The organism is Erwinia endophytica (assembly GCF_009295515.1).
Classification (GTDB): domain Bacteria; phylum Pseudomonadota; class Gammaproteobacteria; order Enterobacterales; family Enterobacteriaceae; genus Erwinia; species Erwinia endophytica.
Window position 1 is genome coordinate 1 of record NZ_RQVV01000056.1, and the last position, 42,204, is coordinate 42,204.

The window sequence follows — 42,204 nt, forward strand, 5'->3', positions numbered from 1 at the left end:
TCGCTGCAAACTATCGCAGTGGCAAAAATGATACGGCTCAAAACGATGTTACTAGTTAAGTGTCGGCTTAATTATTGGGGGCAGGTCACGGCGGCAAGCTGTACTGGAGATATTGCAATCTGGAGGCCGTTATTCATAATTTATCCAGTAAGAACAATTATTTATTGATAGTCAATAATTCTACTGCGTTACGTAAAAAGTGTTGTCGCCTGACAATCATGGTTCTGTTATCCCCTCTCAATCATCGAAACCTCGCCAACCAGTTGCCTTGTGCAAGGCAACGTTTGTATCCCTGTACAACTTCATTAGCTGCCAGGCTCGGTTCTGCTAATTATGAACCCGTTCTTGCAGTAAAGATCGCAGTGCCTGCAAGTTAGCGGAGCGGGTGTTTTTCTTCCACCATAGCCAGATTTGCGTTGATTGAAAGTTTCCCTTAAGCGGCCAGATACTGAGGTTGTGTTGGGCACCAGGAATGGTAGCCAGAATGCTTTGCGGCGCTAATGCCAATCCGGCTCCAGCACTGACACATCCCAACATACCATGATAGGACTCCATTTCGGATATTTTGCCAGGACGGACATTTTCAGCTTCGAACCACGATTCAAAATAGCGGCGATAGGAGCAGACTCTGCGAAATGCATAGAGTTGTGCGCCAGCGACATCTTTCGCGCAGGTGATTGGCGGATGGTTTTTCGCTGCAACCACCATCATCTGTTCCGTCCACAATGGCATCCCCTCCAGTAAAGGATGCGGTATCGGTCCATCAATAAACGCGGCAGTCAGGCGTCCTTCCAGTAAACCATTGACCATATCGTCTGAGGCGCCGGTAGAGAAATCCAATTCGACATGTGGGTAACGTTGATGATAAGCCGCCAGGATATCGGGAGCCCTGACCGCTGCGGTGCTCAGTATGGCCCCCAGGCTGAAGCTTCCTTTGGGTTCCGAACTGACCACGGCTTCGCGGGCTTCATCCAGAGTCATAAGAACTTTTTCAGCATACTCCAGAAAAATTTTGCCTTGCTCTGAGAGATGCAACCGTAGTTTTTCACGAATGAACAGATCAGTCCCCAGTTCATTCTCAAGCTGTTTGAGTCGGGTGGATATATTGGATGGTACCCGGTGCAGAACCTTTGCCGCCTGGCTAATTGATCCTTCACGCGCAACGCTGCAAAAAACTTTTAATTGACTGATGTCCAAACCATCTCCTGGAGAGAATGTTACCTTCTCAATTATTCACTATTCAAAATGTTCCCACATTCTTAGATTAAAACGGTGGATTTTTCAACATGCAAACGCAGGAAAGCACCGGGATGAAGGATGGTGTCACTTTGAAGGTTGAGAACCTTAATGTCAGTAACCCTCGTCGTTTCCGCCAATCCATTAAATGGCGGATGACTCGTCAGCTATGTCTTTAGTGTGCGAGACCATGGGCTGCGGATATTCGATGATTTATCTTCGGTAGAATTATGGGGACGGTAATTCAGTCATCAGTGATATGCGAAATTTTCAAAAAAATAGCGCAAATGATTGGCCGAAACAGATAAAGAGATCGGCAACACGATAATGGCTGAGCATCAGGACGAGAATGGATTGGTCAGTGGGTGTTGTTATTTTTTCTTACATGTGTTTTTTGACATGGTAACTGTCAGGGAAAGTTAAATTTTATTGAATGAACTTTGATTTATAAGAAATTAGTATTGTTTAAAATAATAGCACTTATGGATAATTGATTACTATAAACTCAAGATCGTATTTTTATTTTTCTAATTTTTTATTCATTATCGTTTGGGATGGTGGATTATATTTCATGAGCATTATGCTCTAAATGAATTTAAGAGGGTGGAATGAAAAGGCAACCTGTCAAAGCCTCAATGGCTTCATTTATCGGAACAATGGTTGAATGGTATGACTATTATATTTATGGTACCGCGTCGGCATTAATATTTGGAGCAATATTTTTCCCCTCTGATAATGAGTTTATCAGTACTATTTCATCGTTTGCGACTTTTGCCGTCGGTTTCCTTGCGCGTCCGTTAGGCGCTGTGCTTTTTGGCGGTTTGGGGGATAAAGTCGGCCGTAAAAAATCTTTGCTGATTACTATTTCTATGATGGGGATATCGACATTTCTAATTGGGTTACTACCAGGTTATGCATCCATTGGTATTTGGGCACCCATTTTATTAATCCTGCTCCGATTAATCCAGGGGCTTGCCGTGGGGGGAGAATGGGGCGGTGCTGTACTGATTGCTGGTGAACATGCTGAAAAAGGAAATCGAACCTTTATGGCATCGTTTGCTCAGTTGGGTAGTCCCGCGGGTCTGATTATTTCAATACTCATATTCAAAGTCATTACCGGTTTTGATAATGAATTTATCATGACGATTGGTTGGCGTATTCCATTCCTGTTAAGTATTGTTATGCTTGCTATTGGTTTGTTTATACGTTTGGGCATTAATGAATCACCTGATTTTACTGAAGTAAAAGAGAAAAATGAATTGTCAGATAAACCGGCGAAAGAAGTCTGGCTCCGCCAACCTAAAATTTTAATTGTGACAATTTTCAGTAATGCATTGGGTATCGCCGGTTCATACTTTATTAATACCTTCATGCTATCGTATTGTGTACAAACGTTGAAACTTGAAAAAGAAACGATTCTAAGTTGTCTGTTTATTGCCGCTATCGTTCAATTTTTAATGCAACCGGTCAGCGCATGGGCATCTAAGTTCATTGGTGCGGGTAGAATGTTGCTGATCAGTTCATTCGCCGGAGTCGTGGTACCTTATGCCATGTTCAGTTTAGTTGATACACGAGACTACCATTATATAACGCTGGGTATGAGCCTGGGGATGATCGCAATGTGTAGTTTCTATGCGGTCATTGCAGGATATTTATCAGGAATATTCCCCACGCGCTATCGCTACACGGGGATTTCTATCTCTTACCAATTCGCTGGCGCAGTTTTTGGTGGGTTTACTCCAATGGTAGGCGCGCTTCTTTCCCATAACATACCGGGTAGCTGGATGCCGTTGGCCATATTTTTCTCAGTCATCTCGCTCTGTTCATTCTTATCGGTACTGTACCTGGAAACGCATAAAAATCTCTTTGAGGGGGCGGAATGATTGGTTATTTGTCAGAACTTGACTGTCGACCTGGTGATAAACTGGATGTGATGGTGAGCAGTGATGCCGCTGAGGTCAGCATTGATCTTGTCAGGTTAATTAATGGCGATGATCGCCCTGAAGCGCCAGGGCTGCGGTATCAAATCATTGAGAATGTTCCTCAGCAAATTATAAAACCTCAGTTGCATAAAACGGCTATCGGCTCTTATGGACATTGTGCAGTTGATGTCGCGTTTAAGGGGGCCTTAAATTTTGTTTGTGAATTATATCCCACGTTGTCAAAAAATGATGTGGAACAAGGAATATTTTGGCTGCCTGGTCTGGATGTTCGCTTATCGATCAATAATCATTCTCGCTTAATGTTAGTATTAAGAGATAATGTTTTGCTCGAAAGTGATACGTTGGATTTTCATCAGTGGATAAATATCAACGTTACTCTCAGTGAGGAAAAAATCACTCTTATTTTAGACGGTAATACGGTAACGGAGAAAATTTTTACCGGTAATGGGGTGGTATTAAAGGGTTACAGTCATATTATCATTGCTGCGGCAGGCGGTGCGCCAGATGATGGACGTTTTATTCCTTCGGGGATCTTTAACGGGAAAATCTCTAATCCACAATTTTCGAGTGGTAATGTACTGATCGCCGGATGGGATTTCTCAACAAACATCAAAGGCCAGTTTGTTCCGGCGATGACGGCAAGCCAATGCCAGAATCGACTGGATTTAATCAATGCCCCGCAGCGGGCAGTCACAGGCCCGCAATGGAAAGCGAAATGTTATGACTGGACGCAGGTTCCAGAGCAATATAACGCGATTCATTTTCATGATGATGATCTGTCAGATGCATGTTGGCCCGTCGCAGCGACCCTGGTTATTCCTGAAGATCTTGCAAGTGGTATTTATGCGGTTCGGCTTCATGCGGAAGATTTACGTGATGATTTAATCCCGATCATTATTACGCCTGGCAAGGTGGTTGATCAAAAGCCAGTTTTGCTTGTGTTGCCAACCTATACCTATATGGCTTATGCCAATGAGCGACTGACTGAAGGGGATTACAATAAAACCAGTAAATTACCGCTTAATCGTGGGGTATGTGAAGATCTGTTGACCAAAAATCCTGAGTGGGGAAAAAGCGTTTATGATCGCCATAATGATGGCTCTGGAGTTGCTTATACCTCTTCTCGCCGTCCGATCCCCAACTATCGTCCTGATTATCAATTCTGGGGGTTTAGTGGCCCTCGTCGTTTTCCAATTGATTTATATATTGTCTGGTTTTTAACCACGTTTGGTTATGAATTTGATGTTATCTCTGAGCACTATTTAGATGCCGTTGGAAGTAAGGCCTTTGATGGATATAAAGCCGTGCTAAGTGGATGCCAGCCGGAATATTGCAGTGAAAAGATGCTTGATGCCTGGCAGGATTATTACCATTCAGGCGGTAATCTGATGTATCTGGGAGGTGATGGTTTTTATTGGGTTACCACCGGTTTCAGTGATGCGCCCTATTTACTTGAAGTACGCAAATCGGAAGGATTCAGACATTGGGAATGTGAGCCGGGTGAACGATATCATGCATCAACCGGTGAATTAGGCGGATTATGGCGCACCCGTGGCCGTAGCGCCCATAAACTTTTTGGCGTAGGTATTGGCGGTGCCGGCTGGGATGAGACTACGCCTGGATTCACTCGCAGCGCGGTGTCATACCAGGATAAATATGCCTGGATCTTTAAGGATATCAGGCAGTCCGTTATTGGTGACTTCGGTTTAATTATGAATGGTACGAGTGGTGATGAAATCGACCGCGTAGACTACAGACTGGGTACACCCAAGTCCACGGTTATTCTGGCCTCTGCTATTGGACATAGTGAGTGGTTTGTAACCATACCAGAAGACATTATGAAAGTTTCTAACCGTCTGAATGCGACATATAATCCGGGGGTCCGGTCCGATATGGTGATGATTGGCGAACCCGGCCATGGTTGTGTTTTCTCCGTGGGATCTATTACTTTCTGCGGTGGGTTACCGGTAAATAATGGTGATAATAATGTCGCACAGTTAATAAGAAATTTATTGGATGGCTTCATAAATACCCCGATTTTGGGCAGTCAATAGGGAGGGTGTGTTGGGTAAGGTCTCTGTTGAGAACGTTGTATCTGCTCAGCAAGGCTGTCGCGCTGTGGCGTTTATTTTATCTGCAAGGGCGGTTCAATATCGCTTTCTTGACCGAGCGTGAGCCGCTGGAGTGAACCGGTTAAAACAGACAGATGCACTGTTTAAATTGCAGGCGAAAAAAATTTCGTCATTCAGACTTGAAATGTATCAAACCGTTCTTATCTGGATGAGCAGGTCAAGCTGACAACGCTCCCACGTGAACTTTTGAATATATGGGATAATTCAGGAGATAAATCATGGCGCTTAGAAAATTGTCATTTTTCCCCAGTTTTGTTGACTCTGGTGTTGCAGACCGTTTCAATCGATTTGATCGCCTCCTTAGTCAGATCTCTGACGATGAAAAGCGGGTCTCTCCCCCTTCTTATGATATTCGTCAGTGTGATGACACGCATTACCATTTAACGATTAGTGTACCGGGCTGGTCAGAAGATGATTTGGAAATCGAAACGGTGGGTGGACAGCTGACCATTAATGGTAAAAAAGGGACTGAAGAGAAGGATGATGAGGATAAATGGATACACCGGGGAATTAATCGCTCTGATTTCCAGTTAACTTATTCTCTTCCAGAGAATGTAAAGGTTACGGGAGCCCGGCTTGAACGTGGCTTATTGACGATCCATCTTTATCATGAAATACCTGAGAGTGAGAAACCGAAGAAAATCAGTATTGATATTCGTAAGGATGCAGTAGCGACTGAAAGGGAGGTGATTGAGCATCACGCTGATGAGTTGAATTAATCCAATCGTCCATATCCTGACAACATTAAATAGCCCCGATTTTCATCGGGGTTATTTAATGTCACCAATCGGTGGCGCGTTGGCGTTGTTCAAAGAATGCGGTTTTTTTCTCAGCATGGTAGGAATAATCTGATCGCGAATCTGAAGAGGACAGGATATTTATGGGTAAAAGCCCGCAAAGCGGGCAGTGCTGAAGGGCTATCGAACAAATTGTATGCAGAACCAGACTACAATAATCATTGGTGCTATTAAACTCCAATGTTTCTGAGATATTTCTGAGTTTTGCCTTTTTGTACCCATTCATCCGCCATACTTCAGCTTATTCGGATATTACTTCAGTCCACTTTGCCTGTAGTTTGGTTACGCTTGTCGGTGCCTGAGTTGATGCTGCGGTGTTCTGTATCCAATAAGGCGTGGGAATATTAAAGGAGCAGGGCGTTTTCAATTGAGAACGGCCACGCTTCAGATTATGGTGGCTCGTTCTCGCTGACGGATATGGCTCAGGTACCTGGCATCCAGGCACCGCTGGCGATAAACCAGACCAGTAGTACAACACCCGCAATACCGACCGCAGCCGGGAACAAATAGCCAATTTTCATCTTTTGCTCCTGCAATGAGGTTAATCTGCAGCTTACCAAGGGTAGCGGCTATCCGTCATCATAAAGAAAACCGCGATTAAAGCCAGAATAATCAACATTGCTGGTATAATCAGGTATTTCACTTTATCCCCCCAATTCGTGATTGTGCCACTTATCTTATTACAAGATATCGAAAATGCTTAAACAAGTCAGCTCGATATCGTTTTCGTTGTTGTCCATCGCTTCATCCCCTGGATACCGATACCTCGGCCCTGTTCAGCCTGCCGGGATTTGCCTGGCTATCGGGCTGCTGTTATTCTGTCGGCCTTTCTTGTTTTATCCGTATTACTACGCGGTGCTCTACTGGACGATTAATGATCTGGCTGATGTTCCTGACCCTGGCGGTGGTTTTTTTTATTGGTTTTCGCGTGATTAATTCGCAGACACGCCGGGCTTCACGTGCTTTAACGAAGCGGCTGAACCTTGAACCGGTTTGGGTAGAATCGTTGATTAACCTGATGGGGCGCACGGCAGGAGAAGAGTTTGTCGCTTATCTGGCGCGGGATACCGAAGCGCATTTGAGCAATGCAGCCAGTGTATTATTGATTTATCAGGTATTCATCGTTGATGAATCAGAAGAAAACATGGCTTTTTGGCGTGATGTGTTGCGCAAAGCTTATTTCCCGACGGAGATCTCCAGTGAGCATGTCCGCCTTGCTTTGGTTTTTTTGAGAGAACTGGAACCCGATGCGCAGGAAATGCATGCTTTTCGCTTACGCTATAATGTTCGTTTCTCTGCTTCTGAAGATCTTCATTGCGCTGAAGTCAGCAATGTCTATTCCATTCACTCGTGTGTGAATCGTCACTAAATCGTTCACTCTTTTTCTCTTCTGCGGGGCGCTATTACCAGAATTTCTGGCCGTTTTGCATTTTTCCGACTATACCCATCATTGGCTACATTCGATCAGCAGAGTCACTTAGTTGAACATGTTGCTCATCAGGCTCCCTTTTCTGTCTCTGCTGCTTTCCTGCAATCTGCCGTATTTTTAGCATGATTTGATTGAAAAGTAACCTTCTTATAACTAATTGATATTAGTGCGAGTTTTTTTTAAATTAAAAATCCGGAATTAGGCGATTTTTTCAAATTTGTTTCCTGATTTTACTATTACTTAGTGAAATTATTTCCGGATGATTGCAGGGAAGAACGGCTCTAAACCAGCACAAAAACAGGGGGTATATACTATTGTTAATCATAAATGGTATTTTATCATTTGTTTTTTTAAGTGTATCTAACATGATAAATGCTTAACTATAAATATTTTTATTTAAATATTTACATTTTGAATTGTCACCATCCATAGAATTACCCAAAGATTCACCAATAACTATATCTATTAACTCAAATTACATTTTATTATCATGTGAGAGTCGTAATGTTATGCTCCTTCAAAAAGCAACTACTCGCCGTAAGTTTTTATTAGGATCGCTGTTGGCATTACCACTCAGCGATATGGTACTCAGGGGACTAACGGCAGCGCAGGCTGCTGAAATGGCTGCGCCTGACCTGGCTGATTACAAACCCATCTTTTTTTCCGCCAATGAATGGCAATTTATCATGGCTGCCTGTGATCGTTTGATCCCGGCTGGCGGCAAAGGTAAGGCGCCAGGCGCGTTAGAGACTAATGTGCCGATTTTCATTGATCAGCAGATGCATGGCGATTTCGGTGAAGAAATCTTCTTGCAGGGACCGTTCAATGTTAATGCTCCAGCCACTATGGGGTATCAGATCCCATTCCGCCCCCAACAGATCTATAAAACAGGTATCAAGCTGATCGAAGGCTGGTGCCAGACTCATCATCAGAAATCGTTTCATGAACTTTCAGATGCGGATAAAGATGCCGTACTGACTCAGGTTCAGAAGAACACCATCAACTTCAGTGAATTAGGTGAAAGCTCTCTGAAAGGATCGCAGTTTTTCAGCGAACTTCTCTCGGATACCAAACATGGCTACCTTGCTGATCCGATGTATGGCGGCAACAAAGGGATGAAAGCGTGGATTGCGATTGGTTTCCCAGGTGCGCGCGCCAGCTACACCGAATGGGTTAAGCAGCACAACATTCCGTATCCGCTTGGTCCGGTAAGCATCAAGGGCGAACGCGCCTGAGTGCGCTCCTATACATTTTCTGAAGATTGCAGGATTTAAGATGGCAACTGTAAATAAAGAAGAAGTCGACGTTGTGGTCGTTGGCCTGGGTTGGGCCGGGTCGATAATGAGTATTGAGCTGGCTATGGCTGGCCTGAAAGTGCGAGCGCTTGAGCGTGGCGGTGACCGCTCTTATGACGATTTTCTCTACCCAAAACCGGCGGATGAATATGCCTACGGTGTGCGTAACAAAGTGATGGCGACACCGGCGGAGGCGGCAGTCACCGTTCGCTATAACATGAGTGAGACAGCGCTCCCAACGCGTAAATGGGGGGCTTTCGCACCGGGAACGGGCGTTGGTGGTTCAGGTTTGCACTGGACAGCGGTATTGATACGTCCGACACCGACGGATCTGAAACTGAAAACCTACGCAGATCAGGCCTATAAGCCGGGTATTCTGCAGGACGATATGCGCATCAAAGACTTCCCGCTCACCTGGGATGAAATTGAGCCGTATTACACCAAGTTTGAGCACATTTGCGGACAGTCCGGTAATACCGGTAATTTGCGTGGTCAGATTATGGAAGGCGGCGACCCATTTGAAGGACCGCGTTCTGAGCCGTTTCCCTTGCCAGCACTGGAAGATACGTTGAATACCACCATGTTTTCTGCGGTGGCGAAGAAGCTGGGGTATCACCCGTTCCCGAACCCGTCAGCCTGCGTTTCCCGAGCCTGGACCAATCCTTACGGCAACCAGATTGCACCGTGTAACTACTGCGGTTTTTGCAGTAAATACCCGTGTCTGAACTATTCAAAAGCTTCACCACAAACCGCGGTGATGGATGCCTTGAAACGCATGGATAACTTCTCTTACGAAGTGCATGCCAATGTGATGAAAGTGGTGCTGCATGACGACAAGAAAACCGCCAAAGGCGTAATCTATATCGATGCACAGGGTAACGAATGTTTTCAGCCAGCGAAAATCGTGATTCTGAGCAGCTTCCAGTTCTGTAACGTCCGTCTGATGCTGCTGTCCGGTATTGGCAAGCCTTATAATCCGATAACGGAAGAAGGGGTGGTGGGACGTAACTATGCTTTCCTGAGTAATGGTAGCGCGACGCTGTTTTTCAAAGATAAAAACTTCAATCCTTTTGCGACGGCGGGGGCGACCGGACAGATGTTTAACGACATCTCGCCAGGCAACTTTGATGGTCCGTCACTGGGTTTTATCGGTGGCGCAAAAATTCACAGTTCCCAGGCGACCGGCACGCCAATTGCTGCTTCGTTACCGAAAAGCACACCAGCCTGGGGAACCGGCTGGAAAGAAGGCCTGGAAGAGTGGTACGGCCATTCGATGAAGATCAGTATCACCACCTCCTGTCAATCTTATCGTGATATCTATCTTGACCTGGATCCGAACTACAAAGATGAGCATGGCTATCCGCTGCTGCGCATGACCTTTGACTGGAAACAGAACGAACTCAAGCTCCAGCAGTATCTAAAGGGTATCGTGAGAAATATTACCCAGGAGCTCAATCCGGATAGCGTCACTGAAAGTTTCCTGCCGATGGATGCGCATTTTGACCTGACTAAATACGTATCAACCCACAATGTTGGTGGCGCGATAATGGGCGATGATCCAAAAACATCAGCATTGAACAAGTACTTGCAGAGCTGGGATGTGCATAACGTCTTTGTGCCAGGAGGAAATGCATTCCCGCAGAACTTCCAGGCGAACCCGACGGATACTATCGGCGCATTGTCGCTGATGGCAGCGAAGGCCATCAAAGATATTTATCTTAAAAATCCCGGCCCACTGGTACAGGCATAAGCGATATGAAGATGATGAAACTGAAGAGTTTTTTAATCGCCAACACAATGCTGCTGAGCGCGGGTTATATGTTGTCGGCGCAGGCCGATGATAGCAATGATGCGGCCTTACTGAAGCAGGGGGAGTACATCTCCCGGTTGGGCGACTGTGGTGCCTGTCACTCGATCCCAGGGAAACCGGCGTTTTCTGGCGGTCTGGCGATTGAGTCGAGCCTGGGCACGATCTATTCGACCAATATTACTCCAGATAAAGATCACGGTATTGGCAACTACAGTGAGCAGCAATTCTCTGATGCAGTACGCAAAGGGGTGCTGCCGGACGGTACACGTTTGTACCCGGCGATGCCGTATCCTGATTATGCCAAAATCAGTGATCAGGATATGCATGCGCTCTATACCTGGTTCATGAAGGGCGTACAGCCGAGTGCGGAAACGCCGACAAAAACCGATCTCAGTTTCCCATTTAACCAGCGCTGGGGCATGCGTTTCTGGAACCTGGCGTTCACTTCTGACCGGCCATTCCAACCCATCGGCGGTGCGTCCGCAGAAGTGAATCGCGGGGCTTATCTGGTTGAAAGCCTGGGACACTGCGGCAGTTGTCATACGTCTCGTGGCCTGGCGATGAACGAAAAAGCGCTCGATAGCAGCGATAATAAATTCCTCTCGGGGGGGAGTCTGAATGGTTGGGAAGTGCCTTCCCTGCGTGGTCTGCCTCACTGGACGGAACCGGAAATTGTCGACTATCTGGCGACAGGCCGTAATGACAAGGCAGCGGTAGGCGGTGAGATGACGTCAGTCATCGAGCACAGCACCTCTTACATGACTGAGGCTGATCTGAAAGCAATCGCTGCTTATTTGAAGTTCCTGGGCGGTAATCAACCTGTGCCTGTGGCAGAGGATAACGCGGTCAGTGCCACCGAGGCTAAACTGACCAGTGCGAAGGATCTCACCACTGGCGAACGTCTGTATCTGGATAATTGTGGAGCCTGTCACTTTGTGACCGGTAAAGGCGCGCCTGGCGTATTCCCACAACTGGATCAGGCCACCATTGTGAATGCGGGTGACCCGACCGGGTTGATTCATACCATTCTGGCCGGGGCACAACAGCCTTCTACCGCCAAATCCCCTTCGACACTGGTCATGCCGGGTTTCAAATCGCGTCTGAGCGATGATGAGGTGGCACAATTGGCGACCTTTATCCGCCAGGGCTGGAGCAACAAGGCTTCAGCGGTGACGGCGGATCAGGTTGCGAAGGTCCGAAAAACCCTGAAATAGTCCGTTGTCATGTTATCGTTTTTCTGAAGAGAGAGGTTCTTACCTCTCTCTTTTTTTTGTTCACTGACGGCGGTAAGTATCAGGATTGTTATCACTCCCTTGAGGATGCTTCAAGGGAGGATGGTGTGGTATTGGCTGGTGTGTTCATTGGGGACGGTGGAAGGGCGCTTGAGACCATGTGCCATGACTTAACATAAAACTTTCCTGTCGAAAAGATCCTTAATTTACTCATAGTGTTAAGAATGCGATAAGTTGAGGTAAAGTACGGTAATATTGGCGGTTTTAAGATATTTGGCGATATTTTTGTGATTCCTGTTGACCAATAGTATTTGCTAACGGCGCAACATAAGCCGTTAGCAAATTGAGGATATCACCATGAAAAAAACAACTCTGACACTTCTAATGACTGTTTTCACAGCAAGCTCTTTGTTCTCTACAGTGACTCAGGCTGATGGCCCTCCGGGACAGACATGGCACCAGCAGGGTGGGCAGGGTGGTTCAAATGGACACGGTGGCCCAGACGGACACGGTGGGCAGGGTGGTTCAAATGGACACGGTGGCCCGGATGGACACGGTGGGCAGGGTGGTCCAGGTGGACATGGCGGCCCAGACGGACATGGTGGTCATGGCGACCATGGGCATGATAACCAGGGGGCGAATCGCCATTTTGACGAGCGAGATCATTTTGCCTGGCAGGGACATGATTTCCGTCGTGGTGAACCGCTGCCACCTAATTTCCGCGACGATAATTACCGTGTCGATGACTGGCGGAATCGCGGTCTGGCTGAACCTCCTCACGGAGAACACTGGGCGTATATTGACGGCAACTATGTCCTGATTGCGGCGGCGACAGGCGTGATCACCTCCATTCTGCTCAATAATGCTTTCCATCATTAATCCCTTTAAGGCTGGCGCTAACGTGCCAGCCTGTTCCCAGCCCAGGGCCGAGAATGGCTGACAAACAGCTGCGTTTTGACGGTGAATTGCAGAATGCGAAAAACGCGGTAAACAAAAGATAAGATTGGATAACTTACCTGAACCAGATAATGAACAGTAAAAAAGGGCTGATCCTGTACGGGCCAGCCCTTCATTTTTCCGATAATTATTAATGATGCGCGATAACGGACGTAATCACCCCTGTGGCGACGGAGATCAACACGTAGTTGCCGTCAACGTTCTGCCAACGATGATCGGCAGGTGGTTGCTGCAGACCACGCTGTTGCCAGTCATTGACCTGGTAGCCTGTGCTACGGTATTTTTCCGGCAATGGGCGACCTTTACGGAAATCCGGGTTCTGCTGTTGATGCTGCGACCGATTACTGCTCAGACCATCTTGTGGCCGGTTGTGGCCCTGTGATTGATTGTCGCGTTGGCCATCTTGTGGTCGGTTGTGGCCTTGTGATCGATTGTCGCGTTGGCCATCTTGTGGTCGGTTGTGGCCCTGTGATCGATTGTCGCGTTGGCCATCTTGTGGTCGGTTGTGGCCTTGTGATCGATTGTCGCGTTGGCCACCTTGTTGCTGGTTGCGCCCCTGCGACTGGTTGCCGCGTTGGTCACCTTGTTGCTGGTTGCGCCCCTGCGACGGGTTGTTGTGTTGTCCGTTTTGCTGTTGACCAGCAGCATGCTGTTCATTCTGTGATGGACGTTTGATCGATTGTTGTTGTTGATCGTCAGAACTTTGCTGTGGGCCTTCGGCAAAAGCGCTGAGACCGGTGGTGGCAAACAGCAGCGTGGAAAACGCAATAATTCCTGATTTTTTCATTTTTCTTCCCTATGGTGTGGATCTGTCATTTTGTTGACAAGTCTAATTTGGGGGGCCGTGAGGAGCAGGACAAGTTCAATAATCTGAAGAAGCGCTTTATTAATGATAAATTTACGCTTTCCTTGCAAAATACTGCGACTTCCTCTCACCGTTAGAAGGGCGTTTCCACTACGCCTCCATCAACCCGCAGTGCGGCACCGGTGGTTGCTGAAGTAGAGTGGGGAACAGATATAGACCACCATGTTACTGACTTCTTCTACGCTGGCGGCCCGTTGAATAATGGACGTCGGCCGGTTTGCCTTCACAAAATTCACGCTGAGTTCTTCCAGGTTTGCCCCCTGCGCCAGCTCTTCCTGAAAGAAGTGGGCAAAATCATCTGAAAGCGTTGGACCAGGCAATACAGCATTCACGGTTAGCCGCTCAGAGCGTCCGTGATGGGCAGTTGAAGGTGATCATTTTATCCTGTGGCGCATTAATAACACAGAAGCGGTGGTCGGAAAGGCGCTGAGCCAGCCATCCCTCGCGGGTCACTGCGGAAGGGATATACTGTTGCCGGTCAGCAGACTGAAGAGGACCACTTTCCAGCCGTTGATCGGCCAGTATCACGCTAAAAGAGCTAAAACGGTCAACTATTCTGCCTTCAATCTTACCTTGTGGCTGACCTGAGAGCGTTTGCACGTATCCTGCACAGAGCATCCCTTTCTCCCTGGTCGAGCAGGCGCTTAGCAATAAGGTCATCATCACGAGTAATGTCAATTTCGATGCAAGAGAAGGGGAGGATTGTGCCGATTTTTTGCTGTCCTGCCAGAGCATAGGATGTCCTTATTGTTTAGGGTGGATCTAAGTATAGACGGGAATGCAGCAAGTTTATCTGATAACAAATCTTTGACAAAAGCCCCTGAGAATAGCGGTGTGTCGTTATGTTTTGCAGGCAATGTAGCTAAAACATTATCATTTTGTGTCTTTCGACTGAATCAATTCAGCTGAATTGATAACAGCAGTTCGCAAATGAATTATTGGATGTTACAATCCCTGCCACTTTTGCTACTTTCTCCTGAGTATCCAGCAGGAAATCGCTATTTTCTTCGACTGAAAATGAAATAACCTTGTTTTTATCGTGGAAATGAAGTCGCTAATATCGAGACGGTTTGTATACTTTTTCTGCGATGATGTATTTGTGCTTCTCAACGCAACGTCCAGACGAAATGAGGCATGATTTACCGGGCGTCAGGCGGGGAAGTAACTGGCGGTTAACTTTATTAATCGAACTGATCCTGTGAACAATAAAACCTCAGCTTTTGTTTTGACACCGCTGTTTTTCTTGCAGCCTGAACTCAGTTACGCACAGTCAGCGCCCCCCCCGGCCAGCGAGGTTCCTTCTTCGGCGCAGGATGGATCGTTAATCGTAATTAAGCAGCGCAGAGGCTTGTCTGAGCTGGATACTCCCGCTGCCGTCAGTGTGGTTGGTGGGCAGGGCCTGCGCAACAGTACGCCGCAGGTTAACCTGTCGGAATCGCTGGGCAGCGTGCCGGGTTTGCAGATTCAGAACCGCCAAAATTATGCGCAGGATCTGCAACTCTCGGTTCGGGGTTTTGGTAGTCGGGCAATGTATGGGGTTCGCGGCGTTCGCGTTTATGTTGATGGTATTCCTGCCACCATGCCTGACGGGCAGGGGCAGACCTCCAATATCGATATCAATTCGATTGATAAAGTAGAAGTGTTGCGCGGGCCATACTCCGCCCTTTATGGCAATGCCTCAGGCGGTGTGGTCAATATTGATACCGAAACGGGCAGCCAGCCTACCACGCTGACTGCCGGTACGTATTACGGCAGCTTCGGTAGCTGGCGCAACAGTGTCAAGGCCTCCGGTGCCACAGGCGATGGCACCCATGCTGGTGATGTAAATTACACTGTTTCCGGCTCGCGCTTTACAACCCATGGCTATCGTGATCACAGCGGCACGCAAAAAAACCTCGGTAACGGTAAGTTGGGCGTGCGTATTGATGACGTTAGTACGCTGACACTGATGCTTAACAGCGTTTCTGTTGATGCTAATGATCCCGGCGGTCTGACCAAATCAGAATGGGAAGCCAATCCGCGGCAGTCCCCGCGTGGTGATAAGTTCAACACCCGTAAGAGTCTGGATCAAACCCAGGTTGGTCTGCGCTACCAGCGCGAAATGAGTGATAAAGATCAGCTCACGTTGACCACCTGGCATGGGGAACGTCACACCACGCAGTATCAGTCGATCCCGGTCAGCGTGCAGCAAAATCCGGCCTATCCTGGCGGGGTGATTGTGCTGGAGCGCAAATATTCCGGTGTGGATACCCACTGGCGGCATGATGATCAATTCGGCGCGGTGCCATTGAGCATCATCGGTGGGCTGGATTATGAAACGATGACCGAACGCCGTCAGGGGTTCCAGAACTATGTAATAAACAACGGCGCTATTGAGCTTGGTGAAAAAGGCGATTTACGCCGGAATGAGAAGAACGTGATGTGGAATCTCGATCCTTACCTGCAGAGCCGTTGGAATCTGACGTCGAAATGGACGCTGGACGCCGGTATGCGTTACAGCACCGTCAGTTTCGACTCCACCGATGACTACATCACTCCAGGCAACGGCGATGACAGCGGCAGTAAACGCTATCACAAAATGTTGCCAATGGGCTCCCTGAACTATGCGGTGACCGATGCCTGGAATGTCTACCTCTCGGCCGGACGCGGTTTTGAAACGCCAACGATCAATGAGCTCTCTTACCGTTCGATCAGCGGCGATGAAACGGGACTGAATCTTGGGTTGAAGCCGTCAACCAGCGACACCGTTGAGCTCGGCAGTAAAACCCGTGTCGGCTACGGTCTGTTCACCGCCGCGTTGTTCCAGACGAATACAGACAATGAACTGGTCGTGGCTGAAAGCAGCAATGGTCGCGCGGTGTATAAAAATGCCGGTAAAACGCGGCGTCGTGGTCTTGAGCTTTCTTTTGATCAGCAGTTTGCTGAAAACTGGCAGATGAAAATGGCCTGGACACTGCTGGATGCAACTTACCGTGATGCAGCCTGTGACGACGAAGGGCGTTGTATTCCAGCGGGCAATCGTCTGCCTGGCGTGGCACGTAATATGGGGTACGCCTCACTGGCATGGGCTCCGGAAGCGGGGTGGCATGCGGGGATGGAAATTCGCTATATGAGCAGCATTGAGGCTGATGACGAGAACGATGCAAAAGCACCGGCTTATACCGTGACTAACCTGAATGGCGGCTATCGTTTTAACTGGAATCAGTGGTCGCTCGATACCTTCGCTCGCGTTGATAATTTGTTCGACAAAGAATACGTCGGCTCGGTGATTGTCAATGAGGGGAACGGACGGTACTACGAGCCGGCGCCGGGCCGTAATTATGGCGTCGGCGCCACGTTGACTTACACCTTCCAGTAAAACAGAGATCCAGAACTGCCTGCCTGAAGACGTAAGCCTGAAGGCAGGCCCAAAACACCGGGATGGATAATCAGTAGGAAACCGGGTGTTTTTTGAGATTCAGCTTGCGACTGAATCGAAGATGTTAAATTTTGGTAAGGTTTATACTATGCAAAGTAAAGCACCTGTATCACGTATTCTCGTGATTCTCACGGCTGTGTTTGCCGCGCTCAGTGGATTATATCTGTTGATCGGCGGTATCTGGCTGGCTAAGCTGGGCGGCTCGTTTTATTACATTATCGCTGGTGTGATTGAACTGCTCGTTGCCTGGTTACTGTTTCGCCGCCGTTCTTCGGCGTTGTTGCTGTACGCCGTATTCTTGCTGGCGACCCTGATTTGGGCGCTGTGGGAGGTCGGGTCTGATTTCTGGGCGCTGACGCCGCGTTTAGACGTCACCTTCTTCCTCGGCTTGTGGCTGGTTCTGCCATTTGTTTACCGTGGTTTGTCCCAGGGGAAATTTGCCCGTGGCGCGCTGAGCCTGGTACTGGTGGTGACGGTGATTGCCCTGGCTTATTCCGTGTTCAACGACCCGCAGGAAATCAACGGATCCCTGAGTCCGGAACAGGCTGCGAACATCAACAAATCTGCTGATGGTATCGCGGCAGGCGACTGGCCGGCGTATGGCCGTACCCAGGGAGGAACACGTTATTCGCCGCTGACGCAGATTAACGACAAAAATGTGGGTCAGTTGCAACAAGCGTGGACGTTCCGCACGGGTGATATGAAGCGTCCAACGGATCCCGGTGAGTTGACCGATGAAGTGACGCCAATCAAAATTGGTGACTCGCTGTATCTGTGTACGCCACATCAGATCCTGTTTGCTTTGGACGCGGCGACCGGTAAAGAGAAGTGGAAATTTGATCCGCAACTGAAAACCGATCCTTCTTTCCAGCACGTCACCTGCCGTGGTGTTTCTTATCATGCTGAGTCGGATGCCGCGACGATGCCTGCTGGTGGCAAACCTGCCTTGTGTTCGCGCCGTATCCTCCTGCCGGTTAATGATGGTCATCTGTATGCGTTGGATGCGGAAACCGGTGCCCTGTGCCCGGACTTTGGCGACCACGGTAAGCTGGACCTGCAGCAGAATATGCCTAACGTCCGTGCCGGTGCTTATGAGCCGACATCTCCCCCTATCGTCACGGATAAGGTTATCGTGATTGCTGGTGCCGTGACTGATAATTACTCGACGAAAGAACCGTCAGGTGTTATCCGTGGTTTCGATGTCAACACGGGTAAGCTGTTATGGGCATTCGATACCGGCGCTAAAGATCCCAATGTTCTGCCAGGCGGCAAACAGGAGTATACGCCTAATTCACCGAACTCCTGGGCGCCTGCGGCTTATGACGCAAAACTGGATTTAGTTTACTTGCCTATCGGCGTGCAAACACCAGATATCTGGGGCGGCAACCGTACGCCGGAAAGCGAGCGTTTTGCGAGCGGCCTGCTGGCACTGCATGCGAGCACCGGTAAGCTGGCCTGGTTCTACCAGACAGTGCACCACGATTTGTGGGATATGGACGTTCCGGCACAACCGACGTTAGCGGATATTACCGATAAAAACGGTGAGACCGTGCCGGTAATCTATGTTCCGGCGAAAACCGGTAACATCTTTGTCCTTGATCGTCGTACGGGTAAAACGGTTGTTCCTGCTCCAGAAACTCCGGTTCCGCAGGGGCCTGCAAAAGGCGACCACCTGTCACCGACTCAGCCTTATTCGGCACTGACCTACCGTCCGAAAAAGAACCTGACCGGCGCGGATATGTGGGGTGCCACGATTTACGATCAGCTGATCTGCCGTGTGATGTTCCACAGACTGCGCTATGACGGTCCATTTACGCCGCCTTCAGAGCAGGGAACTTTGGTATTCCCGGGGAACCTGGGCATGTTTGAGTGGGGGGGGATCTCTGTTGACACCGACCGTCAGATAGCGGTGACTAACCCAATGGCGCTACCTTTCGTTTCCCGTCTGATCCCGCGTGGTCCAAATAACCCGTTGTGGCCTAACGAGAACGACAAAGGCGGCAGTGGTACTGAAACTGGCGTTCAGCCACAGTATGGCGTGCCATACGGCGTGACGCTGAATCCGTTCCTGTCACCACTGGGCTTTCCTTGTAAACAGCCATCATGGGGATATGTATCGGCTATTGACCTGAAAACGAACAATATCGTGTGGAAAAAACGCATCGGTACTGTACGTGACAGCTCACCAATCCCACTGCCGTTCAAGATGGGGATGCCGATGCTGGGCGGACCCATTTCTACTGCTGGTAACGTGATGTTCATTGGTGCGACCGCAGATAATTATCTGCGCGCGTTTAATGTGACTAACGGTAAAACCCTGTGGGAGGCGCGTCTGCCCGCTGGCGGTCAGGCAACGCCAATGACCTATGAAGTGAACGGCAAGCAATATGTGCTGATCGTTGCTGGCGGTCATGGTTCTTTCGGTACCAAGCTGGGCGATTATGTCATGGCCTGGGCTTTGCCGGATAATGCTAAGAAGTAAGTTTTATTCGCGGCATTGAGCCGTAGCAGCAAGACCAAAGGGGCAACCAATCCGGTTGCCCTTTTTTTGTGGAAAAGGTGATAAGGATCGCACTAATAGTTAATTTGCTAATAGTTAGCAGGATTATTATTACACCCATCGAAGGCACATTGCCTTGACCCAAACCTAAAGAAGGAATTTGACCATGAAAACCATTAAAACTCTGACTATCGCTGCGGTTGCCACGCTTTCTTTGATCTCTTTCGGTAGCGTCGCGGCTGAAAGTATTTCCGCTCACGGTAGCACCCTGGATAGCGCCCAGTCACAAATCGCTGCGAAAGCAAAAGCTGCTGGCGCGACGTCTTATAAAATCACCAGTGCTCGTGCGGATAACGGTGTCTATATGACGGCTGAAATCTACAAATAACGGATGGTTGCATAACGGAAGTGCCAGAAGAGGCTGCCTGCGGGCGGCCTTTTTTGTGTGTGGAGATAAACAGATCTGATGATGTTGTGCGGTTATCAACATTTACAGGGGCAGAGGGGATCGTTAGCGTAATATTTTGTGAGTTTCCCCATTATTTTTTTAATTCATGCCAACGTTGGCTTGTAAAGTAAACCCTTCCTCAACCACATCTCTTTTTATGTTCGTCGGAGTCCCTTTCTCTTCATTCTCTTAATTTTCAGCTAAGGATTCTTCTTTATCGTTCAGGAAGCATTTAATTAGAGGCAGTTGCAGTATGTCATAATGATTCTGTTTGTCCTGAAGGGGGGATAGCGAAAATATGGACATTCCATGTCCTGAGAGATGGCAGCGACGCTATGCTATAAATGATATAGATATTCAACGAGTTATTTTTTATAGCGGTTCCAGTCGCGCATTCTGATGATGTAAATACCGATTATTATTAAAGAGTGGTGTAATGATGTCCGATTTTCTCCCTTTCTCGCGTCCGGCAATGGGTGAAGCTGAGCTGGCGGCTGTCAGCGAGGTGTTCAGTTCTGGCTGGATTACCACTGGTCCTAAAAATCAGCAACTGGAAAAAGCATTTTGTGATCTGACGGGCAACCAGCACGCCATTGCCGTGAGTTCGGCTACTGCGGGAATGCACATCACTTTAATGGCGTTGGGGATTGGTCCCGGCGATGAAGTGATCACGCCTTCGCTGACCTGGGTGTCCACACTGAATATGATCGCATTGCTCGGTGCGGAACCGGTGATGATTGATGTCGATCGTGACACGCTGATGATAACCCCTGAACTGATCGAAGCCGCTATTACCCCGCGTACTAAAGCGATTATTCCGGTTCATTATGCGGGTGCCCCTGCCGATATTGATGCCATTCACGCGATAGGCCAGCGTCACGGTATCGCGGTGATTGATGATGCAGCCCATGCGGCGGGTACGTATTACAAATCGCGCCACGTTGGGGCGAGCGGCATAGCCATTTTCTCTTTCCATGCCATTAAAAACATGACGTGTGCGGAAGGCGGGCTGGTGGTGACCGATGATGAGTCGCTGGCCAACCGGATCCGCAGCCTGAAGTTTCACGGGTTGGGGGTGGATGCCTTTGATCGCCAGACGCATGGTCGTGCGCCACAGGCTGAAGTACTGACCCCCGGCTATAAATATAATCTGGCGGATATTAATGCGGCTATTGCTCTGGTTCAGCTTGGCAAATTGCCACAGTTGAATGCCCGTCGTGAAGACATCGCGCAACGCTACCTGCGCCAACTGGCGGACACGCCATTCCTGCCGCTGGCGTCGCCTGCATGGCCGCATCAGCATGCCTGGCATTTGTTTATTATCCGGGTTGACCGTCAGCGCTGTGGTTTAACGCGTGATGAACTGATGCAGGCGCTGAAAGAACGTAACATTGGTTCCGGTCTGCATTTCCGCGCTGCTCATACTCAAAAATATTATCGTGAGCGTTTTCCTGAACTATCCCTACCCGCCACCGAATGGAATGCGGAGCGTATTTGCTCTATTCCGTTGTTTCCAACGATGACCGATGACGATGTTAGCCGTGTAATTACCGCGTTGCATGAGATCGCCGAGAAATAATATGACTGCTGACCTGCCAATTAATAAAGTCTCCGTAGTTATTCCTGTTTATAACGAGCAGGAAAGCCTGCCTGAACTGATTCGCCGAACCACTGATGCCTGTGCTTCGCTGCTGATAGATTATGAAATTTTACTGGTTGATGATGGCAGCAGTGACGATTCTGCTGAAATGCTGACGGCGGCGGCTGAAGCTGAAGGCAGCCATATTATTGCCGTGCTGTTGAACCGTAACTATGGCCAGCACTCGGCGATTATGGCTGGATTCAGCCACGTCAGCGGCGATTTGATCATCACCCTGGATGCTGATTTACAGAATCCCCCGGAAGAAATCCCCCGTCTGGTTGCCACCGCTCAGGAAGGTTATGACGTGGTTGGCACGGTACGCCAGAAGCGTCAGGACAGTTGGTTTCGCAAGATGGCTTCGCGCCTGATTAACCAGTTAATCCAGCGGACTACCGGTAAAGCGATGGGGGACTATGGCTGCATGCTGCGTGCCTATCGTCGTCACATTATCGATGCCATGTTGCACTGCCATGAGCGCAGCACCTTTATTCCGATCCTGGCGAATATCTTTGCCCGTCGGGCGATTGAGATCCCGGTACATCACGCGGAGCGTGAATTTGGTGATTCCAAATACAGCCTGATGCGTCTGATCAACCTGATGTATGACCTGGTAACCTGTCTGACCACCACACCGTTACGCATGCTTAGCGTTATTGGCAGTCTGATTGCGCTCGCCGGATTTGCTTTCTCACTGTTATTGATTTTATTGCGTTTAGTCTTCGGTCCGCACTGGGCAGCTGACGGGGTGTTTATGTTATTTGCCGTGCTGTTTATTTTTATTGGCGCGCAGTTTGTTGGGATGGGGCTGTTGGGTGAATACATAGGTCGCATCTATAACGATGTTCGTGCTCGTCCCCGCTACTTTATCCAACGAGTGGTGAGTTCCTCCCTTCCTGTCCCTGAAAAGGATAATAAATAAATGAATGCTGTTGTATTTGCCTACCACGATATGGGGTGCATTGGCATCAATGCGCTAATTAAGGCGGGTTATAAGATTGACGCTATCTTTACCCATACGGATTCAGGGACTGAAAACCACTTCTTTGGCTCGGTAGCCCGTACGGCTGCGGAGCATAATATTCCCGTTTTTGCCCCGGAGGATGTTAACCATCCACTGTGGGTTGATCGCATTCAGGCGATGGCGCCAGAGGTGATTTTCTCTTTTTACTACCGTAACTTGCTGTGTGAGGAGATCCTCAGTTGTGCCCGCGTGGGGGCTTTTAACCTGCATGGCTCGCTGCTGCCGAAATACCGTGGACGAGCACCGCTGAACTGGGTACTGGTGAATGGCGAAACCGAGACTGGCGTAACGCTACACCGCATGACGACCCGTGCAGATGCCGGGCCGATTGTGGCGCAGGAGAAGGTCACGATCACGGCTGAAGATAATGCCCTGACATTGCACCATAAACTGAATGCCACCGCCGAACACCTGCTGGGCGGCTGCCTGCCGCTTTTGAAGGCTGGGAAAGTGACCGAGCGCGCCCAGGACGACAGCCAGGCAACGTATGTTGGCCGCCGCAAGCCAGAAGATGGTCGTATTGACTGGTCACAACCTGCCGATACGGTGAACAATCTGGTGCGGGCGGTGACCGATCCGTGGCCGGGAGCGTTTGGCTACGTGGGTTCAGCGAAATTCTTTGTCTGGAAGGGGACGGTTCGTCAGGATCTGCCCGCCGCGAAAGCCGGTACTGTGTTGTCGGTCCGTCCGTTGATCGTTGCATGTGGACAGGGAGCCCTGGAAGTGGTCACGGGGCAGAGTGAAAATGGCGTCTACATGCAGGGCTCACAATTGGCCCAGACTCTGGGGTTGGTGAGCGGTGCGTTGCTGAACAACCAGCCGCTGACCGTAGCCAAACGTCGTACTCGCGTGTTGATCCTCGGTGTGAACGGTTTTATCGGTAACCACCTGACCGAACGTTTGCTGCAAGACGATAATTTCGATATTTACGGTCTGGACATTGGTTCTGATGCTATCAGCCGTTTTGTGGGGCATCCGCGTTTTCAGTTTGTGGAAGGAGACATCAGTATTCATTCCGAGTGGATCGAATACCACATTAAAAAATGTGATGTGATCCTGCCGCTGGTCGCGATAGCCACGCCGATTGAGTACACGCGTAACCCGCTACGGGTCTTTGAACTGGACTTTGAAGAGAATCTGAAAATTATCCGTGACTGTGTGAAGTACAAAAAACGGATCATTTTCCCTTCCACTTCAGAAGTGTACGGAATGTGTACTGATCCGAACTTCGACGAGGATCACTCCAACCTGGTGGTTGGGCCGATTAACAAACAGCGCTGGATTTACTCTGTCTCCAAACAACTACTGGATCGGGTTATCTGGGCTTATGGCGATAAAGAATGCCTGCGTTTCACGCTATTCCGTCCGTTTAACTGGATGGGGCCGCGTCTGGATAATTTGAACGCGGCGCGTATCGGCAGTTCACGCGCGATCACTCAACTGATCCTCAATCTGGTTGAGGGGTCGCCGATTAAACTGATCGACGGCGGCAGGCAGAAGCGTTGCTTCACCGATATTCGTGACGGTGTTGAGGCATTATTCCGCATTATTGAAAACAAAAATAATAACTGCGACGGTCAGATAATCAATATCGGTAACCCGGATAATGAGGCGAGCATCAAAGAACTGGCAGAACAACTGCTGGCCAGTTTTGACCGTCATCCGCTGCGTGATCAGTTTCCGCCATTTGCTGGTTTCCGCGATGTCGAGAGCAGCAGTTATTACGGCAAAGGCTATCAGGACGTGGAGCACCGTAAGCCGGCTATCCGCAATGCCCGTCGTTTGCTGAACTGGACACCTGAAGTCAGCATGGACAAAACCATTGATGCCACACTGGACTTCTTTCTGCGCTCCGTTGACGGAGTGGAAGCGAAGAAATGAGAAAAGTGGGCCTCCGTATTGATGTCGATACGTGGCGAGGCACTCGCGATGGGGTGCCTCGCCTGCTGGAAATCCTCAGCTTGCATCGCACACAGGCCACTTTTTTCTTCAGTGTCGGGCCGGATAACATGGGCCGCCATTTGTGGCGCCTGCTAAAACCGAAGTTCCTGTGGAAAATGTTACGTTCCAATGCAGCTGCGTTGTATGGCTGGGATATTCTGTTGGCTGGAACGGCCTGGCCGGGGCGCAATATTGGCAAGGGACTGGCGGAGATGATTCGCGCCACGATGGAGCACCATGAGGTGGGGCTGCATGCCTGGGATCATTTTGCCTGGCAAACCTGGGCTGGTGTCTGGTCGTCGGAACAGCTGGCCCGGCAGATTCGCCTGGGGCGGGACGCATTGAGTCAAATTCTGGCTCAGCCGGTCACCTGTTCTGCGGTGGCGGGCTGGCGGGCGGATCAGCGTACAGTCGAAGTGAAGGAAACCTTTCACTTTCATTATAACAGTGACTGTCGCGGCACCGGGCCGTTCCTGCCACTGTTGAACGATGGCAGCACCGGCACTGTGCAAATCCCGGTAACGTTGCCAACCTGGGATGAAGTGGTCGGCGCCTCGGTCAGTAAAGAGGATTTCAATGCCTTTATTATTGAACGCATCAAACAGGACCGTGGTACGCCGGTGTACACCATTCATGCGGAAGTGGAGGGGATGGTGATGAGCGATATGTTCAGCGAATTGCTGAAGTTGGCAGAGCGGGACGGCATCCAGTTCTGTCCGTTGAGCGAGCTTCTTCCTGAGGATTTGAGCCGTCTGCCAACAGGAAAAATTGTCCGGGGTAGTCTCGCCGGCCGTGAGGGATGGCTTGGATGCCAGCAATTAGCTGAGTGACGATGTATGAAAATGATGAGAAATGGCCTTCTCCTGTTGGCGCTATTTTCCCTGTATTACCTGATACCTTTGGCGTTTCGCTCGCTGTGGCAGCCGGATGAAACACGTTATGCGGAAATCAGTCGGGAAATGCTGGTTAACGGTAATTGGGTGGTTCCTCATTTCTTTGGTCTGCGTTATTTTGAAAAGCCGATCGCGGGCTACTGGATTAATAATCTCAGTCAACTGATTTTCGGTCATAACAACTTTGGCGTACGCTTTGGTTCGGTGTTCTCCATCAGCATCACCGCGTTGTTGGTCTACTGGCTGACGCTGCGCATTTGGCGAGATCGGACGACCGCGCTGATGGCGGGAATTATCTTCCTGACCAGTCTGCTGGTCTATGCTATCGGTACCTATGCGGTGCTCGATCCGATGATAACCCTGTGGCTGACCGCGGCGATGTGCGGTTACTGGCTGGTCGTGGAAGCGCCGACAACGGGTAAGAAAGTGCGGGCCTGGTTACTGATGGGCTTTGCCTGCGGCATGGGCTTTATGACTAAGGGGTTTCTGGCCCTGGCCGTGCCAGTCATCGCGATTCTTCCCTGGGCTGTTCAGCAGAAGCGTTTTAAAGCGCTGTTAGTTTACGGCCCGTTGGCGGTATTGGGCGCGGCGGTGATCAGTGCGCCCTGGGTTATCGCCATTGCTCATCGCGAGCCGGATTTCTGGCACTATTTCTTCTGGGTGGAGCATATTCAGCGTTTTGCTGAAGCCAATGCACAGCACAAGGCGCCGTTCTGGTATTACCTGCCGGTGTTGCTATTGGGATGCCTGCCCTGGCTGGCGCTGTTGCCGGGGGCGCTGTGCAACGGCTGGCGTGACCGACAGAATAACAGCGGGAGCCGGTATTTGCTGAGTTGGGTAGTGATGCCGCTACTGTTTTTCAGCATTGCCAAAGGTAAGTTGCCGACCTACATTCTGCCATGCTTCGCACCACTTGCCGTACTGCTTGCCAGACAGGCGATGCAGTTGATGGGAGTGAACGGCCAGGCGTTAAAGGCCAACGGCTGGATTAACCTGGGCTTCGGGCTGGTTTGCGCCATCGTGGTGCTGGGCTTTCTGGCACCCTGGGGATGGGCAAAACATCCAGTTTACCGCCACCATGAAGGCATGAAAGTCGCCCTGGCGGCCGGTGCTTTCCTGTGGTGGGGATGGGTCGGTTATATCACCCTGAAAGCGCCGACCCAGCGTTGGTGTTGGGCGGCACTGTGCCCGCTGGCGTTGGCGCTGGTGGTGGGGCAGGCCATACCGGAACGGGTGACGGATTCCAAACAACCGCAGCAGTTTATTCAGCGCATGAAACCCGAGATTGCGTCAGGTCATTTTGTACTGGCCAATACGCCTGGGGTTGCTTCCGGGTTGGCATGGGAACTGCAACGCAGTGACATTATCCTCTATGATCAACCCGGTGAGGTACAATATGGCCTGCGTTATCCGGATGCTAAGGGCCGGTTTGTCTCTGGAGCTGATTTTGCGCAGTGGCTGGAACAGCATCGTCGTGAGGGCAGCGTCACGTTAGTGATGTTGTTGTCGCGGGGGAATGAAAACTCTGATGCTGAGGTGCCTAAAGCCGACTTCAGTTATCGCCAGGGGCGTTTGGTGATGTACCAGTATCAGCAAACCCCATGAATATGCTATTGATTGCTTTTGCCAGCGTGCTGAGCTGTGTGGGACAGTTGTGTCAGAAGCAGGCCGCGCATTATGGCTTGCTGAAAGGAAAATGGCATCTGGTGTTTTGGTTGGGGCTGAGCGTGGTACTGCTGGGTTGTGCGATGCTGGTCTGGTTGATGGTGCTACAACATGTGCCTGTCGGGGTCGCCTACCCGATGCTGAGCCTGAACTTTATCTTTATCGTGCTGGCTGCCCGCTGGCTATGGAAGGAACCGGTTTCGCCACGGCACTGGCTCGGCATTGCGTTGATTATGGCGGGTGTGGCGATGATGGGAGTGTACGCCTGATGGGCATTATTCTGGCATTATGCAGCGTGCTGCTGGTCAGCGGCGCGCAGTTGTTGATGCGCTGGTCGATGATGAATTTGCCGGCAACCAGCGATCCTCCGGCACTCTTTGCGGCCCTGTTGGCGCTGTCTCCTGCCGCGCTGGGGCTGTTTGGCGGGCTGGCGGCTTATGCGGTGTCGATGGGGTGCTGGTTTCTGGCATTACGGCGGGTGCCTCTGAGCAAAGCTTATCCGTTGCTTAGCCTCAGTTATGTGCTGGTGTGGGGCGCGGCATTATATCTTCCCTCCCTCAATGAACCGTTTCAGTGGGGCAAACTGGTTGCTGTGGCGCTGATTTTTGGCGGCCTGCTGCTGATATGCTGGCCCTCAGCCAAAGGTAAGCACTGACTAAAATATCAGTCATTCCACGGGTCAACACCCCGGTGTTGCGCTTGCATGGGTCATGCTTCATCCCGGTCAGCGCGCACGTTTGACCACTGAGTTATCTACACGGCGGGATCCCAGGCCTTACTGTCTGCATGCTATTACGAATTGTGTAAAGTGTATTGATTCCTGACAAAAAAATAATGGAATACCCCAGGGGTATCGGTATATTCGCAAATGATTATCGCTATTATTTTTATTCTCACGGAGGCATTGTGTGACTATGCGTTTCTGGCTGTTGTTAGGGACTCTCGCGGCATCGGCTGGCTGTGCCGCGACCACGTATCCGGTGCAGGTTACCGATATGGATAACCAAAAAATCACCCTGGAGAAAGAGCCGCAGCATGTTATTTTGCAAGATGGCCGCGATATCCTGGCACTGGCGCTGCTGGATCGTGAAGATCCTTTCAAACGCGTCGTGGCCTGGAATAATTTGCCGAAAAAACAGGATACGCAGACCTGGGATCTGCTGAAAAAGACCTGGCCGGAAGCCACTAAAATTATCGATATGGGCTTTAACGATCATGGGCAAGTGAACCTTGAAAGCGTGATAGCTGAAAAGCCAGACCTGATGATCGCCCAGTTGCGCGCCAAACCGGCTTTGCAACAAACCGGCGTGCTGGATACGTTGCATAAGCTTAATATACCGGTGGTCTTTGTCGACTATGAGCTGCACCCGGCGCAGAACACCGCAAACAGCATCACTCTGTTGGGCACGGTGCTGAATCAGGAAGCCAGAGCGAAAGAGTATACTGATTTCTATCATCAGCATTGGGATGCGTTGCAGCAGAAAATTGAGCAGGTCAGGCAGAAACCCACGGTCTTTATCGAACCCCTCGCGGGAAACGCCGATAACTGCTGCTTCACTCATGGCCGCAATGGCTGGGGTGGGTTAGTGGAAGCGGTCGGCGGGAAAAACATCGGTTCAAGCCTGCTACCGGGTTCATCAGGATTTGTGTCGCTGGAAAAAATAATCGCCATGAAGCCGGATGTTTATATTATGTCCGGCTCCAAACGTCCAAATAAGAACGTGCTGCCATTCGGCTACAATATTTCACGCGAAGAGGTGACGGCGACCTTTAATAAGCTTACCCGTCGTAGCGGTCTGCAACAGATTGCACCGGTGAAAGAAGGCAAGGTGTATGGGGTTTATCACCATTTCTACAACCACCCCTATAATATCATCGGCATGGAAATTCTGGCTAAAGACCTCTATCCGGCACAGTTCAGTTCTCTTGATCCGACGGCAGATTTCCACCAGATTATTACTAAGTTCACCAAACTTCCTGATCAACCGATAACCCTGAGTTATACCCCGCAGCAAAAATAAACGTTACGTTTTTCCTGGTGAAAAGGCGACAATTTGTCGCCTTATCGCGTTATGATCGGTCTGATATATTTCTTCAGGTTGGTTAATATCTTATGTCGCACACTTCGCGCCTGCTGGACGTGCAGGATATTTGTTTTGCGCAGGACGGTACACTGCTGTTGGCGCCGGTTTCACTGACACTGAATATCGGTGAGTTTATTTTACTTACCGGGCCCTCCGGCAGCGGTAAGAGCACGTTACTGAAAATTATCGCCTCGCTGCTGGAGCCCTCGGGCGGAGAGGTTATTTTTAAAGGTCAGCCGGTGAGCAGCATTAAACCTGAAAGCTACCGGCAGCAGGTTTCCTGGTGTGTTCAGACTCCCGCATTATTTGGTGACACGGTTTATGACAACCTGGCGCTACCGTGGAAAATTCGCCAGAAAAAGGTTGATGTCGCCGTGCTGAAGCACTGGCTGAAGCAGGTCAATCTGCCGGAAACGATGCTGGACAAGAAAATAGAACAGCTTTCCGGCGGTGAAAAGCAGCGCGTTGCCTTGTTGCGTAACCTGCAATTTTTGCCGGACGTGTTGCTGCTGGATGAAATCACCAGCGCACTGGATGCAGAAAACAAGCAGTTGATTCATCAACTGATCGCCGGGCTGGTAAAAGAGCAGGGCGTGGCGGTGCTGTGGATAAGCCACGATAGCGCGGAAATGAGTCAGGCACCGCGGGTGATAACCTTGCCATTGCCTGACGGGAGGGCGAAGAATGAATCAGCATAATATTACCAACGAGTCTCTGGGACTGGCATTGGGGCTGGTGCTGATTGCACTGATAGTCAGTCGCAAAGAGAAGCTGGGGCTGGAAAAAGACATCGTCTGGAGCGTGTCGCGCGCTATCGTTCAGTTGATCATCGTGGGTTATGTGCTGAAGTCGGTGTTCGAGCTAAATAATGCCGCTTTGACCGTGTTGATGGTGCTGTTTATCTGTGTCAATGCGGCGCTGAATGCCCGTAAACGCAGCCGTAATATCGACCACGCATTTATTCTGTCGTTTGTTGCCATCACTCTGAGTACCACGTTGACGCTGGTTATCCTGGTGTTGAGTGGCTCCATCGCGTTTATACCCATGCAAGTCATTCCGATTTCGGGCATGATCGCGGGGAATGCCATGGTGGCTGTTGGATTGTGTTATAGCAACCTCAATCAGCGTTTCGGTGATAACCGCCAGAAGATCCTGGAGATGCTGAGCCTCGGGGCCTCGGTTAAAGTCGCCTCTGCTGTGATCATCCGCGACAGCATCCGTTCTGCGATGATCCCCACTGTTGATGCGGCTAAAACCGTCGGGTTGGTCAGTTTGCCGGGGATGATGTCTGGCCTGATTTTTGCCGGTATCGATCCGGTCAAAGCGATCAAATATCAGATTATGGTCACGTTTATGTTGCTGGGCACGGCCAGTTTATCGACTATTATCGCGGGTTATCTGGCCTACCGACGTTTTTATAATGCCCGGGCGCAGTTAAAAGAGATTAAATGAGGCATTTCGGTGAGAAAAAAGCGGATCCGCAGATCCGCCAGTGTAAGGTCATTATCAGAAGTTGATGTTGGCGCTGATACCGCCGATAAACGCATTTTTAACTTCGCTGACCGCGCCAGGAGACGCGACATATTGCAAGTTTGGACGCAAATTCAGCCAGTTGGTGAGGTGCGCATTGTAGTAAAGCTCGTAGTTATACTCTGAACCGCTCTGGATGGGCAGATAGGTTGGGTCGTTATAATCATTGACGCCGTTTTCCCGGTTAGTCTGGCGCAGCATTTTGGTGTAATCACTGTTGACATGAATACGGGCTGCGCCAAGGCCGATTTCGTCTTTCGGACGAGCATCAAACGGACCTTTCCATACCAGCGCGACCGATTGGTAATTGTCGGTTTTCGAGGTTTTCTGATCGTTCATTACTGCCTGAACCGTGACCCCCAGCCCACGCTGATTGTCGCCACCCATTGCGGTCAACTGTTGTTGTAACAGCAAGTAACCGCCGTAGGCGTGGTTCTTCTTACTGTATTGGCCGTCGCTGTAAGAGCTGTAATTGTCGCCGTTAACTGAGGAGTAGTACATCCCGATACGGTAGTTACCCGGCAGCTTGTCTGGGCCAAAGGCTGGCTGCCAACCCAGTTCCACGGGAACCATATTCCCCAGTGTCGGGCTGCCATCCAGACGGAAACCATTCCCCGTGTCATAGTTAGACGGTGTTTGATTATAGAATCCGACCTGGAAGAAGACTTCCGGGGTGATGTTTAATTTAATCCGACCGCCCCACTGTGAAACCGGCCAGTTGAACCAACGGTCACCACGCCAGTTACCGGGTTGGCCGCTGCCAAACGCCAGGTTTTGGAAATTACTCTGAAAGGAGTCGAAATCTTCTCCGACCGTTACCCGACCCGCTTTGACTTCCAGCAGATGGTCAAAGAAGCCTTTGTTCAGCCAGAATTGGGTCAGACGCCAGGTTTGTCCGCGGCCCCAGACTTCCTGTACGGAAGAGAGACCACCTGAACGCGGATCATTAATGTACTGAGTTAAATCCTGACCGTTACGGCCAGTGATGGTTGCCTGGAACTGAGTGTCGTTCCAGTTCAACAGTTTTTCCAGATCCAGCGTGGTACCGAACGCCCATTGATCGCTATAACGCGCCGAGGTTGACTGATTGTAGCCACCGGAGAAATTGCTGGCGGATTCCATGGTGTAGTTCACCTGGAAATCGACCCCATCCTGTTTCAGTTGGCTACGAACGCCACCCCAGTCGCCAAAAGCGTAGGGAGAGTCCAGGCTCAGCGGGGCAAAATCTGCCAACGCCTGGCCGGATAACAGCAGTAAACCTAAACCACAGAACGCCACCGATCTTTTTAATGTGGTTTTTGGGAGCTTGCTTTTCATAATGGAAAACCTTCTTGTTATTGGAATAACGCTGTCCTACTGGATAACGGGCAGGCCAGATCACAGCAGTCAATCGGTCAACATATTCCCCCGCACACAAGGTACGAAAAGGAGAAAACAACTGACATTGTATAGAATTGACAGCATGAACAAGATAAATGAAAGCATCATTTAGAAATATGAACATTGTAAATAGTGCGAATTCTTTCTGTTTTTACCAGAAAAAGTTAAATATCCAGGCAGGATCACATTTTGATACAAGGTCGGAGGAGGGGGATGAAGCCAGACGGGACAATCATCAGGAAAAGCGGGCAATCTGCTCAGGGTATCCGACGGCCTAAAATCTTCATCACCAGGAAAACAGCGCCAGCGACAATTTTCAACGAAATAAAGGGATAATCCTGAATAAGAAAAGGAGCCGATAATGATCGGCTCCAGGCGTGTTACTCAGCAATCGGCAAGATATCAGTGTGACTTCATGCCTGCGGCGGTCATCATAAAGCGAAATAGCATCGCAACGACGCCCAGCGCCATTACACTGCCAGCATAAATAGCCACCATCCACAAAATACGTTTCCATGTTGGCGATTTTGCTCCTTGCTGAGGGAGATTTTGAACCATCATCATGTTCTCCAGAATACCGTCTCAGGCACCTTGCCGCCGTGTCAGCAGCACGGTGCCAGTGTGGTATCAGTGTGAATAATCAGTGATAGCCTTCGTCCGGCTTGATTTTCCCGCGGAACACATAGTAGCTCCATGAAGTGTAAACCAGGATAACCGGGATGATCAGCAGGCCACCGACCAGCATAAAGCCCTGGCTCTGTGGTGGAGATGCCGCCTGCCAGATGGTAATGCCTGGTGGGATAATGTTAGGCCAGATGCTGATACCCAGACCGGTGAAGCCAAGGAACACCAGCGCCAGTGTTAGCAGGAAGGGTGAGTAGTGTGCATGACGCTTCAGCGAACTCAGTAATTTCCATGAAACTAACAGTACCAATACCGGAACGGGCAGGAACCAGAACAGGTTAGGCAGAGAGAACCAGCGCTGCATGATGTTGGCATGTTCCAGCGGAGTCCAGATACTGACGACTGCAATGATAACCAGTAGCACCAGCAGCATCGGTTTAGTCAGCGCGGTCATTTTGCGATGCAGTTCATTCTCGGTCTTCATGATAAGCCAGGTGCTACCCAGCAGTGCGTATGCCGCGACCAGCCCCAGACCACAGAACAAAGAGAAGGGGGTCAGCCAGCCCAATTCCGGACCACTGTAAGCACGGTGAGTGACGGCAAAACCGTTGATGATTGCCCCCAGCGCTACCCCCTGACTGAAGGTCGCCATATATGAGCCGACAATAAACGCCTTGTCCCAGAATGGACGGTGCTTTTCAGTCGCTTTGAAGCGGAACTCAAATGCCACACCACGGAAAATCAGACCAATCAACATGATAGTCAGTGGTGCGGACAGCGCATCGATAATCACAGCGTAGGCCAGAGGAAAAGCACCATACAGTGCAGCACCGCCCAACACCAGCCAGGTTTCGTTACCGTCCCACACGGGCGCGACAGTATTGACCATCATGTCGCGTTCGGTGGCATCTTTGTTAAAGGGGAACAGGATGCCGATACCCAGATCGAATCCGTCCATTACGATATACATCAGGGTCGAGAAGACGATGATGGCGAACCAGATAATTGAGAGATCAATACCCACGTTATTTACCCTCTTCCTGCGAGTTTAACTTTTCCTGCACTGCAGACAGGGGACGTGAAGGGGTGTGCGACGTACCCGGCCCCCCTTCAGGGGTATGGCTACCCTCGCCTGATACTGGGCCTTTTTTGATCAGGTTGAACAGGTAGGTATAACCCACGCCGAATACAGACATATAAACCAGAACAAAGGCAATCAGACTCAGGCTCATATGCAAATCACCATGTGCGGAGACCGCATCTTTGGTTCGCAGCAGGCCATAAACGACCCAGGGTTGACGACCAATTTCGGTGGTAAACCAGCCGGCCAGGATAGCGATCAGGCCAGATGGGCCCATCAGCAGAGTAAACCACAGGAACGGACGTGAGGTGTACATACGGTCACGGCAACGCAGCCACAGGCTGACCACACCCAACAAAACCATCAGCATGCCCAGACCCGCCATCACGCGGAATGACCAGAAAATCACTGTTGAATCAGGACGATCTTCTTTCGGGAATGACTTGAGCGCTGGAACCTGGTCGTGCAGGCTGTGTGTCAGGATCAGACTGCCCAGATAGGGGATTTCCAGTGCGTATTTGGTTTTTTCCTGCTCCATATCTGGAATACCGAACAGGATAAGTGGGGTGGGCTCTCCCGGAGGGTTCTCCCAGTGGCCTTCAATCGCGGCGATTTTAGCTGGCTGGTGTTTCAGCGTATTCAGACCATGGGCATCGCCCAGGAAAGCCTGGATAGGGGAAACGATTAACGCCATCCACAGCGCCATGGACATCATTTTACGGATGGCCGGCGTGTCGTTTTTACGCAGCAGATGCCAGGCAGCGGAAGCCCCTACGAAGAAGGCGCTGGCCAGGAAGGCGGCGGTCGACATGTGGAGCAATCGGAATGGGAAGGATGGGTTAAAGACAATCTTGAACCAGTCAACCGGCACCACGATCCCGTTCTGAATAGCGTAGCCCTGCGGGGTTTGCATCCAACTGTTAGAGGCGAGGATCCAGAATGTGGAAATAATGGTTCCCAGGGCGACCATGCAGGTGGCGAAGAAGTGCAGGCCTGGGCCCACGCGGTTCCAGCCAAACAGCATTACGCCCAGGAAGCCAGCCTCAAGGAAGAATGCTGTCAGTACTTCATACGTCAGCATTGGACCGGTTACGCTTCCGGCGAACTGAGAGAAACCACTCCAGTTGGTGCCGAACTGATAGGCCATCACCAGACCGGAGACCACGCCCATGCCAAAGTTAACCGCAAATATTTTCGACCAGAAATGGTAGAGGTCGCGATAATCCTCGTTTCTGGTCTTCAGCCACAGACCTTCCAGCACCGCCAGGAAACTGGCGAGCCCGATGGTGATAGCCGGGAAGATAATATGGAAGGAGACGGTAAACGCGAACTGTATCCTTGCCAGGTGGAACGCATCTAATCCAAACATTGCTTACCTCGATCTAACATAAACTGCCTTTCTTTTTATTTACCGACAATTAACAATTGGGCTACATTTCAGCCAATGCAGTCCGTGTTATACGGGTATTTCATCGAAGGATTGATCCTGAGACCAATTCAGGTGAAGGAGTAGTAACAGTAATCGTGTTTTGGCCTATAACAGCACAAATCTTTGCGATTAATTGTTTCATATGCTGGTTAAAATATATGTATATTATGTTAATTTATTGGTTTTCTTTGGTGTTGTTATGTGAACTATGTGTTTTTGTTTGTCGTTTTTTACGGCAGGTAAGGGATTTATTGCTGTTGATTAGTTGTAATTCAGAGAGGATTTTACAGCCCAATTACTTATATATTTCATGCTGATTATAACTTATTGACGTATTAATCGCGCCAATAAGCGCACAAATTGGAAATTAATTGACAGATAGATTCTCTTTTTTTAGGGAATGTTATTTTGTTGTTACCATATGGAGAATGTGGTTTTAAATATTGCAATATTGATTGTTATCTGTCGCGAGTGGCGCGATGAATGATCATCATTACCAGTGCAAATTACTGTAAATGTTAAACAGGAAAAATATATTATGATTCATTTAGAATAATATTATTACATTTGTCAGTGTTTTAAGCTGGTTTTTTTGTTTGAAGTCAAGGTATGTGACCTTGAATTATGCCTGTGCAAAATAGCATCACAGCACTATCCGTATCAGGCAGATCACAGAAGGTGCTGTAACAATGATGCGATAAATAAGCACTGGATTTGCAGTGGGCGTGGATTTACTGGTTGTGTGCTGTCGTGCCGTGGTGTCAAAAACGAGTGATAAGTGGAAAGTGAGTTATCTCTGATAGTCGATAAACATCAGTGTGTCTCTTTTATGTCAAAAGTTTGATCTTAATCTCAAAATGTAAATTCCTTCTCGCCAGGGCATTTCAGCCCTCTCATGTTACCGTTAACATCTTTCCGGTATGCAATGAATAATCAATCATCCGTACCCTGATACTGATATCCGCCAGGCTTTGAGCAAGGTGGAAGATACTAATAATGTCCTCTTCACGACGGAAGGACACATTCACCGGAGATAAATGTATGCCATTAGTTATCGTCGCGATTGGCGTCGTATTGTTACTATTGCTGATGATCCGCTTTAAACTGAACGGTTTTATTGCCCTGATCCTTGTCGCACTGACGGTTGGTGTGATGCAGGGGATGCCGGTTAATAAAGTTATTGACTCTATTAAGTCTGGCGTGGGGGGGACGCTTGGCAGTCTGGCGTTGATCATGGGGTTTGGCGCGATGCTCGGTAAACTGCTGGCCGACTGTGGCGGCGCGCAGCGTATTGCCACGACGCTCATCAGTAAATTTGGCGAAAAATATATTCAGTGGGCAGTCGTGCTGACCGGATTTACGGTTGGTTTTGCACTGTTCTATGAAGTTGGTTTTGTGCTGATGTTGCCGCTGGTGCTGACTATCGCGGCGGCAGCCCGTGTGCCGCTGCTGTTTGTCGGTGTGCCGATGGCGGCGGCATTGTCGGTTACCCACGGTTTCCTGCCTCCCCATCCCGGCCCGACGGCGATTGCGACCTTGTTCCATGCGGACATGGGTAAAACACTGCTGTTTGGTACCGTATTGGCAATCCCAACAGTCATCCTTGCCGGGCCGGTTTATGCCCGCTTTTTGAAAAGCATTGATAAGCCAATCCCGGAAGGATTGTATAACCCGAAAACCTTCAGCGACGCGGAGATGCCGGGGTTTGCCGTCAGCGTCTGGACCTCACTGGTACCGGTTATTCTGATGGCGCTGCGGGCGATAGCGGAAATGGTCTTGCCGAAAGGCCATCTCTTGTTGCCGTATGCCGAATTCTTCGGTGACCCAATTATAGCGACACTGATTGCTGTGTTGATCGCGCTGTTCACTTTTGGTTTGAACCGTGGCCGTACCATGGATGAGGTCATGAACACGCTGACCGAGTCGATTAAAATTATCGCGATGATGCTGTTGATTATTGGCGGTGGCGGTGCATTTAAGCAAGTACTGGTGGACAGTGGGGTGGAAAAATACATCGCCAGCATGATGGAAGGGAGCACGGTATCACCGATCCTGATGGCCTGGTCTATTGCTGCCGCGCTACGCATCGCATTGGGATCGGCCACTGTCGCGGCGATTACCGCCGGTGGGATTGTCGCGCCAATTATCGCCACTACTGGCGTCAGTCCTGAACTGATGGTGATTGCAGTTGGGGCAGGAAGTGTGATTTTTTCTCACGTTAACGATCCCGGTTTCTGGTTGTTTAAGGAGTATTTCAACTTGAGCATCGGTGAAACCCTGCGCTCCTGGTCGGTGCTGGAAACGATTATCGCCGTGTGCGGCCTGGTCGGATGCCTGGCGCTACAGGCGATGCTCTGACTCTGAATTAAAACCAGGCCTGTGAGACGGAATGGGGAAACTTCCCGCTGTCTGCAGGCTCTTCCCACAACCGTCTGGCTGTCATCAAATGACCCGTAAATGAAATCCCAGGATCCCTCATTGCCATCTGTAATGCTGGCTGATCAACGGGCGGTGTCTGTTTAAGTCAAAGGTTGTTATCACTAACATGGTCTTTTCCTTTTTCTGTTTAATTTAATCCGTTGCTGATTTTATGCAGACACCATGCTACGCATGGTTGAAATTTTCTTTATGTGAACGGTCTCGGATTTAATTTTTTATTTTTATGCAGAGTGAGGTGATTGTCGAAATATGCTGGTCAGGGAAAATAGAATGTGCAATAAATAATATTATTTTTTATAAATCTTCTTCTGGCGTTTATTGGAGTATAAGTAATAAACCCGACCGGATGCCGGGTTTTCACGGTTAAATAAATTCCGCCAGTTCACTCTCAGACATTCCGGCTTCACAGGCGGCAGCCAGAATCTGTTGCCAGGTATTGGCATCAATCGGTATGCCGTCGCGCAGGCGCGCAGTTCGTTGTGCTTCTTCGAATTCACCGGGAACCTGAATCGGTTGTTCATCAACCTGCGGCGAGGATTTCACCCAGTCGATAAAGGCTTCTGCCTCTTGCTGCATTTGCGGGGCATCGAAGGCCTGTGGATCAAGAATGATGGTGGTCATACTGTTGAAGATTGCGTCTACGCTGCTTTGCAATGAACTCTGATGCGTCGTTTGTCCACCAGACAGTGCCCCGCCGAGGATCTCGCACATCACTGCCAGGCTATAACCTTTATGCAGTCCAAACGCCAGTAGTGAGCCGTAAGGTGTTTCATGCATTACGGCAGGCGCGCAGGTTGGTTTTCCCTGACTGTCGATCAGATAGCCTGGCGCGACTTCCACACCTTTATTCCAGGCGACGCGTGTTTTACCAAAAGCGATACCGCTGGTGGCGAAATCCAGTAGCAGGGGAGGCTGATCTTTGCGTGGGAAGATGGCGCAGAAAGGATTAGTCCCGAAGCGACGATCGCTGCCATGGAAAGGGGCCACCATCGGGTCGCCAACCACGTTAACAAAGTGGAAGGAGATCAACCCGGCGCGGGCGCACTGTTCGGCCCAGTGACCAATGCGGCCAATATGATGCGTATTACGCAAGGCAATCGCGCACATACCCAGCTGTTGCGCCCGTTCAATGCCCAGTGACATCGCTTCAAAAGCCGCAACCTGACCAAAGCCTTTATTACCCTCCACGGTCAGTACCGCACCGGCATCTTTCGCCACTTGTACATGCTGGTTCTGCCGCAGATACCCCTGCTTCAGCGAGCTCATATAGCTGGGGATCATGCCGACGCCGTGCGAATCATGTCCGGCCAGATTAGCCTGTACCAGATGGTCAGCTACCAGGCGGGCTTCCGTTTCGCTACTGCCTGCCGACCGCCACAGTGTTTGCACCAACGGGTGAAGCTTATCGCTGTCGATTCTTATTTCTCCCTGCTGCATATTTTTTCTCCGGTTCATATTTAAGGACTACTTTTAAACGAAAAATTTCTCACTGTCGTTGTAGTGAGGTGAAAAATTCGCCGTAAAGCGGAAAGATTTCCCGGCGGGTACCGCCGCCTGGCGGCAGATGTTGGCGAGCCCAGGAGGAGGGCCACTGAGGCGGCACAGTCAAGTGAATGGTGAATCGAGACTTTAAAGCCAGCGTTCACCCTCTTATGTTAATGGGCGATGGCATAACGAGATATTGCTGACGCAGTCACCTTTTTAAGGTGATATAACATGTTGAGCGGAACACTGTCGTGTTTAAATTTTGGGGCGGATAAGATTGTGGTGTTGAAGGCCTGACTGGCATCTCTCGTGGTATCAATTGGCTGCCGTCATAAAGCGTTTTGGGTCGGGTCGTCAGGTGCCTTAGAGGTTGGCTGTGTTCGATCCTCTCCTGTGACGGACGATACCCGTGTGCTAAAAAAACAGTCTTTCAATGTGATTGGGTTATTGCAGCAGGCGCAAACAGCTCCATGGTGGTTACCGAAACGATCACCCCGGGATGTAAAAATGATCCTTGTATGTCCGCATCTCCAGCAACGTATCCACATGCTGGCACCTCTTTCTGATCGGCTTAAATTGAGATTAATCTTAGCAAAATTTAACGGTAGTTCGATAAATAATATTTATCATTTTCATATCATGATATTCACACATAACAACATGAATCAAAAGGATTAAGCCAAATTAACTCTGTATGTTTCGGCTTATTTACGATAAATACTGTTTGTTTTAGTCGTTTTATTTTAATTTTAGACTAAAAATTGACTAAAAGAGTAAATTTTATGACTTAGATCATTTTTATGCATTTCAGTAAAGGACTGTGAAATTTTAAATATCGCCCTTAATTAGGGCGTTAATGCCATTTTCACTTCCTGCGTGATACTTTTTCATATTAAGGGTGCTGATGACTGTTTGATCAACCTTTAATACGATACATGCATCTATGGATGAGAAGCCTGTCAGCCTGTTGTTGAATGTCTGGTATTTCAGCCTGATCTGGATTTTATTGCTGGGATCACAGCGCGTGATCATGGCAATGACATGTACTTCCCATTTTTTTTTATTTTTTATCAATAAGTTAGCGCAGGGAGCTGTTCCAGATAACTTATATTTCAGTCACTGACCTCATTGTGAGCGATAACCTCGTCTGGTTTCGTGGGCAGTTTTAACGGCGGAAATCATCCCAAATTGTGACATATCTGCCAAAAAGACGATATTTATCACTTTTTCGTTGCTGGGCACTGGACAAAAGCCTCGGCAATTGCTGTACTAATTGACGACACAGTTTTAGTGTCCATTTTTCATGTAAAGGTAATATAGATGTCTAAGATTAAAGGTAGCGTTAAGTGGTTTAATGAGTCCAAAGGATTCGGTTTCATTACTCCTGAAGATGGTAGCAAAGATGTGTTTGTACACTTCTCTGCCATCCAGAGCAATGGTTTCAAAACTCTGGCTGAAGGTCAGCGTGTAGAGTTTGAAATCACCAACGGTGCCAAAGGCCCATCTGCTGCTAACGTTGCCGCTATTTAAGTTATCAGACAGAATTCTAAAAATCCGCCAAATGGCGGGTTTTTTTTGTCCATAATCTGGTCAGTGATGTGGTTGACTGAACACGATCAACGCGCCAGCGACTGAGTCAGTGACGAGGATAAAGGATCAACGGGAGAAGAATTGCTCAAGCCATACCACTATGGCGAGCACGCTGACCGCCGTAGCAATCACTTCATTCAGGGATTTTGGTATTGAGGTCATATTGGCCATTTCCAGGGATTGTTCAGCTAAAGAGTATGGCGAAATATTATTAAGGAAACATTAATCATTGGGTTTTGCCACGACACGATGTCTCTCAGACACTGACTGGCAGAACAATAAACCCGTTTCTGTCATCATCCTCTGCCCGTAGGGGCGATCCATCTCCGTGATCGGTAAACATACGCATGCCAGGCTGTGAATCAGGATCAAACCGGAGGAACAATATGAACATCCGTATGGCGCAACCAAAAGACAGCGTTGCTCTAAGTGTCCTGTTGACCGAACCGGTAAGTGTCAAGGTTGTTGTCACCCCTTGCTGATTCAGGCCGCCTGTTTTTCCCGCTCCGGATTTAATGTCACAGAGCCTGCCGGCTGCCAGTTTCTTGTCCTTCCTGACCAGCGTTCCGGATGGACCGAACGGGCCGACCGGTATACTTCATCGCGCCTCCTCAGTATTTCCCTGTCTTCACCACGGTGTCGCTGAACCGGCGTTACATAACGGATACCGCTGTGCCGGTGTTCCCCGTTATACCACCGGGTAAATCTCTCCACCCACTCCCGCGCTTCTTCCAGCCTTACGAACCCAGATGACGGCCACTCCGGTACATATTTCAGCGTCCTGAACAGCGACTCCACATGTGCGTTATCGTTACTTACCCGCGGACGGCTGTGAGACGGGGTTATCGCCAGTTCCTGAAGCTTCACCTGCAATGTCTGTGACTTCATCGCCGCGCCATTATCCGCATGCAGCACCAGCGGCTGCCGATAACACCGTTCCCGCAACACACTGCGTTGGATTAGTGCGGCCGCCTGTTCTCCGCTTTCGCTCTCATGCACTTCATAACCCGTGATTTTTCGGCTGTACAGGTCTTCGATAAGATACAGATAAAACCAGCGCCCTTTCACCACTGAGGCGAGCCAGGTGATATCCCACATCCACACCTGATTCGGCTCCGTCGCTTTCCAGGTGGTGGCCGGCCGGGCTTTCTCTCCCGTCCGCTGCCGCCCCCGTCGATGCGCTTCGCCATGCCGCCGCAGCACCCGGTAAAACGAGGACTCGCTCGCCAGATATCTCCCCTCATCCGCCAGTCGCGGCACGATTTGCGACGGTGGCAGGCTGGCATATGCCGGCTGATGGCACACCGCCAGTATCTGCTGCTCTTCCTCCGACGCCAG

General features: G+C 49.7%; 33 protein-coding genes and 1 pseudogene. 23 read left to right on the top strand and 11 right to left on the bottom strand.

All coding sequences use genetic code 11. The annotated features are described in order from the left end of the window. Positions 1-327 precede the first annotated feature (327 nt). A complete protein-coding gene (gene ptrR / locus EH228_RS17255; protein ID WP_152322855.1) occupies positions 328-1,197 on the bottom strand; it encodes a putrescine utilization regulator PtrR in 870 nt (289 codons plus the stop codon). 647 nt (positions 1,198-1,844) lie between these two features. On the opposite strand from ptrR, the gene EH228_RS17260 reads away from it, so the two are divergent. The 3 genes from EH228_RS17260 to EH228_RS17270 all read left to right on the top strand — a co-directional run bounded on the left by EH228_RS17260 (position 1,845) and on the right by EH228_RS17270 (position 6,030). Then, the gene (locus EH228_RS17260) at positions 1,845-3,119 is read left to right on the top strand and encodes an MFS transporter (protein ID WP_152322856.1); all 1,275 of its coding nucleotides are present in this window, start codon (positions 1,845-1,847) and stop codon (positions 3,117-3,119) included. Further along, the gene (locus EH228_RS17265; protein WP_152322857.1) at positions 3,116-5,233 is read left to right on the top strand and encodes a N,N-dimethylformamidase beta subunit family domain-containing protein; all 2,118 of its coding nucleotides are present in this window, start codon (positions 3,116-3,118) and stop codon (positions 5,231-5,233) included. Before EH228_RS17260 ends, EH228_RS17265 begins: the two co-directional genes overlap by 4 nt. 296 nt (positions 5,234-5,529) lie before the next feature. Beyond that, complete coding sequence (locus EH228_RS17270; protein ID WP_152322858.1) at positions 5,530-6,030, top strand: Hsp20 family protein; 501 nt, start codon at positions 5,530-5,532, stop codon at positions 6,028-6,030. A gap of 500 nt (positions 6,031-6,530) precedes the next feature. Here the strand turns inward: EH228_RS17270 and EH228_RS17275 are convergent, their stop codons facing one another. After that, positions 6,531-6,629 carry a YoaK family small membrane protein gene (locus EH228_RS17275; protein WP_152322859.1) on the bottom strand — a complete coding sequence of 33 codons (99 nt, stop codon included), beginning with the start codon at positions 6,627-6,629 and terminating at the stop codon, positions 6,531-6,533. 353 nt (positions 6,630-6,982) lie between these two features. Here EH228_RS17275 and EH228_RS17280 point away from each other — a divergent pair, with 353 nt between their 5' ends. From EH228_RS17280 to EH228_RS17300, 5 genes are all read left to right on the top strand, one after another. After that, positions 6,983-7,477 (top strand): DUF1198 family protein, encoded by a 495-nt coding sequence (locus EH228_RS17280; protein ID WP_152322860.1) that lies wholly within the window; start codon positions 6,983-6,985, stop codon positions 7,475-7,477. A 569-nt stretch (positions 7,478-8,046) separates the two neighbouring features. Beyond that, positions 8,047-8,772, top strand: a complete 726-nt coding sequence (locus EH228_RS17285; protein WP_152322862.1) for a gluconate 2-dehydrogenase subunit 3 family protein — start codon at positions 8,047-8,049, stop codon at positions 8,770-8,772. A gap of 40 nt (positions 8,773-8,812) precedes the next feature. Next, positions 8,813-10,582, top strand: a complete 1,770-nt coding sequence (locus EH228_RS17290; RefSeq protein WP_152322863.1) for a GMC family oxidoreductase — start codon at positions 8,813-8,815, stop codon at positions 10,580-10,582. A gap of 5 nt (positions 10,583-10,587) precedes the next feature. Beyond that, on the top strand, positions 10,588-11,856 hold the full coding sequence (locus EH228_RS17295) for a c-type cytochrome (protein WP_152322864.1): 1,269 nt from the start codon (positions 10,588-10,590) through the stop codon (positions 11,854-11,856). Positions 11,857-12,231: 375 nt separating this feature from the next. Further along, positions 12,232-12,753, top strand: a complete 522-nt coding sequence (locus tag EH228_RS17300) for an RcnB family protein (RefSeq protein WP_152322865.1) — start codon at positions 12,232-12,234, stop codon at positions 12,751-12,753. Between the two features lie 208 nt (positions 12,754-12,961). On the opposite strand, the gene EH228_RS17305 is transcribed toward EH228_RS17300, so the two are convergent. From EH228_RS17305 to EH228_RS17315, 3 genes and pseudogenes are all read right to left on the bottom strand, one after another. Beyond that, positions 12,962-13,618 (bottom strand): RcnB family protein, encoded by a 657-nt coding sequence (locus tag EH228_RS17305; RefSeq protein ID WP_152322866.1) that lies wholly within the window; start codon positions 13,616-13,618, stop codon positions 12,962-12,964. 151 nt (positions 13,619-13,769) lie between these two features. Then, a pseudogene (locus tag EH228_RS20595) lies at positions 13,770-14,034 on the bottom strand (SDR family oxidoreductase); the annotation flags it as partial. A gap of 4 nt (positions 14,035-14,038) precedes the next feature. Then, positions 14,039-14,359: a hypothetical protein gene (locus EH228_RS17315; RefSeq protein WP_420841472.1), complete on the bottom strand. Its 321-nt coding sequence runs from the start codon at positions 14,357-14,359 to the stop codon at positions 14,039-14,041. 517 nt (positions 14,360-14,876) lie between these two features. Here EH228_RS17315 and pqqU point away from each other — a divergent pair. From pqqU to fetB, 13 genes are all read left to right on the top strand, one after another. Then, a complete protein-coding gene (gene pqqU, locus EH228_RS17320) occupies positions 14,877-17,054 on the top strand; it encodes a TonB-dependent receptor PqqU (protein WP_420841473.1) in 2,178 nt (725 codons plus the stop codon). 148 nt (positions 17,055-17,202) lie between these two features. Further along, positions 17,203-19,596 carry a glucose/quinate/shikimate family membrane-bound PQQ-dependent dehydrogenase gene (locus EH228_RS17325; RefSeq protein WP_152322867.1) on the top strand — a complete coding sequence of 798 codons (2,394 nt, stop codon included), beginning with the start codon at positions 17,203-17,205 and terminating at the stop codon, positions 19,594-19,596. 184 nt (positions 19,597-19,780) lie between these two features. Next, entirely contained in the window at positions 19,781-20,002 is a 222-nt protein-coding gene (locus EH228_RS17330) for a YdgH/BhsA/McbA-like domain containing protein (RefSeq protein ID WP_152322869.1), read from the top strand. Positions 20,003-20,501: 499 nt separating this feature from the next. Then, positions 20,502-21,641: a UDP-4-amino-4-deoxy-L-arabinose aminotransferase gene (gene arnB, locus EH228_RS17335; protein WP_152322870.1), complete on the top strand. Its 1,140-nt coding sequence runs from the start codon at positions 20,502-20,504 to the stop codon at positions 21,639-21,641. Position 21,642: 1 nt separating this feature from the next. Next, positions 21,643-22,623, top strand: a complete 981-nt coding sequence (gene arnC / locus EH228_RS17340; protein ID WP_152322871.1) for an undecaprenyl-phosphate 4-deoxy-4-formamido-L-arabinose transferase — start codon at positions 21,643-21,645, stop codon at positions 22,621-22,623. Further along, a complete protein-coding gene (arnA, locus tag EH228_RS17345) occupies positions 22,624-24,606 on the top strand; it encodes a bifunctional UDP-4-amino-4-deoxy-L-arabinose formyltransferase/UDP-glucuronic acid oxidase ArnA (protein WP_152322872.1) in 1,983 nt (660 codons plus the stop codon). It abuts the gene before it with no gap. Next, positions 24,603-25,496 (top strand): 4-deoxy-4-formamido-L-arabinose-phosphoundecaprenol deformylase, encoded by an 894-nt coding sequence (gene arnD / locus EH228_RS17350; protein WP_152322874.1) that lies wholly within the window; start codon positions 24,603-24,605, stop codon positions 25,494-25,496. Before arnA ends, arnD begins: the two co-directional genes overlap by 4 nt. 6 nt (positions 25,497-25,502) lie before the next feature. Next, positions 25,503-27,164, top strand: a complete 1,662-nt coding sequence (gene arnT / locus EH228_RS17355; protein WP_152322875.1) for a lipid IV(A) 4-amino-4-deoxy-L-arabinosyltransferase — start codon at positions 25,503-25,505, stop codon at positions 27,162-27,164. After that, complete coding sequence (gene arnE, locus EH228_RS17360; protein WP_152322876.1) at positions 27,161-27,493, top strand: 4-amino-4-deoxy-L-arabinose-phosphoundecaprenol flippase subunit ArnE; 333 nt, start codon at positions 27,161-27,163, stop codon at positions 27,491-27,493. Before arnT ends, arnE begins: the two co-directional genes overlap by 4 nt. Further along, the gene (gene arnF / locus EH228_RS17365; RefSeq protein ID WP_152322878.1) at positions 27,493-27,879 is read left to right on the top strand and encodes a 4-amino-4-deoxy-L-arabinose-phosphoundecaprenol flippase subunit ArnF; all 387 of its coding nucleotides are present in this window, start codon (positions 27,493-27,495) and stop codon (positions 27,877-27,879) included. The genes arnE and arnF overlap by 1 nt, the downstream gene beginning before the upstream one ends. A gap of 259 nt (positions 27,880-28,138) precedes the next feature. After that, positions 28,139-29,245, top strand: a complete 1,107-nt coding sequence (locus EH228_RS17370; protein WP_152322890.1) for an ABC transporter substrate-binding protein — start codon at positions 28,139-28,141, stop codon at positions 29,243-29,245. 92 nt (positions 29,246-29,337) lie between these two features. After that, positions 29,338-30,006, top strand: coding sequence for an iron efflux ABC transporter ATP-binding subunit FetA (fetA, locus tag EH228_RS17375; RefSeq protein WP_152322879.1), 669 nt, complete (start codon positions 29,338-29,340; stop codon positions 30,004-30,006). After that, the gene (gene fetB / locus EH228_RS17380; RefSeq protein WP_152322880.1) at positions 29,993-30,760 is read left to right on the top strand and encodes an iron efflux ABC transporter permease subunit FetB; all 768 of its coding nucleotides are present in this window, start codon (positions 29,993-29,995) and stop codon (positions 30,758-30,760) included. The genes fetA and fetB overlap by 14 nt, the downstream gene beginning before the upstream one ends. A 54-nt stretch (positions 30,761-30,814) precedes the next feature. On the opposite strand, the gene EH228_RS17385 is transcribed toward fetB, so the two are convergent. From EH228_RS17385 to EH228_RS17400, 4 genes are all read right to left on the bottom strand, one after another. After that, positions 30,815-32,155 (bottom strand): carbohydrate porin, encoded by a 1,341-nt coding sequence (locus EH228_RS17385; protein WP_152322881.1) that lies wholly within the window; start codon positions 32,153-32,155, stop codon positions 30,815-30,817. A 465-nt stretch (positions 32,156-32,620) separates the two neighbouring features. Next, a complete protein-coding gene (locus EH228_RS17390; protein WP_420841471.1) occupies positions 32,621-32,779 on the bottom strand; it encodes a DUF2474 domain-containing protein in 159 nt (52 codons plus the stop codon). 79 nt (positions 32,780-32,858) lie between these two features. Next, a complete protein-coding gene (gene cydB / locus EH228_RS17395; protein ID WP_152322883.1) occupies positions 32,859-33,866 on the bottom strand; it encodes a cytochrome d ubiquinol oxidase subunit II in 1,008 nt (335 codons plus the stop codon). Position 33,867: 1 nt separating this feature from the next. Further along, on the bottom strand, positions 33,868-35,292 hold the full coding sequence (locus tag EH228_RS17400; RefSeq protein WP_152322884.1) for a cytochrome ubiquinol oxidase subunit I: 1,425 nt from the start codon (positions 35,290-35,292) through the stop codon (positions 33,868-33,870). A 1,101-nt stretch (positions 35,293-36,393) separates the two neighbouring features. Here EH228_RS17400 and gntT point away from each other — a divergent pair. Beyond that, positions 36,394-37,710 carry a gluconate transporter gene (gene gntT / locus EH228_RS17405; protein ID WP_152322885.1) on the top strand — a complete coding sequence of 439 codons (1,317 nt, stop codon included), beginning with the start codon at positions 36,394-36,396 and terminating at the stop codon, positions 37,708-37,710. Between the two features lie 444 nt (positions 37,711-38,154). On the opposite strand, the gene EH228_RS17410 is transcribed toward gntT, so the two are convergent. Further along, positions 38,155-39,228, bottom strand: a complete 1,074-nt coding sequence (locus EH228_RS17410; RefSeq protein ID WP_152322886.1) for a malate/lactate/ureidoglycolate dehydrogenase — start codon at positions 39,226-39,228, stop codon at positions 38,155-38,157. A 1,368-nt stretch (positions 39,229-40,596) separates the two neighbouring features. Here EH228_RS17410 and cspE point away from each other — a divergent pair. Beyond that, complete coding sequence (cspE, locus tag EH228_RS17415) at positions 40,597-40,806, top strand: transcription antiterminator/RNA stability regulator CspE (RefSeq protein WP_004156612.1); 210 nt, start codon at positions 40,597-40,599, stop codon at positions 40,804-40,806. 543 nt (positions 40,807-41,349) lie between these two features. On the opposite strand, the gene EH228_RS17420 is transcribed toward cspE, so the two are convergent. Further along, positions 41,350-42,204 (bottom strand): IS3 family transposase (locus EH228_RS17420; protein ID WP_193323376.1); only part of this gene is annotated, 855 nt, incomplete at its 5' end.

Bases quoted from the DNA above. Each gene is read 5' to 3' on its own strand.
- EH228_RS17280 (WP_152322860.1), top strand. From the start codon at position 6,983: ATGATCTGGCTGATGTTCCTGACCCTGGCGGTGGTTTTTTTTATTGGT.
- arnA (WP_152322872.1), top strand. From the start codon at position 22,624: ATGAATGCTGTTGTATTTGCCTACCACGATATGGGGTGCATTGGCATC.
- EH228_RS17390 (WP_420841471.1), bottom strand. From the start codon at position 32,779: ATGATGGTTCAAAATCTCCCTCAGCAAGGAGCAAAATCGCCAACATGG.
- EH228_RS17330 (WP_152322869.1), top strand. From the start codon at position 19,781: ATGAAAACCATTAAAACTCTGACTATCGCTGCGGTTGCCACGCTTTCT.
- EH228_RS17305 (WP_152322866.1), bottom strand. From the start codon at position 13,618: ATGAAAAAATCAGGAATTATTGCGTTTTCCACGCTGCTGTTTGCCACC.
- arnD (WP_152322874.1), top strand. From the start codon at position 24,603: ATGAGAAAAGTGGGCCTCCGTATTGATGTCGATACGTGGCGAGGCACT.
- EH228_RS17295 (WP_152322864.1), top strand. From the start codon at position 10,588: ATGAAGATGATGAAACTGAAGAGTTTTTTAATCGCCAACACAATGCTG.
- EH228_RS17285 (WP_152322862.1), top strand. From the start codon at position 8,047: ATGCTCCTTCAAAAAGCAACTACTCGCCGTAAGTTTTTATTAGGATCG.
- EH228_RS17410 (WP_152322886.1), bottom strand. From the start codon at position 39,228: ATGCAGCAGGGAGAAATAAGAATCGACAGCGATAAGCTTCACCCGTTG.
- arnE (WP_152322876.1), top strand. From the start codon at position 27,161: ATGAATATGCTATTGATTGCTTTTGCCAGCGTGCTGAGCTGTGTGGGA.
- fetA (WP_152322879.1), top strand. From the start codon at position 29,338: ATGTCGCACACTTCGCGCCTGCTGGACGTGCAGGATATTTGTTTTGCG.
- EH228_RS17315 (WP_420841472.1), bottom strand. From the start codon at position 14,359: ATGATGACCTTATTGCTAAGCGCCTGCTCGACCAGGGAGAAAGGGATG.
- EH228_RS17385 (WP_152322881.1), bottom strand. From the start codon at position 32,155: ATGAAAAGCAAGCTCCCAAAAACCACATTAAAAAGATCGGTGGCGTTC.
- EH228_RS17400 (WP_152322884.1), bottom strand. From the start codon at position 35,292: ATGTTTGGATTAGATGCGTTCCACCTGGCAAGGATACAGTTCGCGTTT.
- arnC (WP_152322871.1), top strand. From the start codon at position 21,643: ATGACTGCTGACCTGCCAATTAATAAAGTCTCCGTAGTTATTCCTGTT.
- arnB (WP_152322870.1), top strand. From the start codon at position 20,502: ATGTCCGATTTTCTCCCTTTCTCGCGTCCGGCAATGGGTGAAGCTGAG.
- EH228_RS17300 (WP_152322865.1), top strand. From the start codon at position 12,232: ATGAAAAAAACAACTCTGACACTTCTAATGACTGTTTTCACAGCAAGC.
- EH228_RS17275 (WP_152322859.1), bottom strand. From the start codon at position 6,629: ATGAAAATTGGCTATTTGTTCCCGGCTGCGGTCGGTATTGCGGGTGTT.
- cspE (WP_004156612.1), top strand. From the start codon at position 40,597: ATGTCTAAGATTAAAGGTAGCGTTAAGTGGTTTAATGAGTCCAAAGGA.
- gntT (WP_152322885.1), top strand. From the start codon at position 36,394: ATGCCATTAGTTATCGTCGCGATTGGCGTCGTATTGTTACTATTGCTG.
- EH228_RS17370 (WP_152322890.1), top strand. From the start codon at position 28,139: ATGCGTTTCTGGCTGTTGTTAGGGACTCTCGCGGCATCGGCTGGCTGT.
- EH228_RS17265 (WP_152322857.1), top strand. From the start codon at position 3,116: ATGATTGGTTATTTGTCAGAACTTGACTGTCGACCTGGTGATAAACTG.
- arnT (WP_152322875.1), top strand. From the start codon at position 25,503: ATGAAAATGATGAGAAATGGCCTTCTCCTGTTGGCGCTATTTTCCCTG.
- EH228_RS17270 (WP_152322858.1), top strand. From the start codon at position 5,530: ATGGCGCTTAGAAAATTGTCATTTTTCCCCAGTTTTGTTGACTCTGGT.
- arnF (WP_152322878.1), top strand. From the start codon at position 27,493: ATGGGCATTATTCTGGCATTATGCAGCGTGCTGCTGGTCAGCGGCGCG.
- EH228_RS17260 (WP_152322856.1), top strand. From the start codon at position 1,845: ATGAAAAGGCAACCTGTCAAAGCCTCAATGGCTTCATTTATCGGAACA.
- fetB (WP_152322880.1), top strand. From the start codon at position 29,993: ATGAATCAGCATAATATTACCAACGAGTCTCTGGGACTGGCATTGGGG.
- EH228_RS17290 (WP_152322863.1), top strand. From the start codon at position 8,813: ATGGCAACTGTAAATAAAGAAGAAGTCGACGTTGTGGTCGTTGGCCTG.
- EH228_RS17325 (WP_152322867.1), top strand. From the start codon at position 17,203: ATGCAAAGTAAAGCACCTGTATCACGTATTCTCGTGATTCTCACGGCT.